Below are 51,642 nucleotides of genomic sequence, written 5' to 3'. Positions count from 1 at the left end.
TGAGACTTCGAACACCTCACCCAACGGCACGGGAGCCCTGTCCGTTGCGGGCACCAAGGCCATCACCCGATCGGTGGTCACGCTGAAAAGGCTCAGTGTCTGGTTCCCGGCTCACACGATGTGGGAGCACGAGCGGAAGCTCTCCAGCTGGGTCGGAAGCGATCGATCGTTCCGGTGGGACGGCCGCGAGAAGTGTTGGACGGTTGTCAGCGCTCACTTTCCCCGCATAAGCAGTGAGCTGCTCCGCAGGTACCCGAGCGTCCTCATCGGCCGTGAGTTCAACCCGCGTGAAAAGTGCAACTCGTCCTGCCAGAACGCTCTGGGATTTCTCTGTACCTGCTCCTGCCGTGCCACGAAGCACGGCGGTGGTACTTGGCGACGCGGGTGGAGGACCCTCGGCGAGTTCCGCAATCAGCGCGAGGGGCGGCCGTGGTACTGGACGGCCGTCGCCGTTGCTGGCTGATTGCTTTGGCACCCGCTCGCGGAGTCAGTGCGCAGGGCAGCGCCCCGCGCCCCTCGCTCCGACGAGATTGTTCACTGCTTGCGCGGCCATCTGGACGGAGCGGGGTGCAACTTGGTCATCTCACAGCCCAGGGTCACTCAGGGGCGGCGTAGAGCGGAGGCAGCTCACTGCCGGCCGCGATGCGGCGGAGCATCACCGCGTAGACCGGGGAGTCGGGAAACGGCTGCCGTTCACCGACCTTCCGGTATTGCCAGGATTCGTAAAGCGCCTGCACGCGTGGGTGGGCCATGTCCACCAGGAGGACCGACAGCGCTTCATCCCGGCTGCTGAGCAGCGCCGTATGCAGTTGGTCGGCAACCCCGCTCTTGCGCCACCTCGGCCGCACCATCAGTTCCGAAAGGGAGAACGTGGACGGGTCCGCAGGTTCCTCGCCGACGTAGTCGCGCCACCACTCCCGCCCTGGGGCGGAGGGAGCGCCGTAGGCGAAGCCCGCTGGTGCACTGCCGTCCCAGGCGATTACGCAGGCAAAGCCGCTGTTGCCGCCCCAGTGGTCCACGAACCATGGGAATCGCTGGTGGAACGGATCGTCCATCTGGTCCGCGTAGGCGTCGGCGTGGACGACGATGAGCGTCTGTCGGATCTCGCCCAAGTCCGCGTGGGAGTAATGGCGCAGGTCGAGGGGCATCAGCGGCTCCACTGGTCGCGGTATTGGTCACCCCATTCTCGCGCCACGGCAGCATCCGGCGCGAGCGTGAGGAGGTCGCGGTAGAAGTCGCCGATCAGCGACCTCATTCGGCCAGGCAGCGGAGCGCCGACCATCATGTCGAACACCTTGGCCGCTGTGTCGCACGCCTGCTCCGAGTCGCCCTGGTGCAACTGCGCATGCGCGAGCCGTGCGGTGGCCAGGGCCCTGTTGCGGCGGAACTGCTCTGGCAGGACGGCCAGGGCGCGGTGCGAGACGGCCTCTGCCTCCGCTGCGTCCCCGAGCCTGTGGCGCACGATCGCGCCCAGCGCATACAGCTCGGCGGGACCGTAGAAGGCGATCCAGGGAGGTCGGGGCATCTCCGGGTCCACCTTGCCCATCAGGTCCTCGGCGAACCCGAAGGAGCGCAACGCTGCCTGCCGATCCCCAAGGTTCGCATGTCCGACGGCTGTTCGGGCGTGGGCGAGTGAGGCGAACAGCCGGTCCCGGCGAGTGATGCCCGTAGCCTGTGCAGCGTAGGCAGCATCGACGGCCTGACCGTGCTCCTTGCGCTGGTTGGCGAGCATTGCCAGTGAGTTCCACACGCGCATCTCCGTGGCGCTGTCATCCGCCATCCTCGCCAGGTACAGCGCTTCTTTGAGCTGGGTATCCGCACGGTCGAGCTGGCGAGCGTCGATGCTCGACCATGCCGCGGTCGCGGTGAAGTCGGCTGCGAGACTCAGCAGGCGCTGCCGGATTCGCTGAGAACTCGCCCGGTCCTGCTTGCCCAGGCAGTCGGCAGCGCCAGCGAGGGCCGCCCGCTCGAGGTCGGCATGGCCGCCACGCTTGTCGTCCAAGCCGGTCAGGCTCTCCAGACTGGCGCGAAGCCCTGCAACCTCCACGGTCCCGACCCGGCCGGTGATTCCGGCCGTGAAGGGGAGCGTGGCCCCAGCCACCGTCGTGGAAGCGAGGAACGTACGGCGAAGCAAGGTGTCCTCCGGGGGGATGAAGCCGAGTTCGACGGCTGGACTCCCGAATACTGCCTCCAACGCGTCTCGCTGTCGCTTCTGAGGCCACGCAGATTTTCCGGTCAGCCAGTAGCGCACGGTGCGGTCGCTGATCGTCCCGCGGTGGCCGGCGGCTGCCAGCGACGCGTTCAGCTCCGCCACTAACTCGGCCTGTGTGTAGCCCGCTTGATTCATCGCAGCCCGGAGCCGGAGATTCTCGGTCACGCACTCACGGTAGCCGCCGCGTCTCGTTCTGGTCACCTCGTCGAGAGAGCCGCCGAGCCGCAATTTCCGGTTGCTTGCGACTACGTCAGCGGTGCTTTTTCCTGCCTTGTCCGAAGCGACGGGAGTTGTATGAGCGACGGCCCTCTGGGGCCCGGTGCTTCCGACGTTCCGACATCAGGGGTGAGTTGTGCATCCGAGAACCGCTACATCTGAGGTGGCACCCGCGCCCGCTGTGGCGTTAACACGCTCAACTGCCACACCCACGGTCGAAAATGTCATCGATCGTGAGTGGTCACGGTCCTTCTACCTCCAAGCCAATCTGACCGGGCTGATCCGTATCCATGCCCGTACCCGCCTGACCATGCTGCGGTGGGCGGGCAACGCCGAGGCGGCCACCACAGTGGCGGCGATCCTCGCGCAGAACACGGTCGATCACGCCAATCCCGGACCCTTCGGCGACCGCAGCAGTGTCGGTCTGCGGCTCGCCGTCACCGAGGCCGGCGACCTCTTGATCGACGTCTCCGACCCGCTCCCCGCCTTCCCCGGCTTCGAGGCGGCCGCTGCCGGAGCCCGCGGCCGCGGATTGTGGCGGGCCACCCGGCTCGGGGCCCAGCTCGCCTGGTTTCTCACGGCAGACAACGACCGAAAGACCGTCCGGGCCCACATGCTTCCCGGACTGGTGTCGGCATGACTCTCCGTCCCGCCCCGACGCGCTCCTTCGACGCGGGCACCGCGACCATGCAGCGCGTCCTCACCTCGCTGCGTCTCTCCCTCGTCGACGAGTCCGTGTACGAAGACCTCGAGGATGTCCTCGGCCCCTTCGAGAACATCGACGCCTCCCGGGCCGGTGTCCTCACCGGCCGGCTGCAGCGCACGCTCGACGACATCCTGCCCGTCATCCGGCACTCCCACGGCCACCGGCCCGAGTGCGCCCGCGCGTCAGAACTACGGCACGCGGACACGGGCCTGGACGACGCCCGGGTGCACCTGCGGCGCCTGGCCCTCGCCACGCTGGACATCCTCGACCTCCTGGCGAACGCCCCCCCGACCGACCGTGCCGTGCGCCGTGCCTTCCCCAGCGCCCGCACGGTTCTCAAGCCGCCCTGCACCCGCACCACCACTCACACCTCCGAGAGCGTTCCGGTGCTGGGTGCAGGGCCCCGAACCCTCGCAAGGGACCGCCTCTATGTGTGATCACCGGCCCGCCTGCCCCCGACTCCGCCGGCAGAGACGCCGCCCGCCTCCTCACGGCCCGCCCCGAGCAGGGTTGGAGCCTGCTGTGCAACGGCGTGCTGGTGTTCGACGACACCGGTGAACTCCTTCCCGACGGCCAGGCGCGCCTCTTCCGTCCGGCCCTCTTGAAGGGAGCCGCAACGTGAAAGAGACAGTGACCCGGCTCGTGCCGTACATCACCTCCCGCGAGGGAGAGGACGGCGAACTCCTGGCTGCGCTCCGCGCATCGTTCGCAGACGACGGCCGCGTTCGCCTCGGCTACTGGGACGAAACCCCGGACGACCGGGGCCCGCGCGGTGAACTGTGGGGCCGCTGCTCCCAGAACATCGGCCGCGACCGCCTCCCGCAGGGCCGCCCGCAGTGGCGCATGGTGCACCCCGCACGGCAGCGCGAGACGATGATGAAGCTCCTGTGCCAGGTGTGCGTCAGCCCCACCCGCGTCCGCGGCGCCCACCTGTTCCTCGACACCGGTCCCCGGCTCGAACCGGGCAGGCGGCTCCTGACCGCGCACCCGCCGCTCTGCCTTGAGCACGCTGCCGCAGCGGTCGAACAGTGCCCGAACCTGCGCAAGAACCACACGGCTCTGCTCGTTCACCGCGCGCCGCTGTACGGCGTCATCGGCACCCCGTACCAGTGGAGCGCGAGCGGCCTTCAAGCCCTCCCGGGGGACGACCAGCCGCTCACGTACACCTCACCCCTGCTGCCCTGGTTCCTCGCCTCCCAGCTTGTACGGGAGATCCGCGAACACACCGTCGTCGACCTTCGCGACCTGGTCGACGGCCCCTGAACCCCCGGCTCCGGCATCCAGAACGGCGCACGATCCCGGCAGGACGTCGCACCGTGCCGGAGCCGGGTCCCACCACCGCCAGAGCAATTCCCCTCACCACCAAGGAGAAGACATGACCACCACGATTCCCTTCGCCGCACGCTCAGCCGCGCCGCCCTGTCTGGTCACGACGTCGATCGACGGTGTGTCCTGGGACGAGGACCGCCAGATCAACGTGACCGCCGACGGCACGCCGTGGCACACCATGCCGCAGGCCGCGTCCACCACGGACACCAACATGGACGGCAAGGGCGACGACGTCTCCGACCCGTACTACGCCTCGGCCTCATGAGCACCGCCGCCCGCCCCGTGCTCGTCGTCGCTGAACAGCTCGACGCGTCGGCCGACATGGTCGTCGATCAGCTGAACCTGCGCGACGTCCCCGTCATGCGGTTCGATGTCGCCGAGTTTCCCCAGCAGCTCACCCTGACCGGCAGGCACTTGCCGACCGAACCGGGCTGGACCGGGGTCCTCGACGACGGGCGCCGGACGGTGCGGCTCGAGGGGGTGCGGGCCGTCTACTGGCGGCGGCCCGCACGCCCGCTCATCGCCGCCACCGTCCCCCAGCCCTACCACCTGTGGGCGCAGAATCAGGCCGATGCGGCGATGCTCAACGTCCTCGCCGCGCTTCCCGGCGTGCCGTGGATCAACAACCCGCACGCCGATCGGGTCGCGTCCCACAAGCCGCAGCAGCTCGCCGCCGCCACGCGCTGCGGACTGCGGGTGCCGTACAGCCTCATCACCAACAGCCCCGACGCTGCCCGCGCCTTCGCCAAGGAGGTAGGCGGCCCCCTGATCTGCAAACCGATTCTCGGCGGTCGCCTGGACGTCGGCGAGGACCGACAGCTCATGGTGGCAACCCACCGCGTCGACGCCGCCGACTTCGACGACAGCATCAACATCACCGCGCACTACTTCCAGGAGAACATCCCCAAAGCCTACGAGGTCCGCCTCATCGCCGTCGGCGGCCAGGTCTTCGGCGGCAAGCTGACGACCACCGGCGAAGCGGCCGGCACTGACTGGCGCACCGACTACGAGCACATCGAGTACGACACCGTCGACGTACCCGACCACGTCGCCACAGGGGTAGGCCGCTTCCTCGCCCACTACGGCATCGTGTTCGGCGCCTTCGACTTCGCCGTCACCCCCCAAGGAGAGTGGGTGTTCTTCGAGAACAATCCGGCCGGGACCTGGGGATGGGTCGAGAACCGAACCGGCCTGCCGATTGCCGCAGCGCACGCCGACTACCTCGCAGGAGCGCAACTATGAACTGGCCGGACACGGACGCATCGGCCTCCGCACGACAGAGGTTCGCCGCCGCGCTGAGCGAACAGCCCAGCCAGTGGAGCGACGCCTTCGCCTCCGTACCCCGGCATGTCTTCGTACCACGCTTCTACCGCCAGGACGCCCACGGAGAGTGGCAGCCGGTCGCATGGGGCGAGGACGGGTACCTGGAGGCCGTGTACTGCGACGAGGCGCTGACGACACAGCTCGACGAGCACGGCGTCCCCACCAGCTCCTCAAGTCAACCGTCCCTGATGCTCACCATGCTCGAGGCCCTCGACGTCCACGACGGGCAACGCGTCTACGAACTGGGGACCGGCACTGGATACAACGCAGCCCTGCTCTCCCACCGGCTCGGCGACAGCAACGTGACCAGCGTCGACGTCGACACCGACCTTGTTGAAGCCGCCATCCGGCGCCTGCGGCAGGCCGGATACCAGCCGACGGTGACCGCCGGAGACGGAGCCCGCGGATATCCACGCAACGCTCCGTACGACCGGATCATCGCCACCGCCGGCCTGCACATGGTCCCGCCGCCGCTGCTCGACCAGGCGGCCGACGGCGCGGTCATCGTCGCCCCTCTCGGATACGGCATCGTCCGCGCCACCGTCACCGGCTGCGGCCACGCCACCGGCCGCTTTCTCCACGCACCGGCGTACTTCATGGCCCGCCGCGTCCCGGGCAGGCCTCCGCAACTCGACGCCGCCCGCGAGCAGACACCGACCGACAGCACCGTGCCGGCCGAGGACATCCTCGGTCGGCTCAAATTTCCTCTGTCGATCGCCCTGCCCGGCTTCACGTCCTGCTCCTGGAGGGACGAAGCAGGCAACCTCGAGGCGGTCGGCCTGTGGACACCCGACGGCTCGACTGCCGTCGCCCGCACCGCAGGCACCGTCCAGCAGACCGGACCCCAGCGGCTCTGGGACACCGTCGAGGAGGTGGCCAAGACGATCACCGGCGAACCCGACCGGTCCGATTTCCTCCTCACCGTCAGCCCGGCCGGGCAAGCCGTGAGCTACGGCCCGGACGGTCCCTCCTGGAGACTCCCCACAGCGCTGTAGGAATGCGCGACACGGCGGTGAGTCGACCATCAGGCCGGCTCGCCGCCGTCGTGTAGGAACCCGTCGACGGCGGGCCGTACCGTGGCCCACGGCCGGTAGTCGATCTCCACGGCCACCTCCACCAGGTCATCTCCCGGCCCGCGATCGTCCGCACGCCCACGGACCACCCAGCCCGCGAGCGACCTTTCCGTGACCGACCCGCGTCTGCTCTGAGCCGGCCGCTCCGCCCTTGCGTGCCATGGCGCACGGGCGTCACCTGGACTCTGACTCTTCACGGCCGGGACGCCCGATCAGGCAAGGAGCCGGCGACGGCACTGCGGACCGTCGCGGCCTTGGCGTTCATCGATCAGGAAGATCCGCGATCTTGCTGATGAGAACGCCGATCGACTGTGCTGTTCCCTTCAGCTCGGAAGTCAGGGCCGCGGAATCGTCCAGTACGACCACGGGCTGGAACCGGGCGTGCGGCGGGATGGGCCGGACAGATCTCCCTACGTACAGGACAGCCTCATTCAGCTGATTCCGCTCTTCATCCCCCGGCGGGCGGGGGCTTGCCACCCACGCCCCATAGGCGGTTCGTCCACCGATCCAACCGAGATCGAATTGCGGACCGCGGCGTGCTGCGGTGCGAACTTCGAGTGACGACCGTCCACCGATCCGATCAACCACACGAGACAACAGCTTGTCGTGCCGAGGCGTCCCGCGCCCCAGGACATCAGCCTCGAACGGGCTCATCCCGCGCGTCCGCAGTCGCAGCCTGTCGAACGGTCCGCCGAGATACCCGTCCCCGACCTCAGGCAGGACCGTCACGTGATCGCCCTGCATCTTGAGATCCCGGCAACGGGCGGGAGCTCCGAACAGAAGGTCCGAGTAGCCGGCGGCGTCAACCACATGAATATGCCGGCCCTCCCTGCGTGACTGCATCACTGCCAGAAGCTTCCTGCTCAGGCCGCGGTCCACGTCCTTGACGTTGCCTGCCAACTCTCCGTGGACGACGAGGGTGACCTTTCTGGAGAAGCTGTTTTGGCAGGTAGCTCCTAATGTTTCAGAACGGGAGACGCAGTCCTTGCGAAAGACCCATTCACCATCTACGAGTGTCTTGCCGGTGAACAGGAGCGTCTGTCCTCGCAGTTCGCGTATCCATCCAGTGCACGGCACTCTCGCCAGCCTCCTCAGGGTCCGAACAGTTGTTGTTGCGCGCACCTTCTGGTGCCGTCGCGCGAGGGCCTACCCCAGTGACCGGCTGCAACATGCGCATCGACTGGGCCGGACACGAGAGGGTGCCCCACCACGCAAGCTACTGAGCGATGGCATCTCGCATCTGACTCTCTATTGATAACCCTGGTTATCAGGCTCTGGAAACAATTCTTCGCCTCGACCTTCCTAACGTTCCGTCATGCAGCGGACAGCGCCGCAGCGGCAGTCGTCCCGCCGTTCGCCCTGCCGTCCACGCACCACCGACCAGCGCCCGGGAGGCACCTGATGACGGAACAGTCCAAGCAGAACGAGCACCCCAACACAGGTTTCGCCGCGCCGTACGAGGGCGACCAGCCCGCAACCGTCGCCGTACTCGTGGGGCAGCGCCTCGAGGAATCGCCGCTCAGCGAGCCCGTGAAGACGCTCCTGTGGGAAGCGCTGGGAGAGGGCGAGACCCGTAAGGGACCTTCCGCAGGCCGGATCTACCTCGATTCCGTCGCCGTCACGGGGTTCCGCGGCATCGGCCCCCGGACCTGGCTCGGCCTCAGCCCCCGGCCCGGGGTGAATCTCGTCGTCGGCCGCAACGGTTCGGGCAAGTCCAGCGTCGCCGAGGGCATCGAGACGGCCTTCACCGGCGTCAACATGAGGTGGCACGGGTTGCACGCCTCGCGCAGCGGCAACTGGCGCAACCTCCACCACGGCGGTGACAAGCCGGAGATCGAGGTCAAGCTCGCCATCGAGGGCGACGCCGGCCGCAGCACGCTCACCCGCACCTGGGACGGCTCGGACTTCGACGACTCCCGTGGGGAGCTCAAGCGCCCGGGACACGGCCGCATCCCCATCGAGCAGGTGGGCTGGCAGCAGGCCATGGAGGACTACCGGCCCTTCCTGTCGTACGTCGATCTCGACCGCATGATCAGCGGCAAGCCGGCCCAGATGTACGACGCCATCGCCTCGATCCTCGGCCTCAAGCAGATCAGCGCGGCCGACAGCAGGCTCCGCGCGGAGGAGAAGACCCTCGACGACGCGGCCAAGGCGGCGAAGGCGGACGTGCCCGAGCTCATGGCCGCCCTGTACGAGCTGGAGGACGACGAGCGGGCGGTGCACGCCCTCGTGGCCATCGACACGCAGGACAGCCCGGACTTCGACACACTGGGCGCGCTCGTGGCCGGACTGCCCGACGACACGGACGAGGGCCTTCTCGCGGAACTGCGCCTTGCCGCCGCTGCCCAGGGCCCCGACATGGAGCAGGTCGACGCAGCCGCCGCCCGGCTGGCCGACGCGCTTGCCGCAGAGGAAGACGTACGCGGAACCAGCGCCGACGACGCTCACCTGCGCGCCGACCTCCTTACCAAGGCCCTCGCCCACAGTGAGCGGCATCCCGACGCGGAGACCTGCCCGATCTGCGGGACGGACGGAGCCCTGGGCGTGGACTGGGCCGCGAGCGCCGCCGCGCAGATCGCGGTCCTCCGGCGGGAGGCACAGACTGCCGATGACGCGCGCATCGAACTGCAGTTGGCGGCTCGGGCCCTGCAGGACCTTGCGCACCGGCCTCAGCGGGTCCCGGCCGCCCTTGCCGGGCCCTGGGACGCATGGATCGACTGCCGACGGATCAGCGAACCGCGGGAGCTGGCTCGCCGCGCCCGTCAGGCCGCCGCTTCGCTGGCCGATGCCTGTGCCATGGTCAGGGAGAACTCCGCCAGGGAGCTCGAGAAGCGGGACGAGCGCTGGCGCCTGCTGGTCGTACGCCTGGCCGCATGGGCGGAACGAGCCCGGACCGTCGAGGAGAACGGCCCGCGGCTGAGGGACGTCCGCAAGGCCCGTGCCTGGATCAAGAAGGTCTCCACCGAGCTGCGTGAGCAGCGGATGGAGGGTTTCACCGACCAGTCGCAGCAGATCTGGGAGAAGCTGCGCCAGGAGAGCGACATCGACCTCAACGGAGTGAGCCTGCGGGGCAGTGAGAAGGCCTCTGTCCGCTCCCTCGTCATGAACGTGTCCGTGGACGGCAAGGATGCCCCCGCCCTCGGCGTCATGAGCCAGGGTGAGCTGCATTCGCTCGCACTGTCCCTGTTCCTTCCTCGCGCCGTCACCGCCGACAGCCCCTTCGGCTTCATCGTCATCGACGACCCCGTGCAGTCCATGGACCCCGCCAAGGTCCACGGTCTCGCCCAGGTACTCCACGAGCTCGGCAAGCACCGGCAGGTCGTCGTGTTCACCCACGACACCCGGCTCCAGAGGGCGTTCACCAGTCAGGAACTGCCGGTGACGGTGTTCCAGGTGGAGCGCGCGAAGGAGTCGAAGGTCAGGATCGAGCGGCTGACCGATCCGGTCGGGCAGGCGCTCGCCGACGCCAGAGCCATCGTCGCCACGCCGAACCTCCCCGATGCCGCACGCACCCACGTGCTGCCCAGTCTGTGCCGCATCGCCCTGGAGAACGCCTTCCTGGAAGCCGCGTGGATCCGGCATCACCGCCGCGGCGGACCGGAGCGGGAACTGCATGACGCGATCGACGACGCCGACAAGTTCCGGCAGGTCGCGGCGCTCGCCCTGTTCGGGGACGCCGCGAGGGCCGACGACGTCGAGGGCGAGGTACGAGCCCGGTACGGGGACTCGGCGGTGCAGCTCATCCGCCTGTGCCAGAGCGGCGCTCACCCCACGGGCGCCCGCATCACCGATGCCCGCCGCTTCGTCGACGACGTCGAGGCGCTGGCGCAGCAGGCGCGCAAGGCGGGGGTGACGGCCTGATGCGTACTGCCGCCGCCTCCGTCACTGACCTGCTGGACACGGCCGACCGGCTGCTCGCCGGCGACCTGCACGGTGCCACGGCCGCCGGCCGGCACCGTGGGGCCTGTCTCGCGCTGCGGACCGCCCTGGAGATCTCCGTCGACCGGGTGCTGGACACCGCGGTGCCGGGCCTCTCCCGTACCACCGGCCGGGCCAAGCTGCTGTGTCTGCGCTGCTACACGGCGGCGGAGACCGCGCGCCGCGCGAAGTCCGTCTGGTCACACCTGTGCCTGGGCTGCCACTACCACCAGTACGAGATCGGGCCCACACACGATCAGGTGAGCGCCTGGCGCGTCGAGGTCGGGGAACTCATCCGGGAATTACGCCCCTGACTGTTTGTCACCGGCCGGTTTCTGATAGTTGTTTCAGTGGGGTACGGGCGCAGGCCCGTAGCGGCGCCCCACGGGCGCCCGCAGGGAGGACGCACATGGGCACCACCACGCACGACGAAGTCATCGCCGCCGAGCAGAAGGCGGTGGACCATGCATACGACTGCTACACCGAGCGGTTGGCCGAGATGAGCGGGACGTCGACCGCCACCGCGTCGGCGAGCGGCAAGGACGGCATCGCCAACCGGCTGGACGCGGAGGCGCGGGCCGCCGCGTACGGCGGGCTGGGGGACGAGGCGCTCGTCTTCGCGCGGGTCGACGCGCCGGAGGACCCGGGAGGGCGGCCCCGCCCCTGGTACATCGGCCGGCGGGTGGTGCACGACTCGGAGAAGGAACTGGTGGTCCTGCCCTGGACCAGCCCTCTCGCGAAGAAGTGGTCAGAGGCACGTCCGGAGGCGCCGGGCGAGGTGGTCCTGCGACGGCAACTGCGGTGCGTGCAGCGGATCGTCGAGGGCTACTTCGACGAGATCGCTCCGGCCGCCCTCGTACCCGGGCCCCGCCCGGCGGAGGACGACACGACGCCGGGCGACGCGACCGCAGACCACGCACGGACCGCGCCCGCACCCCCGGAGAAGGCGCGTACACCCCGGGACGTCGCCCGGCAGCAGCGCCGTAAGCCGCTCCAGCCGGACGACTTCCTGCTGCGCGAGCTGCAGCGTTCGCGCAGCGGCCGGATGCGGGACATCGTCGAGACCATCCGGCGTGACCAGATGGACCTGGTCACCGGTTCCCCGTCCGACATCCTCGTCGTGCAGGGCGGCCCGGGCACCGGTAAGTCCGCGGTCGGTCTGCACCGGGTGACCTGGCTCGTCAGCAACGAGCACTTCAAGGCCCAGGACATCCTCGTCATCGGCCCCCACCAGCGCTTCCTCGACTACGTCGGACGGGTGCTGCCGACCCTCGGCACACGGGACGTCAACGCGGTCCAGCTGAGCCGCCTCTGGGACGGCGAGATCCTCGGCACCGACACCGAGCGGGCCCGGCTGGTCAAGTCGGACGAGCGGATGGCGGCCGTCCTGCGGCGCCGGGTCGAGAACGCCTGCCGCCCCGAGGCCCTGGACGACCTCACCGCCCCGCCCTCTTACGAGGGCGACGAGCCGGCCGTCGTCGTCACCGCGGGCAGTACGACTCTGCGCGTCCCGCGGCCCGATGTCCTCGCCCTCCTCGAAGAGGCCCGCGGCGGCGACGGCGCCTACCGTGAGCGCCGGGAACGTTTCCGCAGCCTGTTCGTCGACCGGCTTCTCCAGGAGCTCGCCACCATCGCCCCGCGCCGCGGCCAGGGCGGCACGATCCGCCGTGACCTGGAACGCAACCGCCGGGTCGAGCGGCTGGTCGAACGCGTCTGGCCGTCGCCGGGCGCCCGGGAGGCGCTGCGCGGTCTTTACGACTCGCCCGACCTCCTGCGCGCCTGCGCCGACGGCGTCCTCGACGGCGACGAGCAAGCGGCCCTGCACCGCCCGAGGGCGGCCACCGCCGACGCCGATCCGTGGACGCTCGACGACCACGTCTGCCTCGAAGAGCTCCGGTTCCTCATCGACGGGGAGATGCCCCGGCGTTACGGGCACATCGTCGTCGACGAGGCGCAGGACCTGACGCCCATGCAGGCCCGCGCGCTGCGCCGCCGGTGCGCCGTCGGCGGTTCGATGACGGTCCTCGGCGACCTCGCCCAGGCGACCGGCCCGCACACCCCCGCCGACTGGGACCGTCTGGGCGCCCTCCTGTCCGACCACGGGGACTGGCGCGTCGCCGAGTTGAACACGAGTTACCGGGTGCCGGCGGAGATCATGGAGTTCGTCGCGCCCCTGGCCCGCGCGATGGCCCCCGGTCTGCCCTACCCGCAGGCCGTGCGCGAGGCCGGCGAGGACGCCGTACGCACCCTGGCGGTCGAGCCGGGAGAGCTCCTGGCGGACACCGTCGCCCAGGTGACGCGCCTGGTGGGCACCAGCGACGGGCGCACCCTGCGGTCCGTGGCCGTCATCGTTCCCGACGACTGGGACCGGCTGGACGAGATCAGCGGTCTGCTCGACCGGAGCCCCGGCATCACGGGCCCGCGCCGTGAGGCGGTCTCCGTCCTGGTGGCTGCGCAGGCCAAGGGCATGGAGTACGACCACGTGCTGGTCGTCGAGCCGGCCACCATCGCCGACCGCGGCCCGGCCGGACTGCGGCAGCTCTACATCGCTCTGACCCGCAGTACGCAGAGCCTGACCGTGCTGCACACCTCGCCGCTTCCGGAGCTCCTCACGCACACCGACGGCACGACCGAACCGCCCACTGCCGGAACCGAATCCCACGCGCCGCACGGCGACGTCCCCGACATCGGGACGGACATCCGCGTCCGGGTCCTCGGCCCCGGGCCCGGCGGCCGTTACAAGGTCAAGGCCCTGTCACCCGAGACGGACCGCCCGCTGGTCCTGACTGTCCGGCACGGCTCCGCGCCCCCGCGCCCGGGCCAGGAGCTGGACTGCTGGGTCTTCGCCAACGAGACCGGCCACAGCGTCCTCACCGCCGACCGGCGTGGCCGCCGGCCCGTCTCGCCGAGGATGGCGGAGCGTTACGTGGCGGCTCTCGGCGTCCTCGACGAGCTGCCGGCCGGCGGCGCGGACGTCCCCCTGGACGCCCGGAGCCGCCTGTCCGAGCTGCAGGGTATGGCCAACCGCGTCCTCCGCCGCGACCAGGCGGACTGGGTGGACGTACGACGGGTGCTCGGCGCCCCGGACCGGCACCGCCTGGGTGTGCTGCGCGACCTCGCGGCCGGCGCCAACCGCGCCCTCAAGGACGGCACGCTGGACCCGGACCGCCTGCGCGACGAGCTGGCGGACTCCGGCTGGGCCGCGGCCCTGGCCGAGGCGCGCGAGGCCCTTAGCACCCGCCTTGCCGCCGAGACGGCAGACCCGGAGGCCCTCCGCGCCCGCCTCGCCGCCGAGACGGCAGACCCGGACGACGAGACCACCTCCGCGACGACCACGTACCCGCAGCCCGACGACAAGGAAGCCGAACCCGTGACGACTGTCGACGAAGCCCCCGCTGCCGCCCCGGCCGCGACCACGAAGGAAGGGTTCCTGCGCGCGCTGGAGACCTCGGCGGCCGCCGACCGTACGTGCAAGAAGCACGAGGCGGTGCGTCACGCGCTGATGTCGGAGCTGCTGTGGGCCGACCTGGCGCCCGCCGACTCCCCGACGGTGGACGTCAGTTGTGCCATGGACGACGGCCTGTTCGTCTACGAGGTCCTGGGCGCCGGCCGATCCGCCTACGCGGACCTCCGCTCGGGAGCGACCCGTCTCCTCGAGATCAACCACACCCTGCCGGAGCCGGCCGTCCGTCTCTGCCTGGTCCTCTGCGAACCGCCCGTGGAGGACTGGTCGGCCGACACCGTCCGCGAGGTCTTCGGCGTCCACGTCCTGTGGCGTACCCGGGCGGGCTGGGGCGGCGACGGCACGCGCACCGCGCTGGGAGGCCGCGAGCAGTGATCCGGTGACCCCGCCATCGCCGCGGGGCCTCGCGGCGTCAGGCGCTGCCGTCCAGCAGTACGCGCGCCACCAGGGCCGGGTCGTCGTTCATGGGGACGTGGCCGCAGCCGGGCAGCCTGACGAGGCGGGCGCGGGGGATGACGTGCTTGGCGCGTATGCCCTGGCGGCGCAGCAGCAGCCGGTCCTTGGCGCCCCAGGCGATGGTGACCGGGATGTCGCGGACGTCGTCCGTGAACAGCACGCCGCCCCCGGCCGCGAGCGTCTCGTGGAAGCCGGTGGCGCCGCGCAGGGCGCGGGTCTCTGCGACGGCGGCCTCGGGTGAACGGCGGCCGGGCCGCGCGTAGATGGTGCTGACCAGTGCCGCACGCCCCGCTGCCGAGCGCGACAGCCGCTCGATCACGGGCAGCGGCATGGTCCGCGCGCCGAACCGCATCGCGCGCAGGGTGGTGAAGGCGTAGCGCCGCTCCGCCTCCGACCAGAAGCCGGCCGGGGAGAGCGCGGTCACCGAGCGGACCAGCTTCTCGCGGCCCAACTCGAGGGCGAGCAGCCCGCCGAGGGAGTTGCCGGCGACATGGGGCCGGTCGATGCCGAGCTCCTCGCAGAAGGCGCTGAGCGCCGCCGACACCGTGCCCAGGTCGTACGGGACGCCGTCCGGCAGCGCGGCGGACGCCCCGAACCCGGGCAGGTCGACGGCGACGACGTCGCGGTCGGCGGCGAGGATGTCCATCACCGGCTCCCAGGCCTGCCAGTGGTGGCCGATGCCGTGGAGGAGGAGCAGCGGTTCGCCGGCGCCCCTGCGCTCGTAGGTGACGGACAGCGTGCGGCTGCCCCGGGCGGCCTTGACGGCGAACGAGATCTCTGCGGCCATGCTGCACGCTCCCCTTGCCCTGCACTGCTGTAGACAGACTGTCAGTAACAATTACCGCTCGGTAGCTTCGACTTCAAGAGGCAGGCCCCCGCCCCGCACTCCGATGTGCCGCGCGCCGCACCGGAACCTGCTGGACAGCGGGCGCCTGGTGGGCTGGGATTGAGGAGTGGCAACAGACACCGTGACCGACGTCTTCGAAGAACACCGGCCCGTTCTGACCGGCGTGGCCTACCGCATGCTCGGCCGGATCGCCGACGCGGAGGACGTCGTGCAGGAGGCCTGGCTGCGCTGGTCGGCCCAGGAGCGCGACGACGTACGCGAGCCGCGCGGCTATCTCGTACGCACCACCACCCGCCTCGCGATCGACCGGCTGCGGCACGTCCAGTCCCGCCGCGAGTCGTACGTCGGCCCGTGGCTGCCCGAGCCCATCGCCACCGACTTCGGCCCGTCCGTCCCCGACACGGCCGAACGGGCCGTCCTCGCCGACTCCGTGTCGCTCGCCGTGCTCGTCGTCCTGGAGTCGCTCTCGCCGCTGGAGCGCGCCGTGTTCGTGCTGCGCGAGGCGTTCGGCTTCCCGTACGCCGAGATCGCGGCCACGCTCGACAAGTCGGAGGCGGCCGTGCGGCAACTGGCCGGACGGGCGCGCAAGCACGTGAACGAGCGCAGGCACCGGTACGACGTGGACCCCGCCGAATGCCGTGACCTCACCGAACGCTTCCTGTCCGCCGCCGCCGGCGGCGATCTGGCCGGGCTGCTCTCGCTGCTCGCCCCGGACGTACGGCTGGTCGGCGACAGCGGCGGCAAGTCCAAGGCGCCGCTGCGCGTCATCGAGAGCGCGGACAAGGTCGGCCGCTTCCTCGTCGCCGTGGCCCAGGAGCCGATTCCGGACGTGGAGGTCCGCCTCGTCGAACTCAACGGCGCGCCCGCCCTGATCGTCCTCTCGGGGGGCAAGCCGGACACCGTCCTGCAGGTGGAGGTACTGGACGGACGCATCCAGTGCGTCTACATCATCCGGAACCCCGACAAGCTCGCCGCCCTCGCCGCGCCCGGCGCCCCCTGACCCCACCGTCGCCGCACGTCGGACCCCGTGACCGTATCCGGCCGCGGGGTCTTGTGCTGTCGGCGACGGCCTCAGTACGAAGGCCGCGCGAACGCTGTGCGAATCCGGCCCGCTGCACAGCGTGACATCGATGGGATTGGTCTTGACCAAGGGGGAGGCCCGTCCTATGGTCGCAGGGATAGTGCAGGAACCTTTAATAAACAAGGGCGCGGAAAAGCAGCCGACGGTACGGCGATCGTGGAGGATCAGGGTGGGGACCACGCAGCTGGAATCGGTGCCGGAGCCTAAGTACTGGCACCTCAAGACCGTGCTCGCCGAAGCACTCGACACCGACTTCACCGTCGGCGAGATCCTGCCCAACGAACGGGACCTCGCCGCACGCTTCGGCGTCGCCCGCGCCACGCTCCGGCAGGCGCTCGAACAGCTCGAGCTCGAAGGCCGGCTGCAGCGCCGCCGCGGCGTCGGCACGACCGTCGCCCCGCCGCGCATGGGCGTCGACGTGACCACCTCCCGCCAGGACTGGCCCGGCACCGGCGACGACGCCTGGCAGGCCGCGGAGTGCACCGTGGCCGTGCCGTCGGCGGCCGTCGCCCGGCTGCTCGACACGGAGACCGACGAAGCGGTGCACACGGTGCGCCGGCTCCGGATGAGCCACGGCCAGCCCGTCGCCGCCGAGTTGCTCTACGTGCCGTCGGTGTCCGTGCCCGACCTGCCCGCGATCGAGGCCCCGTCAGGACCGGCACTCGCCCGCAGCGTGCTGCGCGAACTGCAGCGCCTCGGCCTTGAGGGCCAGGACCGCGCCGTCGAGCTGGGGTCCGCGGGCGCCGTCGACGCCAAGGAACTGGACCGCCTGCCGGGCGCGCCCGTCCTCGTCGTCACGACGCGGTACTTCTCCGAGGGCCGCACCGCCGCGGTGTCCGTCGCCACGTACCGGGCCGACACCTGCCGGCTGACCTTCGGCGGGGACGTCGAGATCAGCCACCCCGGCCAGGAGCGCCACGCGTCCTGACGCGACCGGCCCGGCCCAGGGCGTTCGCAGTTGTCGTACCGGCCCGCCGCACCGCTCAGCGGCGGGCCGTCACCGTTCCCTCGACGGCGAAGAGCTGCTCCTCCACATGGTCGAGCGCCAGCCGCAGCGCGCCCGTCGCCACGGCCGCCTCACCGAGCAGGGACAGCGTCACCCGCGGCGGCCGGAGGCAGTAGCGCGACAGTTCGTCGCGCAGCGGCGGCAGCACCCCGTCCAGACCGGCCGCCCAGCCGCCGATCACCACCACCTCCGGATCGAGCGCCAGCACCAGCGCCGCCACGTCGTGCACCAGGCGCTCGTTGAACCGGTCGACGGCGGCGCGGGCTCCTGCGTCACCGCTCCTGGCCAGCGCGAAGACGTCCGCCACCGCCTGCTCGTCCAGCGGATGCAGCGGCTCCCCGGTCGTCGACAGCAGCTCCTCCGGCGTCTCGTCCCGGCCCAGCAGATGCAGCGCGCCGATCTCGCCCGCCGCTCCGCCGTAACCGCGGTGCAGCCGCCCGCCGATGAGGGACCCCGCGCCCGGGCTCAGCCCCGCCAGTACGAACACGATGTCGTCGGAGTCCGTCGCCGAACCCTTCCAGTGCTCGGCGACCGCGGCGGCGTTGGCGTCGTTCTCCACCAGCACCGGGCACCGGAACGACCTGCGCAGCCGCTCGCCCAGCGGCAGCCCCGTCCAGCCCGGCAGCGCCGTCGACAGCCGTACGGTCCCGTCGGCCTCGACGATCCCCGGCGATCCGACGCCCACCGCGCGCAGACTGCTGCGCGCCACACCGGTGCGCCGCAGCAGATCGGCGACCACGGCCCGTACGCGCTCCAGCCGGTCGTCGGCGCTCGCCCGCTCGGAGACGTCCCGCGAACCCGCCCCGATGATGCGCCCGTCCAGACCCGACAGCAGCGCCGCGACACGGTGGGCGCCGATCTCGATACCCAGCAGATGGCCGGCCTCCGCACGGAACCGGAACCGCCGCGCCGGCCGCCCCTGCCGCCGGGCCTCGCTCTCGTCCGGCACGGCCTCGACGACCAGCCCGGCCTCGATCAGGCCCTCGACGACACCCTCCACCGTCGGCCGGGACAGGCCGGTGATCCGGGTCAGGTCCGTGAGCGTGGGCGACTCGGCGCCCCGCAGGGAATGGAGTACCACCGCGGAGTTGATCCGTCGCAGCAGCGATGGATCCCCGCCGGTCAGCCGCCCCACGTGTGTCCTCCCCGCTCGTGCCACCTCTGGCCGGATCGTACTCGCTGCCGGCGCCGCACCGGGCCACCGGCCCGGCGGGCGGCACCGCGAAACGGGTGACGGCGTCCCAACTGTCAGTGGCGGCAGGTTCAATGGGTCCATGACCACGGCACAGCACCTCGCTGCGATCGACCGGCTGCGCGGCCGCACCTTCCCCGCGCGGCGCGAGCGGTCGCGACTCGGCGACAGCGGCCCGGGGTACCACATCGGCCACCTGCGCATACCGGCGGACGCCCTGGACGCCTCCGACCGTGCCGCCGGCCGCTCACGCGAGCCGTACGAGGCGGAGTGCGAGGCACTGGTCACCGCGTTGAACAGCCGCTGGGGCGAGGGCCAGTGGTTCGCCCTGTGGTCGGTGCTCGTCGGCGGCATCCGCGGGGAGGAGATACCCGCGCCGTGGGACGAACTGAGCCACTGCGTCGAGGACCTGCACCTGTGGCGCGTCGGGAGCCACTGGACGGCCGTCGGCGTCTCCCGCACGGAGGGCGAGGACGAGTACCGCCTGATCGCCGTCGTCACCGAGGTCGACCCGCCCTAGTGAGGGCCTTGTCAGCTCGGTGCGACGGCGGTCAGCGGCCTGCGGGGCGGTTCAGCGGCCGACGGCGCAGGCGTCCCCGTTCAGGGTGAACCGAGGCGGCGGTGACGCGTCACCGGTGTGGTCGGCGAGGTATCCCAGAGTGATGCTCGCGCCCGGAGCGATGGCCGCGTTGTACGGGGCATTGGCCGCCGCGATCGTGTTGCTTCCCTGAGTCAGGTCCGTGTTCCAGTCGGAGACGACCTTTTGCCCGAGGGCCAGCGGGAAGGCGAGCGTCCAGCCGCTCACCGTCGTGCCGCCCGTGTTGGTGACGGTGAGGTCGACCGTCGTTCCGGTGCCCCAGGTCCGCACGGTGCGGTCCACCCGGCAGGTGGGCTCGTCCCGCTGGAACGACACCCGGTGCAGGCCGCCGGGCAGGTCGTTGACCACGTAGAACTCCCCGTCGGCGGTCGTGCCGATCGACGTCACCTGGGTCGGCATCTCCCCGATCTCGGCCTGTTCGTAGCCGCCGCTGCCGTCGGGGCGCAGGGCCCAGACCGTGGACGAGCAGTAGTCGGTGGCGATGTAGGTGCCGCCGACCAGGTCGGCGTACTGCCGGCCCCGGTAGACATGGCCACCGATGACCGAACAGCCGCCGGTGTAGGGAGAGTACGTGAAGACCGGCTCGGTGTAGGTCTCGCCGGGCACGCAGTCCCCGTCGGTGAACCTCTCCAGCCCCTCGTAGCAGGACCAGCCGAGGTTCAGCCCTCCCTGCCCGGCCGGGAGGTGGTCGATCTCCTCCCAGCGGCCCTGGCCGACGTCGCCGATCCACATCGAGCCGTCGGCGTCGTCGAACGAGAACCGCCACGGGTTGCGCAGCCCGTACAGCCAGATCTCCTCGCGGGCGTCGCCGGAGGCGCCGGCGAAGGGATTGTCACCGGGGACGCAGTAGGGGAGCGGGGCGCAGGCGCGGCTCACGTCGATACGCAGGATCTTGCCCAGCAGGGTGTCCAGCCGCTGCCCGGCGCGGAGCGGGTCCGCGGAGCCGCCGCCGTCGCCGATGCTCCAGTACAGGTTGCCGTCGGGGCCGAACGCCAGCTGTCCGCCGTTGTGGTTGCTGAACTCGGCGTGCTCCTGGGAGAGCAGGACCTCCAGGCGGGACTCGTCGAGTCGGTAGCGGGCGAGCGTGACCGCGCCGTCGGGCAGGGCCGTGTACGCCAGGTACAGGTCCTGGCTGTCGGCGAAGTCGGCCGGGAGGGCGATGCCGAGCACGCCGCGCTCGTTGCCCGACTGGTCCACGGCCGCAGCGATGTCGACGAGCGGTGTCCGGTCCAGGCCGGTGTCCGGGTGGTAGACGCGGACAGTACCGGGCTTCTCGGTGATGAACAGCCGGCCCGTGCCGTCGTCGGGCGCGGCGAGGGCGGTGGGCCGTCTCAGCCCGGATGCCACTTGGGTGGTGGTCGTGCTCAGCGACGGCAGCGGCACGGTCGCGGTGTCCGTTGTTGCGGCGGGGGTCGCCGCCGCGGCGGACGGAGGCGCGGCGGCGGGCAGCAGGGTGAGGGTGCCCAGCAGGAGAGCGAGCAGAAGGGGCCCTGCCCAGCGGCGTCTTGGCATGTCGGCTCCAGTGACGGGGAGGCTTGTTCCGGTCGGCGGGCAGGTCGCGGTGCGGCAGCGGGCGGCGGCGGTACGTGAGGCACGGGCGGGTCCCGCCGGACGGTGCTCGCCGTCCGGCGGGACCGCTCGGTGACCGCCGGATCAGCGGAAGTTCACGTCACTGCACAGGAAGTAGGTCTGGTCCATGTGCGAGGCCTGCCAGATCGTGTAGACGACATGGCGACCGCTGTAGCCGGACGTGCTGACGGGGATCGAGTAGTTCTGGCTGGGCCCGTACCGGCCGGTGCGGGCGACCGGTTCGAGGTCGCTCCAGCGCAGCGGCTGGGTGGTGGGGTCGTAGCCCTGCCGCGAGACGTAGACCTGGAAGTAGTCCGCGCCGTGGCTGGCCTGGTCGTACAGCTTGACGGTGAAGTCCGAGGCGATGTCCGTGGTCTTCCACGCGCCCACGGTGTCCATCGAGTTGTAGCGACCGCCTTCGGTCCGGCCGCCGCTGCACAGCTGCCCGTCCGGGACGACCGCACGGAAGTTGCCGCCGGAGCCGTTGCGGTAGAGGCCGTTCCAGTTCCACATGGCGTTCGGGTTGTCCTGCCATGCCTGCCAGCACATCGGGTCCTGCTGTGCCATGGCCGGATTCTGGAAGTCGCTGCCCCAGCGCTGCCAGCAGCCGTAGTTGCGCGATCCCGGGTCGACGACCGACCCGTGAGCGACGGCGGTGCCGCTCCAGGGGATCAGGCTGAGCAGCGCCGCGACGAGGGTCGTGAGGACGAGCGTCAGGCGGCGTTGCTTGTAGTGTGCATGACAATCCATGATCGCCTTCTTTCCGTGGGGGAGTGTCGGCTTTCTTGGGGGTTCCGACGGTGCGGGCGCTCCCGCGGCATCGTGGGAGCGCTCCCACGCCTCCCAGGCTGCGCCTCCCGAAGCGGACCAGCAACGTCTAATTACGCCACTTCCGCCGCCGCATGGCGCGAAAGCGGCGGTCGCCGGACGGTGCGCATGGTCACGGCGGGCGCGGACGTGCTACCGGTCCGGACGGGGGCTCAGGGCCGGCCGGCGGCCTCTCGCAGCCTGCCGTACTCCTCGGCCATCGTCTGCGCCGTCCAATGGGCGTTGAGCCCGCTCGGGTTGGGCAGTACCCACACCCGCGTGCCGCCGATCGTCCGTTCCTGCGGACCGATCCGGGCCGAACGCTCCCCGAACGCCGTGCGGTACGCCGTCACGCCCACCACGGCCAGCCAACGGGGCGCGAGCCGCGCCACCTTCGCCGCCAGCAGCCGCCCGCCTTCGCGGAACTCCTCGTCACTGATCTCGTCGGCCCGTGCCGTCGTCCGCGCCACCACATTGGTGATGCCGAGGCCGTACGACAGCAGCTCGCGCTGCTCGGACGGCTTCAACTGCCGCGGGGTGAAACCGGACAGGTGCAGCACCGGCCAGAATCTGTTGCCGGGCCGGGCGAAGTGGTGCCCCGTGGCGCCCGACATCAGCCCCGGGTTGATGCCGCAGAACAGCACCGAGAGACCGTCCGCGACCACGTCCTCGATGACGCGGTCGCGAGCGGCCTCCAGCTCGGCGGGGGTGGGGCGGGTCAGAGGATCGCGCCCGGGGTGTAGGCGGCGGCCTCCGGGTGCTGCTTGGCGATCTCCTCGATCCGGGAGACCACCGAGGCCACCTGGTCGCCCGCCGCGCCGGTGAACGACAGCTTGTCCGCCATCAGTTCGTCCAGCTGGGCGCGGTCCAGCGGGATGCGCCCGTCGGCGGCCAGCTTGTCCAGCAGCTCGTTGCGCTCGGCGCCCTGCTCCCGCATGGCGAGCGCGGACGCGACCGCGTTCTCCTTGATCGCCTCGTGCGCCACCTCGCGGCCGACACCGGCGCGGACGGCGCCCATGAGGACCTTGGTCGTGGCGAGGAACGGCAGGTACCGGTCCAGCTCGCGGGCGACGACCGCCGGGAACGCGCCGAATTCGTCGAGCACCGTCAGGAACGTCTCCAGCAGCCCGTCGAGCGCGAAGAACGCGTCCGGCAGCGCGACCCGGCGGACCACGGAGCAGGACACGTCGCCCTCGTTCCACTGGTCACCGGCGAGCTCGCCGGTCATCGACGCGTAACCGCGCAGGATGACCATCAGACCGTTGACGCGCTCGCAGGAGCGGGTGTTCATCTTGTGCGGCATCGCGGACGAGCCGACCTGGCCCGGCTTGAAGCCCTCGGTGACCAGCTCGTGGCCGGCCATCAGCCGGATCGTCTTGGCCACCGACGAGGGCGCGGCGGCCAGCTGCACCAGGGCCGACACCACGTCGTAGTCCAGCGAACGCGGGTACACCTGGCCGACCGAGGTGAACGCGTGGGCGAACCCCAGGTGGGCGGCGATGCGCTGCTCCAGGTCCGCCAGCTTCGCGGCGTCCCCGCCCAGCAGGTCGAGCATGTCCTGCGCGGTGCCGACCGGGCCCTTGATCCCGCGCAGCGGGTAGCGGCCCAGCAGGTCCTCCAGACGCCCGTACGCGACCAGCAGCTCGTCCGCGGCGGTCGCGAACCGCTTGCCGAGCGTCGTCGCCTGCGCCGCGACGTTGTGCGAGCGGCCGGCCATGACCAGCTCCGCGTACTCGCCCGACAGCTTGCCGAGCCGCGCCAGCACCGCGACCGTACGGTCCCGCATCAGCTCCAGCGACAGCCGGACCTGAAGCTGCTCGACGTTCTCCGTGAGGTCACGCGAGGTCATGCCCTTGTGGACGTGCTCATGGCCGGCGAGGGCGTTGAACTCCTCGATACGGGCCTTCACATCGTGCCGGGTGACCTTCTCGCGCTCGGCGATGGACGCCAGGTCGACCTGGTCGAGCACCCGCTCGTAGTCGGCGAGCGCCGCGTCCGGCACCTCGATCCCGAGGTCCTTCTGCGCGCGCAGCACCGCCAGCCAGAGCTGACGCTCCAGCTTGACCTTCTGCTCGGGGGACCAGAGCACGGCAAGCTGCGCGGAGGCGTAGCGGCCGGCGAGAACATTGGGGATGCGAGGCTTCGCAGACACAGCAGTCACGTGACCAGATTCTACTGTGCGTTTGCGCAGCTCAGCGCCCCGCCCGTGGTTGTAGCTTGCTACGAGGAGATCACGCGGGCGGTTCGTGGGAGGTCAGGCGTCGGCGGAGGACGTCAGGCCGGGCTCGTACGGGAGCAGTTCCGGCCGTTTCGCGGGTCTGCCGTCGCCGGAGGAGCGGCCGGTCAGGCGCCGGCCGATCCACGGCCCCAGGTGCCGGCGGGCGAACTGCGCGTCGGCCACCCGCCGTGCCGCCCAGTTCCCGCGGAGCGCGGGCGGCAGCGGAGCCTGCCAGTCGTCCTCGGCGTCCAGGCGGAGGCCCTGCCAGACCGCCTCCGCGACCCGGCGGTGACCCTCGGCCGTCAGATGCAGCCGGTCGGCGTCCCACATCCGCTGGTCGCTGAGGGCGGCGCAGCCGTAGAGGTCGACGACGAGCGCCCCGTGCCGCGCCGCCAGGGAGTCGACATGGGCGAACAGTTCCTCCATGCGCGGGCGGAACCGTTCCATCACCGGGCCCGCGCGGCCCGGGCTGCGCATCAGCACCAGTTGCCCGCACGACGGCGCGAGCTTCTCCACCGCCTCCTCGAGGAGGTCGCGCACCCGGACCATGTCGCACTTGGGCCGCAGGGTGTCGTTCAGCCCGCCGACCAGCGTGACCACGTCGGCGCCCATGGAGGCCGCGAGGTCGACCTGCTCGTCGACGATCTGCCGGATCAGCTTGCCGCGTACGGCGAGGTTCGCGTAGCGGAAACCGGGGGTGCGGGCCGCGAGCCGGCCGGCGAGGACGTCCGCCCAGCCGCGGTACGAGCCGTCGGGCAGCCGGTCCGACATGCCTTCAGTGAATGAGTCACCGACCGCGACAAAACTGGTGTAGTTGGCATTGATCTCCATGGCGCAGCGATCGTACCGCGCGGTAGGGTCCCTCGGTTCCGTATCCGGAGGGGAGCTTTCGTGAGTGACGCACTGCTCAACGCGCTGGCCGAGGCGCTGGCCGAAGTGGTGACCCTGATCGACACCTGCGACGACGACGTGCTCGACCCCGACACCGCGGTGAAGTGGCTGGAATCCACCGGATTCCTGCTGGACAGACTGCCGCCGGCCGACCGCCGCGAGCTCGCGGCACTCGTCCGCGCGGCTGCCGCCCGCCGGCCTGAGGGCGGGTGGCGCGACGACCTGCTCCGGGTGCCGGACGGCTTCGGACTGGACGACGACCAGCACGAGCGGTACTGCGACGCCGTCGAACGCCTCGTCGGCGAGTTCGTCCGGACCGTACGGGGCGCGGACCCCGCGACCCCCGTCCCGACCTGCCCCGGCTGGACCATCGCCGACCTGGTGAAGCACCACGGCACCACCCACCGCTGGGCGGAACACGTGGTACGGACGCGGGCCACCGAACGCGTCTGGGCCCGCGACGTCCCCCTCGACCTGCCGGACGAGCCGTCGGCCTACCCGGACTGGACGGCCCGCGGCGCCGAAGCCGCCCTGCGGACCGTGCGCAAGGTGGATCCGGACCTGCCGATGTGGTCCTACGGGGCGGACCAGCGGGTCGCCTTCTACCCGCGGCGCCTGCTCTTCGAAGCGGTGATCCACCTCGCGGACGCGGAACTGGCGCTCGGCCGTGAACCCCGTATCGCGCCGGGGACCGCGGCGGACGGCATCGAGGAGTTCCTGGAGAACCTGCCGCACTACACGTGGATGACGGAACCGATCCGGGCGCTGCCGGACGGCTCGGTCTCGCTCCTCGCGCAGGACACCGGCGCGGCGTGGACGATCGCCTTCGGCGGGGCCGGGTTCTCGTGGACGAAGACGGCGTCGGCCGCGCCGGTCACGGTCGCGGCCACCGCGGCGGACCTGCTCCTCCTCCTCTACGGCCGCCGCGCTCCGGAACCGGCCCGCTTCACGGTCAAGGGCGACGGCGGGGCGCTCGAGGGATGGCTCGCGGTGACGGCGTTCTAGGAGTCGCCCGGCGACGTGTCACCCGACCGCGATCCACCACCCGTGATCAATCGCCGAGCAGCAGCTTCGCGGCCACCGTCGCCCCGTCGGTGCGGAACGTGCCGGCCACGGCCCTCGCCCGCGCGCGCGTCTCGGGGGCCAGCGCCTCCTTGAGCGCGGCCGACAGGGACTCGAACGTCGGAGTCGGACCGTCATGTGCCGAGCCGATGCCCAGGTCGGCCACCCGGCCGGCGAAGTACGGCTGGTCACCGCCTTGGGGTACCACGACCTGAGGGGCGCCGGCCCAGGTGGCCGTCGTCGTGGTGCCCGCGCCGCCGTGGTGCACGACGGCGGCTGCCCGGCGGAACAGTGCCTGATGGTTGGCCTCGCCGACGACGAAGCAGTCGTCCCGGTCGTCGATCAGGGCCAGGTCGGCCCAGCCGCGGGCGACGAGCACGCGGCGGTCCTGCGCGCGGATCGCCTCGACGGCCACCTGGGCGACGTGCTGCGGATCGCGTACGGGCACACTGCCGAAGCCCACGTACACCGGTGGTGTGCCGGCGTCCAGGAACGCCGCCAACTCGGCGGGGAGCGGGCGCTCGTCGGGCAGCACCCAGGCGCCCGTCTGCACCACGTCGAGGTCCGCCGGCTGCTGCCACGGAGCCAGGACCGGGTCCGCGGCCAGCCACGGCCGGTCGGTGAAGACGAGGTCGCGGACGTTGTCCACCGGTGGCAGGCCGATCGACACCCGGTGGGTATTGATCGCCTCGCCGAACACCGCCTGCGCGTCCTGGGCGTCGCGGTCCCACAGCACCCGGTTGTCGGTCACATCAGGTGCGAGCGGCCGGCCCGGCCGCGGCATCGGCGGGTGGTGCGGCGACGGCAGGCTGACCGGCTGGTAACTCGCGTACACGTAGTGGATGCCCCGCTTCTCGGCGACCGACTTCACGCCGGCCGCCGCCGGCAGGAGGCCGGTCGCCACCAGCACGTCGCAGCCCTCGGCCGCCGCGGTGACGTTGTCGTAGAACGCGGCGACCAGATCGGCCGCGCGCCGTGGCACGCCTGCCGCCGACGGCGGCGTCTTCCCGGTCACCAGGTCCCGCACCGACTGGCCGGTCGGCACCATCTCCACGCCGACCCCGGCCAGCCGCGCCGCGAACTCCTCGTCCGGCGGCGCGCACACCCGCACCTCCGCGCCGAATTCCCGCAACCGCACCGCGAGTCCCACCAGCGGTTCGACGCCCCCGCGCGAGTCGTACCCCGACAACACCACACGCATTTGGTGACTCTCGTTTCCGTAGATCCAGGCTTCGGCGGCTGATTCTGCGGTACGACCGGGGCCTTGCCGCAAGCCCCTCGGCGCGCTATATGTTGATCACGGAAAGGGTGCGTACTCCTCTTTCGCCGGCGGGGCTGGAACTTGCCGGTCATGTCGGGGCTCCGCCCCGAACCCCGCGCCTCAAATCCCCCTACGGCCTTGCGGCCGTGGGAGTGCCCCCAGCGCGGCTGGATGTGCCCGGCAACTCAAGCCCGGCCGGCGTTTGAGGCCACCGCGCGGAGCGCGGTACGGGGTCCGGGGCCTGCCCCGGTTCGGGAAGGGGGGGTCCCCCGGCCGCCAGGGCGCAGGGGGAGGGTAGGGGAACAAGCCCGCCGCAGGCGCCACCCACCCGCACCCACGCCACCCCCTCAGTCCGGGCGCCCCACCAGCTCCCGCAGGATGTCCTCCATCGTCACCAGCCCCTCCGGCCGCCCGTCCTCGTCGAGGACCGCCGCCAGATGCGTGCGGCTGCGCCGCATCGCGGTGAGGACGTCGTCCAGCGGGGTCGTCGCCCGCACCCGGGCGATCGGCCGCATCGCCGAGACCGGGAAGGCGACGTCCCGCGGCGCCGCGTCCAGCGCGTCCTTCACGTGCAGGTAGCCGAGGATGCGGCGCCCCGCGTCCACCACTGGGAAGCGGGAGAAGCCCGACTCCGCGGAGAGGCCCTCCAGCTGTTCCGGCGTGGTGCCGGCCTGCGCGTACACCACGCGCTCGATGGGCAGGACCACGTCCCGGACGGGCCTGCGGCCGAGTTCGAGGGCGTCGCGGAGGCGTTCCGCGGAGCGGTCGTCGAGGAGGCCGGCCTCGCCGGCGTCCTGGACGAGGCTCGCCAGCTCGGCGTCGGAGAAGGTCGCGGTGACCTCGTTCTTCGTCTCGACCCGCAGCAGCTTCAGCAGACCGTTGGCCAGCGCGTTGATCGTGAAGATCACCGGCCGCAGCGTCCGTGCGATCGCCACCAGCGGCGGCCCGAGCAGCAGCGCGCTGCGCAGGGGCTCCGCGAGCGCGATGTTCTTCGGCACCATCTCGCCGAGGAGCATGTGCAGATACGTCGCGAGCGCCAGGGCGATGACGAACGAGATCGGATGAACGGCTCCGTGCGGCACGCCCACCGCGTCGAAGGCCGGCTCCAGCAGATGCGCGATGGCCGGTTCGGCGACGATGCCGAGGACCAGGGTGCACAGCGTGATGCCCAGCTGGGCGGCCGCCATCAGCGCCGAGACGTGCTGCAGACCCCACAGCACGCTGCGCGCCCGGCGGTCGCCCGCCTGGGCCTCGGGCTCGACCTGGCTGCGCCGCACCGAGATCAGCGCGAACTCCGCGCCGACGAAGAAGGCGTTGAGGACCAGCGTCAGCAGGCCGACGAAGAGCTGGATCGCGATCATCGTCCCGCCTCCCTGAAGTCGTCGGACGCCACGGCCGCCGCGAGGGGTGCGTGCATCAGCACCCGTGCCGCGCGCCGCCCGGACGCGTCGGTGACGTCGAGCTGCCAGCCGGCCATGTCGATGACGTCGCCCTCGGCGGGGATGCGTCCCAGCTCGGTGGCGACGAGTCCGGCGAGTGTCTCGTACGGGCCGTCCGGCACCCGCAGGCCGATGGCGGCCAGCTGGTCGGTGCGCGCCGCGCCGTCGGCGGACCACAGGGACCGCCCGTCGGCGTCCTCGCCGGCCGGCGCCAGGTCGGGCGTCTCGTGCGGATCGTGCTCGTCGCGTACCTCTCCGACGACCTCCTCCACGATGTCCTCCATGGTCACCACTCCGGCGGTGCCGCCGTACTCGTCGATGACGACGGCCATGGTGGACCTGCCCTGCAGCCGGTCGAGCAGCCGGTCGACGGTCAGCGACTCCGGCACCAGCACCGGTTCGCGCAGCAACTCGGAGACCCGCAGCCGCGGCCGGTTCTGCGCGGGCACGGCCAGTACGTCCTTGATGTGGGCGATGCCGACGACGGTGTCGAGGCTGCCCCGGTAGACCGGGAAGCGGCTCAGGCCGGTCGCCCGAGTCGCGTTGGCGACATCCTCGGCCGTGGCCTGCACCTCGAGGGCCGTCACCTGGACGCGCGGGGTCATCACGTTCTCCGCGGTGAGCTCACCGAGGCCGAGGGTGCGGACGAAGAGCTCGGCGGTGTCCGCCTCCAGCGCGCCCTCCTTCGCCGAGTGGCGGGCCAGCGCGATCAGCTCCTTCGGGCTGCGCGCCGAGGCGAGCTCCTCCGTCGGTTCCATGCCGAGCCGCGTCACGAGGCGGTTCGCGGTGTTGTTGAGGTGGGCGATCAGCGGCCGGAACGCGGCGGTGAAGATCCGCTGCGGCGTGGCGACGACCTTGGCGACGGCCAGCGGTGAGGAGATGGCCCAGTTCTTCGGGACCAGCTCGCCGACGACCATCAGCACGACGGTCGACAGCCCGGTGCCGATGACCAGCGCCGCGGACGAGGCGACGGAGGGGGAGAAGCCGAGGTCCTCCACCGGGCCGCGGATGAGCTTGGCGACCGAGGGCTCGGCGAGCATGCCGACGACCAGATTGGTGACGGTGATGCCGAGCTGGGCGCCGGACAGCTGGAACGTGAGGCTGCGTACGGCCTTGAGCGCACCGGCCGCGCCGCGTTCGCCCCGCTCCACGGCCCGTTCGAGCTCGCCGCGTTCCACCGTCGTGAGGGAGAACTCCGCCGCGACGAAGGCCCCGCAGGCGAGGGAGAGCAGCACCGCCACAGCGAGCAGCAGCAACTCGGTCATCGGTTCACCTCCGTCCCATGATCGGACAGCGGGAGGAGGATTGCGCGATGTCGGCTACTGGGAGGCTCGCCCATGGACGGACGCTCACACCTTTCATACCGGGGAGTGGACAGTGCTCCCCATAGTAAAGGACGGGCAAAGGACTCCCGCGCCCCTGGCCTCACGCCAAGGGCTTGACCCAGCGGCGCCAGTGGTCCTCGCGCACGTAACCGGCGGCCGCCCACGCACGGTGTGCCCGCTCGTTGGCCTCGAGCACCATCGCGTCCCCGCGCCGGCCGCCCACCGCGGCGAACCGTTCCTCGGCGGCCGCCAGCAGGGCCGCGGAGATTCCGCGCCGGCGGTGGGAGGGCAGCACCGCCAGCCGGTACAGGGAGCAGCGCCACCCGTCGTAGCCGGCGATCACCGAGCCCACGAGGACGCCGTCCAGCTCGGCCAGGATGAGCGCCTCGGGGTCGCGGGCGATCAGGCGCGTGACGCCGTCCACGTCGTCGGTGATGCTGGTGCCCTCCGCCGCCTGCTGCCAGAAGGCGAGCACGGCCGCGGCCTCCTCGGGAGCGGCGCCGCGGATGTGCAGGTCGGTCACGGTACTGGTCGGCGCGTCGGTCATGGCCGCGAGCCAAGCATGTCGCGCGCCGGACCCGCCACCGGCTTTCGCGGTGCGAGACGGCCGGCCGGCGGGAGAGGGGGAGTGGGCTCTTGCGGGTGCTAGCGGCCTCGCGCTAGCTTGAAGGTGTGGCCAAGACCCAGTTGAACGTACGCGTGGACGAGTCCACCGCGGAGACCGCCCGGCAGCGGGCACTGCAACGCGGCGTGAGCATGAACCGGTACATCGAGGAACTCGTCAAGCAGGACGCCGGCGAAGCGGGACGCACCTTCGTCGACGCGGCGGCCGACTTCATGAAGCAGTACGAGTCGGTCTTCGCCGAGGAGTTCGGCGACAAGCGTTGAGCCTGCGGATCGACCTCGCCTGGCTGCTCATGGTGGCCGAGCACAAGACCCCCGGCGACCCCCAGGTCACGGACTGGGGCGCGCTCGTCGCCGCCGTCAGCCGTCACGAGGCGGAGATATTCGGCGTCCCCGTCTACGCCGACCCGGCGGACAGAGCCGCCGCCCTGCTGCAGCTGCTGCTGCACGTGCCGGCGCTGGAGCGGTCCAACGCCATGTTCGCCTCGGCCGTCGCGTACGGCTATCTCGTCGCCTGCGGTCTGAAGGTCGTCACCTCGCCCGAGCAGGTGCGTGACCTGGCCCGGCTGGTCAAGGACGGCGACGCCGACGTCGCCCGCATCGCGGAGGAGCTGCGGAACTGGAGCGAGTGACGCTCGCCCGGCGATCGGCCTACCGGCCCGTCTCCGCCTCCTGCTCCCGGGGGCGGCGCGCGACGCCCAGGACGCACGGCGAGGTCGGCAGCTGCGGCCCGCTGTCCGGCACCCGGAACCGCCGGTACGGGCCGAGCTCGAACCCGGCCTCCTCGATCGCGGCGATCGGGTCGCGGGCGGTGTGGCAGCCGCCGAACAGCAGCGGCCACACGGTGCGGTCCACGACCTTCTGTGCCGTCGCGAGGCCGCGGCCCTCCGCGAGCCCGTGCTCGAAGAACCGCAGCTCCCCGCCCGGCCGCAGGACCCTCCTGATCTCGGACAGCGCCCGCGGCAGGTCCCGTACGGTGCACAGCACCAGCGACGCGACGGCCGCGTCGAAGCCCTCGCTCTTGACCGGCAGGGCCTCGGCGGCGCCGGGCACCACGTCCACCGGGACCTCGGCGCGCATCGCTGCCTGAACGGCCAACTCCCGCAGGGAGCGCTCCGGTTCGAGAGCGACCACCTCGGAGACGGCGGCGGGGTAGTGCGCGAAGTTCAGACCGTTGCCCGCGCCGATCTCGATCACCCGGCCCGACAGCCCGTCCAGCAGCTCGGCCCGGTGGGCGGCGATGCCGCCCTTGAGGTCGGCGCTCACACTCACCTTCGCGTAGAAACGGGCGAAGATCGGATGGTGGACGGCGTCCTTCGGGACCTTCGTGCCGCGCTGAGCCATCGGAACCATCGGGGCCTCCCGGGACGGACTGGCCGGTCACCGTCATTCTCCCCCCGGCCGGCGCCGATCAGGCGTCGGGCGGCGCCACGAAGCAGAACTCGTTGCCCTCCGGGTCGCGCAGCACCTGGAACCGGCCGTGGTCGTCGGTGACGACCGCGCCGAGGCGCTCCGCGCCCAGCCCGACCGCCTCGTCCGCCGCGGCGTCGACGTCGCCCGCGTCCAGGTCGAGATGCAGCCGGTTCTTGACCGACTTGCCCTCCGGCACCCGCTGGAAGGCGAGGCGTACGAACTCCGGCGGATCGATGTACGACCAGTCGTCGGACCGGTCCACCGGATCGCCGCCCAGCAGCGCGGCCCAGAACCGCGCCAGCCGGGCGGGGTCGTGGCAGTCGAGGACGAGCTCGTCGATCTTGGCGCGCATGGAACTCACCCTACGGCGGCGGCGAACGCCCCCGCATCCCACCGGCCGCCGAGGCACGGCGCCAGCCAGGCGGCGGCGCTCCGCCGGAACTCGACCGGTGCGAGCGCGCCCGCGCCCGCCGGGACGACGCCCAGCAGCGGGGCCCCCGCCGCGTCCGGCAGATCGGCCAGGTTGCAGCGGGCGGCGAGATCCGGCTCGCCCGGCCAGCTCCCGACCACGACCCCCAACTGCTGCAGGCTCCTCGCGCGCAGCGCCTCCGCGGTCAGCGCGGTCATGTTCAGCGTCCCGAGCCCGGCGGGCGCGACGACGAGCACGGGGGCGGCCAGCTCCGCCGCCACGTCGGCGAGGGTGGCGCCGTCGTCGTCGAGCCGTACGAGCAGGCCGCCCGCGCCCTCGACCAGCACCAGGTCGTGCTCGGTGGCCAGCTTCGCGGCGGCCTCGGCGACGTCGCCGTGGCGCACGGGAGGCAGCCCGGCCCGGCGGGCGGCGGTGGCGGGCGCCAACGGCTCCGGGTAGCGGGCGAGTTCCCGCCGCGTGACGTCCCCGGCGAGCCGCCGCACCACGTCGACGTCGCCGTCCTCACCCGGTCCGACGCCGGTCTGCGCGGGCTTCACGACGGCGACGGACCGCCCTTGCGTGAGGGCCGCGGCGGCGAGGGCCGCGGTGACGACGGTCTTGCCGATCTCGGTCCCGGTTCCGGTGACGACGATCACTGCCATGCGCGTCCGCGCCTTTCATCCGTTCCGACTGCGCTTTCCCCAACCCCGCACCTCCCCGAAACCGGGCGGAGCCCGGCCCGCCGCCCGGAGGGCGGCACCGGGGTCCGGGGCCTGCCCCGGTTTCGGGAAGGTGGGGGTCCCCCCGCGGCCGCCAGGCCGCAGGGGAGGGTAGGGGAACAAGCCCGCCGCAGGCGCCACGCACCCGCACCCGCAGCGCACCCGCCCCCACCTCACCCCGCCCGCACCGCCGCCCGCACTCCCCGGCACACACGCGCCAGGTCCGCGTCGTCCGTGACGTACGGCGGCATCGTGTAGACGAGGTCACGGAACGGGCGGAGCCAGACGCCCTCCCGGACCGCCGCCTCCGTCGCCGCCGCCATGTCGATCTCGTGGTCGAGCTGGACGACGCCGATCGCGCCGAGGACGCGGACGTCCCGTACGCCCGGCAGCGCGGCCGCCTCGGCGAGCCCGTCCCGCAGGCCCGTCTCGAGGCGTTTGACCTCCCGCTGCCAGTCCTGGCCGAGCAGCAGGTCGATCGAGGCGCAGGCGACGGCCGACGCCAGCGGGTTGCCCATGAACGTCGGGCCGTGCGCCAGCACCGGGACCTCGCCCCGCGAGATGCCCTCCGCCACCCGTGACGTGCACAGCGTGGCCGCCATCGTCAGATAGCCGCCGGTCAGCGCCTTGCCCAGGCACATCACGTCCGGCGAGATCCCGGCGTGCCCGGCCGCGAACAGCGTGCCGGTGCGGCCGAAGCCGGTCGCGATCTCGTCGAGGACGAGCAGCACGCCGTACTCGTCGCACGCCTCCCGCAGCACCCGCAGATACTCGGGGGAGTGGAAGCGCATGCCGCCCGCGCCCTGGACGACGGGCTCCACGATGACCGCCGCCAGTTCGTCCGCGTGCCGGGCGATCAGGTCGCGCAGGCTCTGCGCGTACGACTCCTCGTACGCGGCGGGCGGCGCGTCCGCGAAGAGCTGGCGGGGCAGGACGCCCTGCCACAGCTCATGCATGCCGCCCTCGGGGTCGCACACCGACATCGGCTGCCAGGTGTCCCCGTGGTAGCCGCCGCGCCAGGTCAGCAGCCGCTGCTTCGCGGGGCGGCCCACCGAGCGCCAGTACTGGAGGCACATCTTGACCGCGACCTCGACGGACACCGAGCCCGAGTCGCAGAGGAAGACGTGCCGCAGCGGCTCCGGGGTGATCTCGACCAGACGGGTGGCCAGCCGCACGGCGGGCTCGTGGGTGAGCCCGCCGAACATCACATGGCTCATCCGCCCGAGCTGCGCGGTCGCCGCCTCGTTGAGGACCGGGTGGTTGTAGCCGTGCACGGCCGACCACCAGGACGACATGCCGTCGATCAACTCGCGCTGCCCGTGCACCTCTTCGGCGAGCCGCAGCCGGACACCCGAGGCGGACTCGACGACCAGCGGGTCCGTACGGCCCGGCATCGGGCCGTACGGGTGCCAGACGTGGGCCCGGTCCAGGGCCCGCAGCTCGCCGGGGGTGAGGTCAGGCATTGGGCGCGAGGTCCGTCCCGGCGCCCCGGCGGCGCACCGCCACCAGGTCCGTACGGGCGCCCGGCTCCGCCGCCGAGGCAGCCGCCGCCTCGGCCGGCGCGCCGCCGGCGCAGCCGCCCTCGCCGTCCCCGTCACCGTCGCCGCACACCGACCCGCAGCCGCCGCCCGCCGCGCGGTGGCCGGGCAGGGTCGTCGTGTCCGTGCCCTCCACCTCGAAGCCGGCGTCCGTGATCATGTCCAGGTCGGCCTGGCCGGCCTGGCCCTCGCTGGTCAGGTAGTCGCCCAGGAAGATCGAGTTGGCGAGGTGCAGCGCGAGCGGCTGCATCGAACGCAGATGCACCTCGCGCCCGCCCGCGAGCCGGACCTCCACGTCGGGGCAGACGAACCGGGTCATCGCGAGGATGCGCAGACACCGCTGCGGCGTGAGGTGCCACTCCTTGGCGAGCGGTGTGCCCTCGAAGGGAATGAGGAAGTTCACCGGGACCGAGTCCGGGTCGAGCTCCCGCAGTGCGAAGACGACGTCGGCCAGGTCCTCGTCGCTCTCGCCCATGCCGGCGATGAGCCCGGAGCACGCGGACAGGCCCGCGGCGTGCGCCTTGGTGACGGTGTCCACGCGGTCCGCGTAGGTGTGGGTGGTCGTGATGTCCCCGTACGTCCCCTCGGACGTGTTCAGGTTGTGGTTGTACGCGTCGGCGCCCGCGTCACGCAGCCGCTCGGCCTGACCGTCCGAGAGCAGCCCGAGACAGGCGCAGACCTCGACGCCCTCGTTCTGCTCCTTGATCGTCTCGATGGTCTTCGAAACACGGTCCACGTCACGGTCCGTCGGCCCGCGCCCGCTCGCCACCAGGCAGACCCGCTTCGCGCCGCCCGCCACACCGGCCGCCGCGGCCTGGGAGGCCTCCTCCGGCTTCAGCCACGTGTACTTGAGGATCTCCGCCTTCGAACCCAGCCGCTGGGAGCAGTACGAGCAGTCCTCCGGGCACAGGCCCGACTTCAGATTCACCAGATAGTTCAGCTTCACCCGCCGTCCGAACCACTGCCGGCGCACCTTGCCGGCCGCGGCCACCACTTCGAGCAGGTCGTCGTCGGAGGTCGCCAGTACGGCGAGCGCTTCTTCACGGGTCGGCAGCTCGCGCCGCAGCCCCTTCTCCACCAGCGTGTTCAGCAGGTCCATGGCGCAGATCCTTGCGCACGGCACGGGCCCTGGCCAAGGAGGAACTCCACAACAGCGCTGTTTGAAGGTGTGTGCATGGCCACACCCGACGCCCGGCCGAGCCGGGCTAGGGTCTGTCCGCTGCCTACAAAAGGACCGGACCACCATGCCGCAGGATCCCTTCGACTGGATCGACGACGAGTCCCGCCGACGCGAGCACGCGGGCCTCGTCCGCACGCTCCGGCCCCGCGCGGCCGACAGCGACCTGCTGGATCTTGCGAGCAACGACTATCTGGGACTCACCCGCCACCCGGAGGTCACCGAGGGCGCCGCCCGGGCCGCCCGCCGGTGGGGCGCGGGGGCCACCGGTTCCCGGCTCGTCACCGGCAGCACCGAACTCCACGCCGAACTGGAGGACGAGCTCGCCGACTTCTGCGGCTTCGAGGCGGCCCTTGTGCTGTCCTCCGGCTACGCGGCCAACCTCGCCGCCGTCACCGCGCTCAGCGGCCGTGACGCGCTCGTCGTCTCCGACGCGGGCAACCACGCCTCCGTCGTCGACGGCTGCCGCCTGTCCCGCGCGGAGACGGCGGTCGTCCCGCACGCCGACGTGGCGGCCGTACGCAAGACGCTCGGCGCGCACCCCGGCCGGCGGGCCCTCGTCGTCACCGACTCGGTCTTCTCCGTCGACGGTGACGCCGCGCCGCTGCCCGGTCTCGCCGACGCCTGCCGTGAGCACGGCGCGGCGCTCGTCGTCGACGACGCGCACGGCCTCGGGGTCCTCGGCGACGGCGGCCGGGGCGGCCTGGACGCCGCCGGGCTGGCCGGCGCGGCGGGCACGGTCGCCACGCTGACGCTGTCCAAGTCCCTGGGCAGCCAGGGCGGGGCGGTCCTCGGCCCGGCCCGGGTCATCGACCACCTGGTGAACACGGCGCGGACGTTCATCTTCGACACCGGTCTGGCGCCCGCCGCGGCCGGCGGGGCGCTCGCGAGCCTGCGGGTGCTGCGCCGCGAGCCCCGTCTTGCGAGCCGGGCCCGCGAGGTCGCGGCGACGCTGCACCGGCGGCTCACCGACGCCGGGCTCACCGCGGCCCGGCCGGACGCCGCGGTGGTCTCCGTACAGGCGCCGTCACCGGGCGGGGCGCTGCGCTGGGCGGCGGACTGCCGGGCGGCGGGGCTCGTGGTCGGGTGCTTCCGGCCGCCGTCCGTGCCCGACGGGATCTCCCGCATCCGTCTCACCGCCCGGGCGGATCTCACCGAGCGGCAGGTCGACGCGGCGCTCGCCACGATCATCCGGGCGGCGCCCGGCCGTTGAGCCGGACGCCGTGCCGTCAGCCGGACGCGCCTCGCCGGGCCCCTCTGTCGGGGGCCTGTGCCGGGGCCTCAAATACGTTCGCCCGTAGCAGAGTTCACCGCATCGAGCGACAGAAATGTACTGATCTCGGTGGATCCCCGCCCCTGACGCACGATAAGTGGCACTCTGACGCGGAAGCGTAGTCCGTGGCCGTTCCCGCGTTTCATCCGCGACGAGTCGGAGCCCGGCCGCGGTGGGAAAGGGACAGCGCCGCCATGGCAGACCATCAGGAAACATCCGTCACTCTGCCGAGCGAGCCGGCCTCGGTCTCCGCCGCGCGGAGACATGTCACGGACGCCGTGTGCGAGTGGGGGCTCGAGCCCGACGACGAGGCCGTCGCCACCGTCCGGCTGATCGTGTCCGAGCTCGCCACCAACGCCGTTCAGCACACCTTCGGCCAGTCGCCGACGTTCACGGTGGACCTGCGGCTCGAACGCGACGAGGAGCTGTGCATCGGCGTAACCGACAGCCATCCGCGGTGGCCGCGGCGGCTGCCCGCCGCCGTCCGCCAGGACAACGGCCGCGGCATGGTCATCATCCGCACCCTCACCGCGGAGTACGGCGGACGGATGTCCGTCACGCCCACCGAGGAGGGCGGCAAGACCGTCTGGATCGCACTGCCCTGGTCCGTCCCCGTCCGGAGCTGACCGGCCGCCGTCAGACGCGCGACGGGTCACTGCGGGGCCGGCCCCGGACGGGCGCCCGCCCTGACGAACGCGCCGCGCAGCAGCGCCCGCAGGGACCGCACGGCGGGGCCCGAGTCCTCGCCCCGGTGCGCCACCGAGATCGTCCGGCGGAACGCGGCCGGCTCCAACTGGCGTGTCCGCAACGGCGTCGGCGCCATCGCGGCGACCATCTCCGGTACGACGGCCACCCCGAGCCCCGCGCTGACCAGCGCGCACACCAGTGCGTAGCCGGGTGACTCGCACACCACGGCCGGCGTCGCACCGGCCCGCGCCAGCGCGCCCTCGACCCCCTTGCGGGGCGGGTGCGAGGGAGCGCTGCTGATCAGCGGCTGACCGGCCAGGTCGCCGACGGGCAGCCGGCCGGAGCCGCCGGCCAGCACATGCCCCGGCGCCGTCACCAGCACCAACTCCTCCACCAGCAGCGGTTCCACGACCACACCCGGCGGCGGTGCGGCCGGCTCGGCCGGTTCGTAGGTGTGGGTGAGCGCCACGTCGACCTCCCCGGTCGCCACCGCGGTGACACCGCCCGGCGGTTCGTACTCGGCGACGCTGAGCTCGACGCCCGGATACGCACGGCGGAACGCGCTGAGTACCGGCGGCAGCAGATGGATACCGGCGGTGGTGAACGTGCCGACCCGCAGCCGGCCGCCGGAGAGCCCCGCGAGCCCGGCCAGCTCGTGCCGTGCCCGCTCCATCTCGTCCAGCACCCGCCGGGCACGCTCGGCGAGCAGCTCGCCGGCCGCCGTCAGGCGCGCGCCGCGGTGCGAACGCACCACCAGCACGGCCCCGGCCTCCCGTTCCAGCTTGGCGATCTGCTGCGACAAAGCCGGCGCCGTGTAGCCCAGCCGGGCGGCCGCCCGGGTGATGGAACCGGCCTCCGCCACGGCGACGAGCGCGGCCAGCCGGGTCGGGTCGTACATGCCACCCCTTAAGCGTTGCTTCAGGCCTGCCTGCAAGGATTGCACGTACTCGTTAAGGCCCCGGACGGTCCAGTCTGGGGGCATGGACGTACAGCTGATCGCCTTCCTCGGGGTCGCCGCGGGCATGGTCGCCATGCCCGGCGCCGACTTCACCGTCGTCGTACGCAACGCGATCGCCTCACGGCACGCCGGCGTCGCCTGCGCGGTGGGCGTCGCGGCCGGTCTGCTCGTCCACACGGCGCTGGCCGTCGCGGGGCTCGCCGCGCTCCTCGCGACGGTGCCCCTGCTGTACCGGACCCTGCAGATCGCCGGCGGCGCGTATGTGCTGTATCTGGGCGTCCGCGCGGTGCGGACCGCGCTCCGCGCGCGGCCGGACGCCCCCGAGCTCGAGGGCGCGACCGTGAGCGGCGTCGGACGCGGGCTGCGGCAGGGCTTCCTCACCAACGTGCTCAACCCGAAGGCGCCGGTGCTCTTCCTGAGCCTGCTGCCGCAGTTCGTACCCGACGGCGCCGCGGTGCTGCCGCGCACCCTGCTGCTGGCGGGGGTCGTCGTGCTGCTGGCGCTGATCTGGTTCCCGGTGGTGGCGCTGCTGGTCGACCGGCTCGGCCGGTGGCTGCGCAGGCCGCGCACCGCCCGCGCCGTCGAGGGCGCGTCCGGCGGTGCGCTGACCGTGCTCGGCGCGACGCTCCTGGTCCAGTCGACGGCGCACTGACGGCGCGCCACCGCGAGGGAACCGCCGGGGTGTCAGCGCACCCGGCCGTACTTGACGCTCCGCGTCCAGATCTTGGCCAGCCGGACCACGTCACCGGTCTTCGGCGAGTGCAAGATCCTGCCGTTCCCGGCGTAGATGCCCACGTGGTACACGGCGCCGCCGGAATGGAAGAACACCAAGTCACCGCGCCGGCGGTCGGAGGCGGAGATGTGCCGCGTCCGGTTGTACTGCTGCTGTGCGGTCCGGGGCAGTATTTTCCCGGCCTTCTTGTACGAGTAGAGAGTCAGCCCGGAGCAGTCGAAACGGTTGGGGCCCGTGGCGCCCCACCGGTACGGCGATCCCTGTTTCGACGCCGCCACCTTGAGCGCCTTGCTCGCGTGGCTGCTGATCGCGTGGGCCGGGGTGGTACCGCCCGGGGCGAGGAGTGTGCCGCCCACGGCGGCGATCGTCAGTGCCGATACGGCGCCCGCCCGGGAGAAGAGGAGCGGGAGATGAACCTGCGCAGTCATGCGCAACCCTTCGTCAGCCGCCTGTGAAGGATGACCTGTCGGGTTCGGACCGGCGAAGACGCCCGGCCGCCGAAGCGGCTTCACCCCAAGGCGTGTCCGGGAGCCGGTCACGCCGTACTGCTCGGGTCCTCCACTCCTGCCGATGCACTTCCGTCGACCAGACGTCCGGCGCGGCGGCAGGACTCAGCGTCCGCCCGGACCGCCCCGTCGAGGTGACGGGGGCTTGTCGTCCCACGGATCGTTACCCACCCATGTCCGATTTCCGAGTTGAAACGGCTTTTGTGAAGCTGATCACGACTGGCCCTTTCGGGTGGGCAGGACGGTCGAGCCGCTCTTCCCGTGACCCGGAAACATGGTTGTACCAGCGACGAAGCAGCCGACTGCGTCAGATCGGTGGCCGCGCCGCGCAAGTCGTACGAGACGCAACAACTTCGGCGAAGCTCCACCGAACGGGCGACGAATGCCGCTGACCGGGCGGCGGTTGGGGCAGCAGAGCGACCGTCAACTTCCCGAAACCGGCGGCACGGTCACCCGTTTCGCCCTGCGCTCACCGTCGAGCACGCGCAACGCCTCGGTGAGCGTGTGCGTGTACACCTCACTCTCGCCCCGTATGTGCATGAGCGTCAGAGCCCCCTTGAGCGCGCCCGCCCGCCCGACCAGCGCCTGCGCGGCGCGCAGGGCCGCGTAGGTGTGGGTGGCGCGGGCCGGATTGATCCGGCCGACCAGGTCGAGGACTTCGAGGTAGCAGTCGACGAACTCGGCCTCGGCACGCGTGAGAGCGGGCAGCGGCGGCAGTTCGGGCGGCAGCATGCCGGGCTCACCGCCCGGCGGGGGAGGGTGCGGCCGAGATCTTGCGGGAGGCGATGACGTGATCGATCAGGCCGTACTCCCTGGCCGCGGACGCGTCGAACACCTTGTCCCGCTCCAGGTCGCCGGCGATACGCCCCGGCGTCTGGCCGGTGTGGCGCACGAGCATCCCGGCCAGTTGTTCGCGCAGCCGCAGCAACTCGGCGGCGTGGATCTCCAGATCGGACGGCTGTTCGCGCAACGGCTCCTCGTACGAGGGCTGCTGCATCACGACGCGGGCCCCCGGCAGCGCCGTCCGCTTCCCCGGTGCACCGGCGGCGAGCAGCGCGGCCGCGACCGAGGCGGCCTGGCCGAGGCAGGTGGTCGCCCCGTCGCAGGTGATCACCTGCATCGTGTCGTAGACGGCGGACATGGGATTCCGGTCGCGCTGGCCCGCGCAGGCTCGCCGAACCTGTGGTGGTGACCCGGCACGGGAAGCCGCTCGTGGCGCTGGTGTCCGCCGCCGATCTGAAGCGGCTCGAGAGCGGGGCCGCGGCGGCAGAAGCGGGGGAGGAGCAGGTGATCAGCTCCGCGTCGTACCTCGGGTCGTCCTCCCCGGCCTCGGGCGCCCGTGGTCGCTTCGGCCTGACCGCCGAGCATCACGGCCCCGAGCGCCACCATCCCGAGGACCGCGGCTAGAACTCTCCGCGACCGCACAGCAGAAGACCGCGCGCCCCCGTCCGCTACAGCGGGGGCGCGCGGCCGGTTCGTGGGGTCAGGTGGCCGGGACGGGGGAGGGGTGGGGTGACGTACCCTCCGGGGCCGGGGTGCGGCGGCGGGGGGCGACGAGTACGGCGGTCAGCCCCAGGGCCGCCCACACGGACAGCGTCAGCAGCGCCGCGGCTCCGCCGGCGCCGTCGAAGTACGCCACTGAGCGCATCAGGGTCGCGCCCGCGCCCGGCGGGAGCCACTGGCCGAGGTCGCCGACCGGCCCGGGCAGTAGTTCCGGCGCGGACGACGCGCCGGAGAACGGGTTGCCGAGCAACACCATCAGCAGCGCCCCGGCCCCGACGCCCGGCGTGCCGAGCAGTGCGGCGAGCCCGGCGACAGGAGCGCCGACCGCGGCGACCGTCAGGCTCAGTGCGCCCGCCTCCGCCCACCAGTCGCCGTCGAGTACGCCGAGCCAGCTGTGGGCGATCGCCGTGGCGGAGATGCCGACCAGGACGGCCGCGCCGGCGAGCGCGCCGGCGGCCCGCGTGCCGCGCAGGCCCAGCAGGGTCACCAGCGCTCCGGCCGCGACGCCGCCGAGGGCCAGCGGCAGGACGCTCGCGGGGAGCGTGCTGCCCCGCGGGTCGCCGGCCGGGAGCGGTGCGAGGTCCGTCACCCGCACCTCGGCGCCCGGCGGGGCCTGCGCCGTCACCGCCTGCTCCAGCAGCTGGGCGACGGCGGGTCCGCCTCCGGTGGCGATCAGCAGCTTCGGGCCCTCGGGCCCGGCGACCACGGCCCCGTATACGACCCGGTCCTCGATCGCGGTCCTGGCGGCGGCCTCGTCCTCGTAGCGGTGGATGTCGAAGGCGCCGCCGCGCTTTTCGAAGCGCTGCTCGAGCTGACCCGCGGCCGCGGTGGGGCCCGCGACGCCGATGGGCAGGTCGCGCGGCGCGGTCCTGGCGGCCGGCCAGGCGAAGGCCCACAGGGCGAGCGCCGCCACGACCGGGACCAGGACCATCACCACGATCACGCGGCGGTGAGGTGCAGCGGACATGGGAACTCCTAAAGAGAAGGATCGTTCGTTTTGCCATTGCCGCCACTGTCCCGCCGTGACCCGAGCTTGTCAAGAATGAATGTTCGTTTTACTTTTGGCCCATGGCTCGCGTATCCCAGGAACACCTCGACGCCCGTCGCCGCCAGATCCTCGACGGCGCCGCCCGCTGCGTCTCCCGCAACGGCTTCCACGCCACGTCCATGCAGGACATCCTGCGTGAGTCGGGACTGTCGGCCGGGGCCGTGTACCGGTACTTCCGCAGCAAGGAGGAGCTGATCGCGGCCATCGCCGACGAGGCGTTCAGCAGCATCCGCTCGGCCTTCGAGGAGGCGGCGCGGACCACACCGCCCCCCACGCCCGACGTACTCCTCGGGCGGGTGCTGCGGCGGATGCTGGTCGAGGAGGTGCCGGGCGGTGACCGGCAGGCATTCGCCCGGCTGATCGTCCAGGTGTGGACGGAGACCCTGCGCAACGAGCGGCTGGCCGCGGTCCTCGACGACGGCTACGGCCGGATGCGCGGCGTATGGGCGGACCTCGTCCGCGCCTACCGGGCGTCCGGGCAGATGGAGGCGGACGTCGACCCGGACCATGTGGCCCGCACTCTCATCGCGACCGCCCAGGGGTTCATCGCGCAGCAGGCCCTCTTCGGCAACGTGAAGGTCGAGGTCCTGGAGGACGGGCTGCGCGCGCTGATGTCGATGCGCGAGCCGCAGAGCCCGGAGCCGGAGATGCCGGGCGAGCCGAAGGCGCCGGGGGAGCCGAAGATGGCGGCGGAGCCGAAGTTCAGTTAACGCATCGGAAAAGTGCCGGAAAAAACCGCGTCCTAAGGTTCGACGCCTGGTCGTGGAACACCCGCGCGCGGTTCAACAGGCCGTTGAAGCGCGCCGCGGTCCATCGCGGCCGGCGATCACTTGGCCGGACGACAGTGAGGTGGACGCGTGCAACTCTCCCCGCACGAACAGGAGCGGCTGCTCATCCATGTGGCCGCCGACGTCGCGCAGAAGCGCAGGGCACGCGGTGTGAAGCTGAACCATCCCGAGGCCGTCGCCCTCATCACCGTGCACATCCTCGAAGGCGCCCGCGACGGCCGCAGCGTCAGCGAGCTCATGGTGTCCGGACGGAAGGTGCTCACCCGGGACGACGTCATGGACGGCATCGCCGAGATGATCCATGACGTCCAGGTGGAGGCCACCTTCCCCGACGGCACCAAGCTCGTGACCGTCCACGAGCCGATCCTCTGAGGGGCGTGACGCACATGATTCCCGGAGAGATCCTCTACGGCGACGGTCCGGTGGTCCTCAACGAGGGCCGCGAGACCACCCGTCTCACCGTCGTCAACGCCGCCGACCGCCCGGTCCAGGTCGGCTCCCACTACCACTTCGCCGAGGCCAACCCCGGTCTCGAGTTCGACCGGGCCGCCGCCCGCGGCAAGCGGCTGGCCGTCGCCGCCGGCACCGCCGTCCGCTTCGAGCCGGGCGTCCCCGTCGACGTGGAACTCGTACCGCTCGCCGGCCGCCGGATCGTGGCGGGGCTGCGCGGAGAGACCGGAGGACACCTCGATGGCTGAACTGCGACGCGCCGTGTACGCCGACCTGTTCGGCCCCACCACCGGCGACCGTATCCGCCTCGCCGACACCGACCTGCTCGTCGAGATCGAGGGCGACCTCTCCGGCGGCCCCGGCCGCGCGGGCGACGAGGCGGTCTTCGGCGGCGGCAAGGTGATCCGCGAGTCCATGGGCCAGGCCCGCACGACACGGGCCGAGGGTGCGCCCGACACCGTGATCACCGGGGCCGTGATCCTCGACCACTGGGGCGTGGTGAAGGCCGACATCGCGCTGCGCGACGGGCGGATCAGCGGCATCGGCAAGGCCGGCAACCCCGACACCATGGACGGCGTCCACCCGGCCCTGGTCATCGGGCCGGAGACCGAGATCATCGCGGGCAACGGGAAGATCCTCACTGCCGGGGCCGTCGACGCGCACGTCCACTTCATCTCGCCGACCCTCGTCGAGCAGGCGCTCGCCACCGGGGTGACCACCCTCGTCGGCGGCGGCACCGGTCCGGCGGAAGGGACCAAGGCCACCACCGTCACACCCGGCCCGTGGCACCTTGCCCGGATGTTCGAGGCGCTGGAGACCTTCCCGGTCAACATCGGCCTGCTCGGCAAGGGCAACACCACCTCCCGCGACGCCATGTACTCCCAACTGCGCGGCGGCGCCCTCGGGTTCAAGATCCACGAGGACTGGGGCGCGACCCCCGCGGCCATCGACGCGTGTCTGGGCGTCTGCGACGAGACCGGCGCCCAACTCGCCATCCACACGGACACGTTGAACGAGGCCGGCTTCGTCGGAGACACGCTCGCCGCCATCGCGGGCCGCACCGTCCACGCGTACCACACGGAGGGCGCGGGCGGCGGGCACGCACCGGACATCATCACCGTCGTCTCCGAGCCGTACGTCCTGCCCAGCTCCACCAACCCGACCCGGCCGCACACCGTCAACACCATCGACGAGCACCTCGACATGCTGATGGTCTGCCACCACCTCAACCCGGCCGTCCCCGAGGACCTCGCCTTCGCGGAGTCGCGCATCCGGCCGTCCACCATCGCGGCCGAGGACATCCTGCACGACCTCGGAGCGATCTCGATCATCTCCTCCGACGCGCAGGCGATGGGCCGGATCGGCGAGGTGATCATGCGTACGTGGCAGACCGCGCACGTGATGAAGAAGCGCCGGGGCGCACTCCCCGGCGACGGACGCGCCGACAACCACCGGGCACGTCGCTATGTCGCCAAATACACGATCAACCCCGCGGTCGCCCAGGGCATCGACGGTGAGATCGGCTCGGTGGAAACCGGCAAACTCGCCGATCTCGTGCTGTGGGACCCGGCGTTCTTCGGCGTGAAGCCGCAGCTGGTCATCAAGGGCGGCCAGATCGCCTATGCCCAGATGGGTGACGCCAACGCCTCGATCCCCACGCCGCAACCGGTCCTGCCCCGCCCGATGTTCGGCGCGCTGGGCCGCGCGGCGGCCAGCAGCTCGGTCAACTTCGTCGCGCAGGCGGCCATCGAGGACGACCTGCCGGAACGGCTGCGGCTGGACAAGGAGTTCGTACCGATCCGCAGCACCCGCCGGGTGACGAAGGCCGACATGCGGGAGAACGACGCACTGCCCCGGGTGGAGGTCGACGCCGACACGTTCACGGTGACGATCGACGGCGAGGCCGTCGAACCGGCGCCCGCCGCGGAACTCCCCATGGCCCAGCGGTACTTCCTCTTCTGATGACGACCAGGACGCTCGCCGCCGAGGCCCGCCCCGGCCCGACCCGCGGGAGAGCAGCATGAGCCGCGCCGCGCTGCTCGTCCTCGCCGACGGCCGCTTCCCCGCCGGAGGTCACGCGCACTCCGGTGGGGCCGAGGCCGCCGTCCGGGCCGGGCGCATCAAGGACGCGGCGGACCTCGCCGCGTTCTGCCGGGGCCGGCTGCACACCACCGGCCTCACCTCCGCGGCCCTCGCCGCCTGCGCCGCGCTCGGCCACGACCCGGTCGAACTCGACGCCGCCGCCGACGCCCGCACCCCCTCGCCGGCCCTGCGGGCGGCGGCCCGCAGACTCGGCCGGCAGATGATGCGCGCGGCCCGCGCCACCTGGCCGGATCCGCTGCTCGACGCGCTCGCCGCCCGGTTCCCGCGCGGCACGCACCAGCCCGTCGTGCTCGGCACAGCCGCTCGCGCCGCCGGTCTCGGCGCCGAGGACGCCGCGCACTGCGTGGCGTACGAGACGATCAGCGGCCCGGCGACCGCGGCCGTACGGCTGCTGAGTCTGGACCCCTTCCAGGCCACCGCCGTCCTCGCCCGCCTCGCGCCGGAGACCGACGACGTGGCGGCACGGGCCGCGGCCGCCGCCCACGACGGCGTCGACGCACTGCCCGCCGCGTCGGCGCCGCTGCTGGAGATCACCGCCGAGGAGCACGCGGCCTGGCCGGTACGCCTCTTCGCGTCCTGACCGGGCCGGTCCCGCACCCGCCCTCGTACCAAGGAGCCACACCATGCACCTCGACCACCACCACGAGACCGCCCCGGCCGTCAGTGCCGACGCCGCACGCCCCGACGGCACGCGGCGGGCCCTGCGGATCGGACTCGGCGGGCCGGTGGGCTCCGGCAAGACCGCCACCGTCGCCGCCCTCTGCCGGGCCCTGCGCGACCAGCTCTCCATCGCGGTCGTCACCAACGACATCTACACCCGCGAGGACGCCGAGTTCCTGCTGCGCAACGCGGTGCTGCCGCCCGAACGCATCCAGGCCGTCGAGACCGGCGCCTGCCCGCACACCGCGATCCGCGACGACATCTCCGCCAACCTCGAAGCCGTCGAGGACCTCGAGGACAGCGTCGGCCCGCTCGACCTGATCCTCGTCGAATCGGGCGGCGACAACCTGACCGCGACGTTCTCCAAGGGCCTCGTGGACGCCCAGGTCTTCGTTATCGACGTCGCCGGCGGCGACGACATCCCGCGCAAGGGCGGCCCCGGCGTCACCACCGCCGACCTCCTCGTCGTCAACAAGACCGACCTGGCGCCGCACGTCGGTTCCGACCTCGCCCGGATGGCGCGCGACGCCAAGGAGCAGCGCGGCGAACTGCCCGTCGTCTTCACGTCGTTGCGCGACGAGGACGGTGTCGCCCCGGTCGCCGCATGGGTGCGCGCCCAGCTCGCCGCCTGGACCGGCTGAACCCCCGTGGGCATCGAGGCAACGGCCCGGATCGTCGCCGACGGCGCCGGACTGCCTGTCCTGGCCGGCGACGGACCCATCGCGCTGCGCCGCACCCGCGCCCACGGGCCCGGGCTGCGGGTCACCATGGTCGGCGCGATGAGCGCGCCGCTCGGCGGCGACCGGCTCGCCGTCGACGCCACCGTCCGCGACGGCACGCTCCTGACCGTCGACTCCGCCGCCGCCACCATCGCCCTGCCGGGCCGCGAACCCGTACCGGCCCGCTACGACATCACACTGGACGTCGGCGAGGACGCAGAACTGCGCTGGCTGCCCGAGCAGTTGATCGCCGTACGCGGCAGCGACCTGCGTACGCACACCCGGGTACGCCTCGCCGCCGGCGCGCGCCTGGTGCTCCGCGAGGAACAGATCCTCGGACGGTACGGGGAGGAGCCCGGCACGCTCACCACCCGCCTCACCGTCCACCGGGCCGGCCGCCCCCTGCTCGACACCGAACTCGCCTGCGGGCCCGGCGCCCCCGGCGGCTGGGACGGCCCCGCCGTGCTCGCCGGCCACCGGGCGGTCGGCCAACTCCTCGTCGTGGAACCGGCGTTCGAGGACAAGCCGCCCGAGCCCCGGCTGCTGGGGCCCACCGCGGCGCTCACCCCGCTCGCCGGCCCCGCCGCACTGGTCACCGCACTCGCCCCGGACGCACTCACCCTGCGCCGGGTGCTCGACGAGGCGCAACAGGATCTGCTCGGCGGCCCGCACCACTGACCGACGGCGACCCTGTACGCCTCGCGTCAGCCGCGCCGCCGCAGGAACCGGGTCGGCCTGGCGACGCGCTGCTCCTGCTCGCGCTGCTGCTCCTCGGCCTTGACCTCGGCGGCGTAGCGGTCGACGTACTCCTGGCCGGAGAGCTCCAGGATCGCGTACATGATCTCGTCGGTGATCGCCCGGATCGCCGCCTTCTGGTTCTCCAGGCCCGCGTAGCGCGAGAAGTCCAGCGGCTTCCCGAACCGGACCGTGACGCGCTTGATCTTCGGGAGCACCTGACCGGGCGGCTGGATCTCGAAGGTCCCCACCATCGCGCACGGCACCACCGGCACACCCGCCCGGAGGGCCATGACGGCCACCCCGACCTTGCCCTTGTAGAGCCGGCCGTCGTGCGACCGGGTGCCCTCCGGATAGATGCCCAGCAACTCGCCCTTGCCCAGCACCCCGAGCCCTTCGCGGATGGCCGCCTGACCGGCTTCCTTGCCCGAACGGTCGACCGGGATCTGCCCGGCGCTGTGGAAGAACGCCGCCGTCAGCCGCCCCTTGAGGCCGGGCCCGGTGAAGTACTCGGCCTTGGCGAGGAAGGTGATGCGCCGCTTGATGATCGCCGGCATCAGGAAGTGGTCGGAGAAGGAGAGGTGATTGCCCGCGACGATCGCCGCGCCGTCGGCGGGGATGTGCTCAAGTCCTTCGATGCGCGGCCGGAAGAGCAACCGCAACAGAGGCCCGAGAAGGACGTACTTGAGCACGTAGTAGAACACGGGGTCTCCAACTCTGCCGGGTCGGCTCTCTGCGGCCGCGTGCTGCCGGATCACGGCATCTGGGCGCGTCATGTCTCGTCGGGCGGCGCGCGGGCGCGCCAGGTGCGGGGTGGTGATCGATCGTAGCCCGGTCCCGGGCGGCCGACGAGGGTGGAGGAGGACGAAAGCGGTCTTTCACGTCCATGTCATTGTGACGCCGGTGCGCCGCGCCGGTCAGGGGTCGGTGCGTGTCGACCGCCGGGCCGGCGGGTACCCGGCGGTCGACAGGGGGCCACGACCCGAACCCTGGAGGCGACAGCCATGCAGCGTGGAAGCAACCCCAAGAGTCCCCGCGAGGACGACGAGCTCAAGCACCAGATGCAGGGCTACCTGAAGTCCGGGCAGCACACGCACACCGAGGACGCGAAGGACCCCGAGCCGGTGGCGGACGACGACCCCAGGACCGACACCAGCCGCCAGGCACATGAACGCTCCCGCGAGGCCGACGACCGCAAAGCCGACGACCGCAAAGCCGACGACGAAGAGTGACGACCCGGGATGCCGGCAGCGCGCCGCGCTGCCGGCATCCCCCTGCCGGGCGGACGCTCCGTACCGCGTCACCCGTACACCGTCCCGGTACGAGGCCATCGGTATGAACGTGAATCCCATCGAATTGCAGAAGGCCCTGGGAGGCGTCGGCTACCCCGCCGACAAGAAGCAGATCGTGGACCAGGCGAAGCAGCACGGAGCCGACGAGAAGATCATGAGCGCGCTCGGCTGCCTGCCGGAGAAGACCTACGACCCTACGACTCGCCCGCGGACGTGAACAAGGAAGTGAGCCGGGAGGAGGGCCGGTAGCCCGGCCGGCTCCCAACAGGGCGGCACGGCCAGGGCGGCACGGCAACCGCATCGTCGCGGTTGCCGTGCCGCTCCGCTGTGCCCGCCGTCCGGGCGAGGGCTCAGTGGCCGAGTGCCTGGCGCAGCTCCTCCTTGTTCATCGAGGAGCGCCCCTCGACGTTCTTCTTCTTGGCCTCCTCGTACAGCTGGTCCTTCGTCGGACCCTGCGACCCGGACCCGGACCGTTCGCCGCCGCGCTCGGGGGCCGACTTCCTGTCCCGGGTGGACGTCTTGCCGGCGGTCTTCGACTCGCCCGAGCGGGCCCGCTCCTTGTTGACGGTCCGCGCGGCGATCTCCTTCGCCCGCCCTGTGGAGGTCCCGCGCTTCTCCGCGCCCTCCTTGATGTGCTCGTACTGACGCTCCCGCTTGGAGCTGGACCCTGCGGGCATGACTTCCTCCTTGGTGCGATCGGCTCCGGGGACGCCCGGCGCACCCGTTCAGCGAGGCTGCGCCGGGTTCTGCGGTGTGCCGTGCGACGGCGGGTTCTGGGGCGGTCCCGCCGTCTCCGGCGAGATCTTCGATCCGCCGCGCGCTCCCTCCGCCCGTTCGGGCGCGACGCCGCCGGCCGAGCCCGACGAGGGGCTGGCGCCGGCCGCCAGCTCCTGCAGTCTCGCCTCCATGGTCTGCATCACGAGGAGCCGGGAGGCGTGGGCCTGCTCGTACGCCAGCACCTGCTGGAGTTCCTCCGCGGAGAGCGCGCGGATGCGCTGCTGCACGGCCTCGAGCGGCAGGTGGTCGTAGTCGGGAAGCGGCAGCGCATCATGGCTCGGGATCTGGGTGTTCGAGGCGTCTTCGTCTGCCATCGGAATGTCGCTCCGGATCCTGGGGTTCGCATCCTTCTCAGTGGGCGCCGGGCTCAGTCGCCGCTCTGCTCGCGTTCACCCTTGGGGCCACGGCCGCGCTCGGTCCTGGGGCCCTGGCTGCGCCACTGGGGGTCCTCCTGAAGTGACGCGTTGGCCTCGTCGTTTGCGTGGCTGTCCGGGACGCCTTCGCTTTCGGCGTCCTTGCGCTTCCTGGCCCGTCGTGTGTCGTACTTCTTACTGCCGGGCTCGGGCATCACGATCACCTCCAGTGCACGCGGGTGCCCTGCGCAAATCCCTTCAAACTGGCGCTCGCCCGGCCGCTCCCGCTCAGAACGGCGGCTCACCGCTGCCCGTGATCAACAGGATTCCGGTGCCGAAGTAGCGACGGCTCACCACGAAGCCGCTCGTCCGGCCGTCCGGCATCTGCAGCTGGTGTGCCCCGGCGTCCATGACGCTCCACGCTCCGTCCTCGCCCGCCAGGACCTCGATCTTGCCGTTCCAGTCGGTCAGCCCCGGCGCCTCTTCCGGCAGGAGGGACGACTCCTCCTCCTCGCCCCATGAGCGCAGGTCCGCCGTTGCCGGATATTCGGCACCGTCCGCGATCACCGTCACGTCGCCCTGGTACTCACCCATGGACCCAGTGTGCGCCGTCCCGGGCGTACGCCGCCACGCCCGGCCCCGTCACCGCGCGCTCACCCGCCCGTACCAAGGTGAGCCTCTTCTGTCACCCGGGGCGCGCGAGGCGTGACAGAGGGTGCCGAAAGCCCGATATCGCTGGTAGATCGCGTGGCGTGGCGAACTGGCGCGGTCCGGTCGTGAACTGATGGGGTGACAAGCGTCCACGCAAGCACCAATCCGAGTGGTGAGCGGGGCGCCGCGGGTTGACGGTGGATCATGTCGCCGCTACGGACCCATGAGCCGACGGTATGTCAGCCGACGTAGTCGCGACGAAAGGATCTCGCAATGCGCTCTGCCCGCATTCTTCTCGCCTCGGCCACCGCGACGGCCGCGCTCGTCATCACCGCACCCGGCGCCTACGCCCTGGCCGCCGCCGACTCGGACAAGGACGACTCCTCGTACAGCAGCGACCACGGCAAGTCCGACAAGGATTGGGGCAAGGACAAGGGCGGTAAGCCGCACGGTGGTATGCACACCGGTGGCGGTGCTCTGGCCTCGGTCTCGGAGGACCACAAGGACTGGGACAAGGACGAGCACAAGGACAAG

At 71.9% G+C, this 51,642-nt stretch carries 55 protein-coding genes, 4 pseudogenes and 1 riboswitch; of the genes and pseudogenes, 30 read left to right on the top strand and 29 right to left on the bottom strand.

Features of this window, described 5'->3' with window-relative positions; genetic code table 11:
* Window positions 1–596: 596 nt before the first annotated feature.
* Window positions 597–1,148 (bottom strand): GNAT family N-acetyltransferase, encoded by a 552-nt coding sequence (locus ACWD01_RS24455; protein ID WP_451164924.1) that lies wholly within the window; start codon window positions 1,146–1,148, stop codon window positions 597–599.
* Complete coding sequence (locus ACWD01_RS24450) at window positions 1,148–2,377, bottom strand: XRE family transcriptional regulator (RefSeq protein ID WP_451164923.1); 1,230 nt, start codon at window positions 2,375–2,377, stop codon at window positions 1,148–1,150. Before ACWD01_RS24450 ends, ACWD01_RS24455 begins: the two co-directional genes overlap by 1 nt.
* Window positions 2,378–2,591: 214 nt before the next feature.
* Here ACWD01_RS24450 and ACWD01_RS24445 point away from each other — a divergent pair, with 214 nt between their 5' ends.
* The 7 genes and pseudogenes from ACWD01_RS24445 to ACWD01_RS24415 all read left to right on the top strand — a co-directional run bounded on the left by ACWD01_RS24445 (window position 2,592) and on the right by ACWD01_RS24415 (window position 6,781).
* Window positions 2,592–3,068, top strand: a complete 477-nt coding sequence (locus ACWD01_RS24445) for an ATP-binding protein (protein ID WP_451164922.1) — start codon at window positions 2,592–2,594, stop codon at window positions 3,066–3,068.
* Window positions 3,065–3,571, top strand: a complete 507-nt coding sequence (locus ACWD01_RS24440) for a hypothetical protein (RefSeq protein WP_451164921.1) — start codon at window positions 3,065–3,067, stop codon at window positions 3,569–3,571. Before ACWD01_RS24445 ends, ACWD01_RS24440 begins: the two co-directional genes overlap by 4 nt.
* Window positions 3,564–3,756: pseudogene (locus ACWD01_RS24435) on the top strand (DUF5999 family protein). Before ACWD01_RS24440 ends, ACWD01_RS24435 begins: the two are co-directional and overlap by 8 nt.
* Complete coding sequence (locus ACWD01_RS24430; RefSeq protein ID WP_451164920.1) at window positions 3,753–4,397, top strand: hypothetical protein; 645 nt, start codon at window positions 3,753–3,755, stop codon at window positions 4,395–4,397. The pseudogene ACWD01_RS24435 and the gene ACWD01_RS24430 overlap by 4 nt, the downstream one beginning before the upstream one ends.
* Before the next feature lie 112 nt (window positions 4,398–4,509).
* Window positions 4,510–4,728 (top strand): putative ATP-grasp-modified RiPP, encoded by a 219-nt coding sequence (gene tgmA / locus ACWD01_RS24425; RefSeq protein ID WP_451164919.1) that lies wholly within the window; start codon window positions 4,510–4,512, stop codon window positions 4,726–4,728.
* A complete protein-coding gene (gene tgmB, locus ACWD01_RS24420) occupies window positions 4,725–5,705 on the top strand; it encodes an ATP-grasp ribosomal peptide maturase (protein WP_451164918.1) in 981 nt (326 codons plus the stop codon). The genes tgmA and tgmB overlap by 4 nt, the downstream gene beginning before the upstream one ends.
* Entirely contained in the window at window positions 5,702–6,781 is a 1,080-nt protein-coding gene (locus ACWD01_RS24415) for a methyltransferase domain-containing protein (protein ID WP_451164917.1), read from the top strand. Before tgmB ends, ACWD01_RS24415 begins: the two co-directional genes overlap by 4 nt.
* A gap of 339 nt (window positions 6,782–7,120) precedes the next feature.
* On the opposite strand, the gene ACWD01_RS24410 is transcribed toward ACWD01_RS24415, so the two are convergent.
* Complete coding sequence (locus ACWD01_RS24410) at window positions 7,121–7,759, bottom strand: hypothetical protein (RefSeq protein WP_451164916.1); 639 nt, start codon at window positions 7,757–7,759, stop codon at window positions 7,121–7,123.
* Between the two features lie 501 nt (window positions 7,760–8,260).
* On the opposite strand from ACWD01_RS24410, the gene ACWD01_RS24405 reads away from it, so the two are divergent.
* The 3 genes from ACWD01_RS24405 to ACWD01_RS24395 all read left to right on the top strand — a co-directional run bounded on the left by ACWD01_RS24405 (window position 8,261) and on the right by ACWD01_RS24395 (window position 14,615).
* Complete coding sequence (locus ACWD01_RS24405) at window positions 8,261–10,720, top strand: AAA family ATPase (RefSeq protein ID WP_451164915.1); 2,460 nt, start codon at window positions 8,261–8,263, stop codon at window positions 10,718–10,720.
* Window positions 10,720–11,091, top strand: coding sequence for a hypothetical protein (locus ACWD01_RS24400; RefSeq protein WP_451164914.1), 372 nt, complete (start codon window positions 10,720–10,722; stop codon window positions 11,089–11,091). Before ACWD01_RS24405 ends, ACWD01_RS24400 begins: the two co-directional genes overlap by 1 nt.
* A gap of 95 nt (window positions 11,092–11,186) precedes the next feature.
* On the top strand, window positions 11,187–14,615 hold the full coding sequence (locus ACWD01_RS24395; RefSeq protein ID WP_451164913.1) for a HelD family protein: 3,429 nt from the start codon (window positions 11,187–11,189) through the stop codon (window positions 14,613–14,615).
* Between the two features lie 37 nt (window positions 14,616–14,652).
* Here ACWD01_RS24395 and ACWD01_RS24390 read toward each other — a convergent pair whose 3' ends face one another.
* Entirely contained in the window at window positions 14,653–15,483 is an 831-nt protein-coding gene (locus tag ACWD01_RS24390; RefSeq protein ID WP_451164912.1) for an alpha/beta fold hydrolase, read from the bottom strand.
* A 166-nt stretch (window positions 15,484–15,649) separates the two neighbouring features.
* Here ACWD01_RS24390 and ACWD01_RS24385 point away from each other — a divergent pair, with 166 nt between their 5' ends.
* Together ACWD01_RS24385 and ACWD01_RS24380 are read left to right on the top strand one after the other, a co-directional pair.
* Complete coding sequence (locus ACWD01_RS24385; RefSeq protein ID WP_451164911.1) at window positions 15,650–16,543, top strand: RNA polymerase sigma-70 factor; 894 nt, start codon at window positions 15,650–15,652, stop codon at window positions 16,541–16,543.
* Between the two features lie 250 nt (window positions 16,544–16,793).
* Window positions 16,794–17,552, top strand: a complete 759-nt coding sequence (locus ACWD01_RS24380; RefSeq protein WP_451164910.1) for a GntR family transcriptional regulator — start codon at window positions 16,794–16,796, stop codon at window positions 17,550–17,552.
* Between the two features lie 55 nt (window positions 17,553–17,607).
* Here ACWD01_RS24380 and ACWD01_RS24375 read toward each other — a convergent pair whose 3' ends face one another.
* Window positions 17,608–18,765 (bottom strand): ROK family transcriptional regulator, encoded by a 1,158-nt coding sequence (locus ACWD01_RS24375; RefSeq protein WP_451164909.1) that lies wholly within the window; start codon window positions 18,763–18,765, stop codon window positions 17,608–17,610.
* Window positions 18,766–18,904: 139 nt separating this feature from the next.
* Here ACWD01_RS24375 and ACWD01_RS24370 point away from each other — a divergent pair, with 139 nt between their 5' ends.
* Window positions 18,905–19,342 carry a hypothetical protein gene (locus ACWD01_RS24370; RefSeq protein WP_451164908.1) on the top strand — a complete coding sequence of 146 codons (438 nt, stop codon included), beginning with the start codon at window positions 18,905–18,907 and terminating at the stop codon, window positions 19,340–19,342.
* A 51-nt stretch (window positions 19,343–19,393) separates the two neighbouring features.
* Here the strand turns inward: ACWD01_RS24370 and ACWD01_RS24365 are convergent, their stop codons facing one another.
* The 5 genes from ACWD01_RS24365 to ACWD01_RS24345 all read right to left on the bottom strand — a co-directional run bounded on the left by ACWD01_RS24365 (window position 19,394) and on the right by ACWD01_RS24345 (window position 24,845).
* Window positions 19,394–20,932 carry a PQQ-dependent sugar dehydrogenase gene (locus ACWD01_RS24365; RefSeq protein ID WP_451164907.1) on the bottom strand — a complete coding sequence of 513 codons (1,539 nt, stop codon included), beginning with the start codon at window positions 20,930–20,932 and terminating at the stop codon, window positions 19,394–19,396.
* 141 nt (window positions 20,933–21,073) lie between these two features.
* A complete protein-coding gene (locus ACWD01_RS24360) occupies window positions 21,074–21,739 on the bottom strand; it encodes a lytic polysaccharide monooxygenase auxiliary activity family 9 protein (protein ID WP_451164906.1) in 666 nt (221 codons plus the stop codon).
* 230 nt (window positions 21,740–21,969) lie between these two features.
* Entirely contained in the window at window positions 21,970–22,518 is a 549-nt protein-coding gene (mug, locus tag ACWD01_RS24355; protein WP_451164928.1) for a G/U mismatch-specific DNA glycosylase, read from the bottom strand.
* Window positions 22,515–23,957, bottom strand: coding sequence for an adenylosuccinate lyase (gene purB / locus ACWD01_RS24350; RefSeq protein ID WP_451164905.1), 1,443 nt, complete (start codon window positions 23,955–23,957; stop codon window positions 22,515–22,517). The genes mug and purB overlap by 4 nt, the downstream gene beginning before the upstream one ends.
* 93 nt (window positions 23,958–24,050) lie before the next feature.
* A complete protein-coding gene (locus ACWD01_RS24345) occupies window positions 24,051–24,845 on the bottom strand; it encodes an SGNH/GDSL hydrolase family protein (RefSeq protein WP_451164904.1) in 795 nt (264 codons plus the stop codon).
* A gap of 60 nt (window positions 24,846–24,905) precedes the next feature.
* Here ACWD01_RS24345 and ACWD01_RS24340 point away from each other — a divergent pair, with 60 nt between their 5' ends.
* Window positions 24,906–25,910 carry a maleylpyruvate isomerase family mycothiol-dependent enzyme gene (locus tag ACWD01_RS24340; RefSeq protein ID WP_451164903.1) on the top strand — a complete coding sequence of 335 codons (1,005 nt, stop codon included), beginning with the start codon at window positions 24,906–24,908 and terminating at the stop codon, window positions 25,908–25,910.
* Between the two features lie 46 nt (window positions 25,911–25,956).
* Here ACWD01_RS24340 and ACWD01_RS24335 read toward each other — a convergent pair whose 3' ends face one another.
* The 4 genes from ACWD01_RS24335 to ACWD01_RS24320 form a co-directional block, all read right to left on the bottom strand.
* Window positions 25,957–27,168, bottom strand: coding sequence for a glycosyltransferase (locus ACWD01_RS24335; protein WP_451164902.1), 1,212 nt, complete (start codon window positions 27,166–27,168; stop codon window positions 25,957–25,959).
* 407 nt (window positions 27,169–27,575) lie between these two features.
* Window positions 27,576–28,589 (bottom strand): hemolysin family protein, encoded by a 1,014-nt coding sequence (locus ACWD01_RS24330; RefSeq protein WP_451164901.1) that lies wholly within the window; start codon window positions 28,587–28,589, stop codon window positions 27,576–27,578.
* Complete coding sequence (locus ACWD01_RS24325; protein ID WP_451164900.1) at window positions 28,586–29,932, bottom strand: hemolysin family protein; 1,347 nt, start codon at window positions 29,930–29,932, stop codon at window positions 28,586–28,588. Before ACWD01_RS24325 ends, ACWD01_RS24330 begins: the two co-directional genes overlap by 4 nt.
* A gap of 160 nt (window positions 29,933–30,092) precedes the next feature.
* Window positions 30,093–30,515, bottom strand: a complete 423-nt coding sequence (locus tag ACWD01_RS24320; protein WP_451164927.1) for a GNAT family N-acetyltransferase — start codon at window positions 30,513–30,515, stop codon at window positions 30,093–30,095.
* 149 nt (window positions 30,516–30,664) lie between these two features.
* Here ACWD01_RS24320 and ACWD01_RS24315 point away from each other — a divergent pair, with 149 nt between their 5' ends.
* Complete coding sequence (locus tag ACWD01_RS24315; protein WP_356896812.1) at window positions 30,665–30,880, top strand: antitoxin; 216 nt, start codon at window positions 30,665–30,667, stop codon at window positions 30,878–30,880.
* Complete coding sequence (locus ACWD01_RS24310; RefSeq protein ID WP_451164899.1) at window positions 30,877–31,248, top strand: fic family toxin-antitoxin system, toxin component; 372 nt, start codon at window positions 30,877–30,879, stop codon at window positions 31,246–31,248. Before ACWD01_RS24315 ends, ACWD01_RS24310 begins: the two co-directional genes overlap by 4 nt.
* A gap of 19 nt (window positions 31,249–31,267) precedes the next feature.
* Here ACWD01_RS24310 and ACWD01_RS24305 read toward each other — a convergent pair whose 3' ends face one another.
* The 5 genes from ACWD01_RS24305 to bioB form a co-directional block, all read right to left on the bottom strand.
* Window positions 31,268–31,960 (bottom strand): class I SAM-dependent methyltransferase, encoded by a 693-nt coding sequence (locus ACWD01_RS24305; RefSeq protein WP_451164926.1) that lies wholly within the window; start codon window positions 31,958–31,960, stop codon window positions 31,268–31,270.
* Window positions 31,961–32,027: 67 nt separating this feature from the next.
* Complete coding sequence (locus tag ACWD01_RS24300) at window positions 32,028–32,381, bottom strand: VOC family protein (RefSeq protein WP_451164898.1); 354 nt, start codon at window positions 32,379–32,381, stop codon at window positions 32,028–32,030.
* Window positions 32,382–32,386: 5 nt separating this feature from the next.
* A complete protein-coding gene (gene bioD / locus ACWD01_RS24295; protein ID WP_451164897.1) occupies window positions 32,387–33,100 on the bottom strand; it encodes a dethiobiotin synthase in 714 nt (237 codons plus the stop codon).
* 230 nt (window positions 33,101–33,330) lie between these two features.
* A complete protein-coding gene (locus ACWD01_RS24290; protein WP_451164896.1) occupies window positions 33,331–34,620 on the bottom strand; it encodes an adenosylmethionine--8-amino-7-oxononanoate transaminase in 1,290 nt (429 codons plus the stop codon).
* Window positions 34,613–35,794, bottom strand: coding sequence for a biotin synthase BioB (gene bioB, locus ACWD01_RS24285; RefSeq protein ID WP_451164895.1), 1,182 nt, complete (start codon window positions 35,792–35,794; stop codon window positions 34,613–34,615). The genes ACWD01_RS24290 and bioB overlap by 8 nt, the downstream gene beginning before the upstream one ends.
* A gap of 145 nt (window positions 35,795–35,939) precedes the next feature.
* Between bioB and ACWD01_RS24280 the strand changes: the two genes are divergently transcribed.
* Both ACWD01_RS24280 and ACWD01_RS24275 read left to right on the top strand, forming a co-directional pair.
* The gene (locus ACWD01_RS24280; RefSeq protein ID WP_451164894.1) at window positions 35,940–37,085 is read left to right on the top strand and encodes an 8-amino-7-oxononanoate synthase; all 1,146 of its coding nucleotides are present in this window, start codon (window positions 35,940–35,942) and stop codon (window positions 37,083–37,085) included.
* 254 nt (window positions 37,086–37,339) lie between these two features.
* On the top strand, window positions 37,340–37,771 hold the full coding sequence (locus ACWD01_RS24275) for an ATP-binding protein (RefSeq protein ID WP_451164893.1): 432 nt from the start codon (window positions 37,340–37,342) through the stop codon (window positions 37,769–37,771).
* A gap of 26 nt (window positions 37,772–37,797) precedes the next feature.
* Here ACWD01_RS24275 and ACWD01_RS24270 read toward each other — a convergent pair whose 3' ends face one another.
* Complete coding sequence (locus ACWD01_RS24270) at window positions 37,798–38,730, bottom strand: LysR family transcriptional regulator (protein ID WP_451164892.1); 933 nt, start codon at window positions 38,728–38,730, stop codon at window positions 37,798–37,800.
* Between the two features lie 82 nt (window positions 38,731–38,812).
* Between ACWD01_RS24270 and ACWD01_RS24265 the strand changes: the two genes are divergently transcribed.
* Complete coding sequence (locus tag ACWD01_RS24265) at window positions 38,813–39,442, top strand: LysE family translocator (protein ID WP_451164891.1); 630 nt, start codon at window positions 38,813–38,815, stop codon at window positions 39,440–39,442.
* Between the two features lie 32 nt (window positions 39,443–39,474).
* Here the strand turns inward: ACWD01_RS24265 and ACWD01_RS24260 are convergent, their stop codons facing one another.
* The 3 genes and pseudogenes from ACWD01_RS24260 to ACWD01_RS24250 form a co-directional block, all read right to left on the bottom strand.
* Entirely contained in the window at window positions 39,475–39,951 is a 477-nt protein-coding gene (locus tag ACWD01_RS24260; RefSeq protein ID WP_451164890.1) for a C40 family peptidase, read from the bottom strand.
* Window positions 39,952–39,954: 3 nt separating this feature from the next.
* Window positions 39,955–40,108: riboswitch (cyclic di-AMP (ydaO/yuaA leader) on the bottom strand.
* A gap of 344 nt (window positions 40,109–40,452) precedes the next feature.
* Window positions 40,453–40,761, bottom strand: coding sequence for a hypothetical protein (locus ACWD01_RS24255; protein WP_451164889.1), 309 nt, complete (start codon window positions 40,759–40,761; stop codon window positions 40,453–40,455).
* Window positions 40,762–40,768: 7 nt separating this feature from the next.
* Window positions 40,769–41,170: pseudogene (locus ACWD01_RS24250) on the bottom strand (ATP-dependent Clp protease proteolytic subunit); the annotation flags it as partial.
* A gap of 35 nt (window positions 41,171–41,205) precedes the next feature.
* Here ACWD01_RS24250 and ACWD01_RS24245 point away from each other — a divergent pair.
* Window positions 41,206–41,436, top strand: a pseudogene (locus ACWD01_RS24245) (type II toxin-antitoxin system prevent-host-death family antitoxin); the annotation flags it as partial.
* Between the two features lie 76 nt (window positions 41,437–41,512).
* Here ACWD01_RS24245 and ACWD01_RS24240 read toward each other — a convergent pair.
* A complete protein-coding gene (locus ACWD01_RS24240) occupies window positions 41,513–42,499 on the bottom strand; it encodes an ABC transporter permease (RefSeq protein ID WP_451164888.1) in 987 nt (328 codons plus the stop codon).
* A gap of 101 nt (window positions 42,500–42,600) precedes the next feature.
* Between ACWD01_RS24240 and ACWD01_RS24235 the strand changes: the two genes are divergently transcribed.
* The 7 genes from ACWD01_RS24235 (at window position 42,601) to ACWD01_RS24205 (ending at window position 47,978) form a co-directional block, all read left to right on the top strand.
* Complete coding sequence (locus ACWD01_RS24235; RefSeq protein ID WP_451164887.1) at window positions 42,601–43,290, top strand: TetR/AcrR family transcriptional regulator; 690 nt, start codon at window positions 42,601–42,603, stop codon at window positions 43,288–43,290.
* 147 nt (window positions 43,291–43,437) lie between these two features.
* The gene (locus ACWD01_RS24230; protein WP_451164886.1) at window positions 43,438–43,740 is read left to right on the top strand and encodes an urease subunit gamma; all 303 of its coding nucleotides are present in this window, start codon (window positions 43,438–43,440) and stop codon (window positions 43,738–43,740) included.
* A 14-nt stretch (window positions 43,741–43,754) separates the two neighbouring features.
* Complete coding sequence (locus tag ACWD01_RS24225; protein ID WP_451164925.1) at window positions 43,755–44,066, top strand: urease subunit beta; 312 nt, start codon at window positions 43,755–43,757, stop codon at window positions 44,064–44,066.
* Complete coding sequence (locus ACWD01_RS24220) at window positions 44,059–45,780, top strand: urease subunit alpha (protein WP_451164885.1); 1,722 nt, start codon at window positions 44,059–44,061, stop codon at window positions 45,778–45,780. The genes ACWD01_RS24225 and ACWD01_RS24220 overlap by 8 nt, the downstream gene beginning before the upstream one ends.
* Before the next feature lie 58 nt (window positions 45,781–45,838).
* Window positions 45,839–46,501: an urease accessory protein UreF gene (locus ACWD01_RS24215; protein WP_451164884.1), complete on the top strand. Its 663-nt coding sequence runs from the start codon at window positions 45,839–45,841 to the stop codon at window positions 46,499–46,501.
* Between the two features lie 43 nt (window positions 46,502–46,544).
* The gene (gene ureG, locus ACWD01_RS24210; protein ID WP_451164883.1) at window positions 46,545–47,222 is read left to right on the top strand and encodes an urease accessory protein UreG; all 678 of its coding nucleotides are present in this window, start codon (window positions 46,545–46,547) and stop codon (window positions 47,220–47,222) included.
* Window positions 47,223–47,228: 6 nt separating this feature from the next.
* Entirely contained in the window at window positions 47,229–47,978 is a 750-nt protein-coding gene (locus ACWD01_RS24205; RefSeq protein ID WP_451164882.1) for an urease accessory protein UreD, read from the top strand.
* A gap of 26 nt (window positions 47,979–48,004) precedes the next feature.
* Here ACWD01_RS24205 and ACWD01_RS24200 read toward each other — a convergent pair whose 3' ends face one another.
* Window positions 48,005–48,739 carry a lysophospholipid acyltransferase family protein gene (locus ACWD01_RS24200; protein WP_451164881.1) on the bottom strand — a complete coding sequence of 245 codons (735 nt, stop codon included), beginning with the start codon at window positions 48,737–48,739 and terminating at the stop codon, window positions 48,005–48,007.
* 300 nt (window positions 48,740–49,039) lie between these two features.
* On the opposite strand from ACWD01_RS24200, the gene ACWD01_RS24195 reads away from it, so the two are divergent.
* Window positions 49,040–49,267 carry a hypothetical protein gene (locus tag ACWD01_RS24195; protein WP_451164880.1) on the top strand — a complete coding sequence of 76 codons (228 nt, stop codon included), beginning with the start codon at window positions 49,040–49,042 and terminating at the stop codon, window positions 49,265–49,267.
* A gap of 103 nt (window positions 49,268–49,370) precedes the next feature.
* Complete coding sequence (locus tag ACWD01_RS24190) at window positions 49,371–49,544, top strand: DUF2795 domain-containing protein (protein WP_451164879.1); 174 nt, start codon at window positions 49,371–49,373, stop codon at window positions 49,542–49,544.
* 133 nt (window positions 49,545–49,677) lie between these two features.
* Here ACWD01_RS24190 and ACWD01_RS24185 read toward each other — a convergent pair whose 3' ends face one another.
* The 4 genes from ACWD01_RS24185 to ACWD01_RS24170 form a co-directional block, all read right to left on the bottom strand.
* Window positions 49,678–50,004, bottom strand: coding sequence for a plasmid stabilization protein (locus tag ACWD01_RS24185; RefSeq protein ID WP_451164878.1), 327 nt, complete (start codon window positions 50,002–50,004; stop codon window positions 49,678–49,680).
* Window positions 50,005–50,052: 48 nt separating this feature from the next.
* On the bottom strand, window positions 50,053–50,418 hold the full coding sequence (locus ACWD01_RS24180; protein WP_451164877.1) for a hypothetical protein: 366 nt from the start codon (window positions 50,416–50,418) through the stop codon (window positions 50,053–50,055).
* 53 nt (window positions 50,419–50,471) lie between these two features.
* Window positions 50,472–50,672 (bottom strand): hypothetical protein, encoded by a 201-nt coding sequence (locus ACWD01_RS24175; RefSeq protein ID WP_451164876.1) that lies wholly within the window; start codon window positions 50,670–50,672, stop codon window positions 50,472–50,474.
* 73 nt (window positions 50,673–50,745) lie between these two features.
* Complete coding sequence (locus ACWD01_RS24170) at window positions 50,746–51,051, bottom strand: hypothetical protein (protein WP_451164875.1); 306 nt, start codon at window positions 51,049–51,051, stop codon at window positions 50,746–50,748.
* 330 nt (window positions 51,052–51,381) lie between these two features.
* Here ACWD01_RS24170 and ACWD01_RS24165 point away from each other — a divergent pair.
* Window positions 51,382–51,642, top strand: a pseudogene (locus tag ACWD01_RS24165) (hypothetical protein); the annotation flags it as partial.

Source organism: Streptomyces sp. NPDC002835, from assembly GCF_053591995.1.
Note: the sequence above shows the minus strand (reverse complement) of the source record. Positions and strands in the feature narration are given on the sequence as shown.

Bases quoted from the DNA above. Each gene is read 5' to 3' on its own strand.
- ACWD01_RS24275 (WP_451164893.1), top strand. From the start codon at position 37,340: ATGGCAGACCATCAGGAAACATCCGTCACTCTGCCGAGCGAGCCGGCC.
- bioB (WP_451164895.1), bottom strand. From the start codon at position 35,794: ATGGACCTGCTGAACACGCTGGTGGAGAAGGGGCTGCGGCGCGAGCTG.
- tgmA (WP_451164919.1), top strand. From the start codon at position 4,510: ATGACCACCACGATTCCCTTCGCCGCACGCTCAGCCGCGCCGCCCTGT.
- ACWD01_RS24360 (WP_451164906.1), bottom strand. From the start codon at position 21,739: ATGGATTGTCATGCACACTACAAGCAACGCCGCCTGACGCTCGTCCTC.
- ACWD01_RS24180 (WP_451164877.1), bottom strand. From the start codon at position 50,418: ATGGCAGACGAAGACGCCTCGAACACCCAGATCCCGAGCCATGATGCG.
- ACWD01_RS24440 (WP_451164921.1), top strand. From the start codon at position 3,065: ATGACTCTCCGTCCCGCCCCGACGCGCTCCTTCGACGCGGGCACCGCG.
- ACWD01_RS24370 (WP_451164908.1), top strand. From the start codon at position 18,905: ATGACCACGGCACAGCACCTCGCTGCGATCGACCGGCTGCGCGGCCGC.
- ACWD01_RS24225 (WP_451164925.1), top strand. From the start codon at position 43,755: ATGATTCCCGGAGAGATCCTCTACGGCGACGGTCCGGTGGTCCTCAAC.
- ACWD01_RS24265 (WP_451164891.1), top strand. From the start codon at position 38,813: ATGGACGTACAGCTGATCGCCTTCCTCGGGGTCGCCGCGGGCATGGTC.
- ACWD01_RS24280 (WP_451164894.1), top strand. From the start codon at position 35,940: ATGCCGCAGGATCCCTTCGACTGGATCGACGACGAGTCCCGCCGACGC.
- ACWD01_RS24290 (WP_451164896.1), bottom strand. From the start codon at position 34,620: ATGCCTGACCTCACCCCCGGCGAGCTGCGGGCCCTGGACCGGGCCCAC.
- ACWD01_RS24235 (WP_451164887.1), top strand. From the start codon at position 42,601: ATGGCTCGCGTATCCCAGGAACACCTCGACGCCCGTCGCCGCCAGATC.
- ACWD01_RS24405 (WP_451164915.1), top strand. From the start codon at position 8,261: ATGACGGAACAGTCCAAGCAGAACGAGCACCCCAACACAGGTTTCGCC.
- ACWD01_RS24175 (WP_451164876.1), bottom strand. From the start codon at position 50,672: ATGCCCGAGCCCGGCAGTAAGAAGTACGACACACGACGGGCCAGGAAG.
- ACWD01_RS24255 (WP_451164889.1), bottom strand. From the start codon at position 40,761: ATGCTGCCGCCCGAACTGCCGCCGCTGCCCGCTCTCACGCGTGCCGAG.
- ACWD01_RS24305 (WP_451164926.1), bottom strand. From the start codon at position 31,960: ATGGCTCAGCGCGGCACGAAGGTCCCGAAGGACGCCGTCCACCATCCG.
- ACWD01_RS24365 (WP_451164907.1), bottom strand. From the start codon at position 20,932: ATGCCAAGACGCCGCTGGGCAGGGCCCCTTCTGCTCGCTCTCCTGCTG.
- ACWD01_RS24345 (WP_451164904.1), bottom strand. From the start codon at position 24,845: ATGGAGATCAATGCCAACTACACCAGTTTTGTCGCGGTCGGTGACTCA.
- ACWD01_RS24395 (WP_451164913.1), top strand. From the start codon at position 11,187: ATGGGCACCACCACGCACGACGAAGTCATCGCCGCCGAGCAGAAGGCG.
- ACWD01_RS24300 (WP_451164898.1), bottom strand. From the start codon at position 32,381: ATGCGCGCCAAGATCGACGAGCTCGTCCTCGACTGCCACGACCCCGCC.
- ACWD01_RS24415 (WP_451164917.1), top strand. From the start codon at position 5,702: ATGAACTGGCCGGACACGGACGCATCGGCCTCCGCACGACAGAGGTTC.
- ACWD01_RS24335 (WP_451164902.1), bottom strand. From the start codon at position 27,168: ATGCGTGTGGTGTTGTCGGGGTACGACTCGCGCGGGGGCGTCGAACCG.
- ACWD01_RS24240 (WP_451164888.1), bottom strand. From the start codon at position 42,499: ATGTCCGCTGCACCTCACCGCCGCGTGATCGTGGTGATGGTCCTGGTC.
- ACWD01_RS24400 (WP_451164914.1), top strand. From the start codon at position 10,720: ATGCGTACTGCCGCCGCCTCCGTCACTGACCTGCTGGACACGGCCGAC.
- ACWD01_RS24170 (WP_451164875.1), bottom strand. From the start codon at position 51,051: ATGGGTGAGTACCAGGGCGACGTGACGGTGATCGCGGACGGTGCCGAA.
- ACWD01_RS24260 (WP_451164890.1), bottom strand. From the start codon at position 39,951: ATGACTGCGCAGGTTCATCTCCCGCTCCTCTTCTCCCGGGCGGGCGCC.
- ACWD01_RS24185 (WP_451164878.1), bottom strand. From the start codon at position 50,004: ATGCCCGCAGGGTCCAGCTCCAAGCGGGAGCGTCAGTACGAGCACATC.
- ACWD01_RS24215 (WP_451164884.1), top strand. From the start codon at position 45,839: ATGAGCCGCGCCGCGCTGCTCGTCCTCGCCGACGGCCGCTTCCCCGCC.
- ACWD01_RS24195 (WP_451164880.1), top strand. From the start codon at position 49,040: ATGCAGCGTGGAAGCAACCCCAAGAGTCCCCGCGAGGACGACGAGCTC.
- ACWD01_RS24390 (WP_451164912.1), bottom strand. From the start codon at position 15,483: ATGGCCGCAGAGATCTCGTTCGCCGTCAAGGCCGCCCGGGGCAGCCGC.
- bioD (WP_451164897.1), bottom strand. From the start codon at position 33,100: ATGGCAGTGATCGTCGTCACCGGAACCGGGACCGAGATCGGCAAGACC.
- ACWD01_RS24455 (WP_451164924.1), bottom strand. From the start codon at position 1,148: ATGCCCCTCGACCTGCGCCATTACTCCCACGCGGACTTGGGCGAGATC.
- ACWD01_RS24270 (WP_451164892.1), bottom strand. From the start codon at position 38,730: ATGTACGACCCGACCCGGCTGGCCGCGCTCGTCGCCGTGGCGGAGGCC.
- tgmB (WP_451164918.1), top strand. From the start codon at position 4,725: ATGAGCACCGCCGCCCGCCCCGTGCTCGTCGTCGCTGAACAGCTCGAC.
- ACWD01_RS24220 (WP_451164885.1), top strand. From the start codon at position 44,059: ATGGCTGAACTGCGACGCGCCGTGTACGCCGACCTGTTCGGCCCCACC.
- ACWD01_RS24330 (WP_451164901.1), bottom strand. From the start codon at position 28,589: ATGATCGCGATCCAGCTCTTCGTCGGCCTGCTGACGCTGGTCCTCAAC.
- ureG (WP_451164883.1), top strand. From the start codon at position 46,545: ATGCACCTCGACCACCACCACGAGACCGCCCCGGCCGTCAGTGCCGAC.
- ACWD01_RS24190 (WP_451164879.1), top strand. From the start codon at position 49,371: ATGAACGTGAATCCCATCGAATTGCAGAAGGCCCTGGGAGGCGTCGGC.
- ACWD01_RS24325 (WP_451164900.1), bottom strand. From the start codon at position 29,932: ATGACCGAGTTGCTGCTGCTCGCTGTGGCGGTGCTGCTCTCCCTCGCC.